The sequence below is a fragment of the Nitrospira sp. Vd2 genome (assembly GCF_979581665.1).
On sequence record NZ_CEFZSK010000008.1, the window covers coordinates 1 to 57,671 of the forward strand.

At 60.9% G+C, this 57,671-nt stretch carries 54 protein-coding genes (1 of these 54 running past the window's edge); 16 read left to right on the top strand and 38 right to left on the bottom strand.

The features are described 5' to 3' along the window. The first annotated feature begins 149 nt into the window (after positions 1–149). From AC1U7K_RS03955 to AC1U7K_RS03990, 8 genes are all read left to right on the top strand, one after another. Positions 150–2,915 carry a valine--tRNA ligase gene (locus AC1U7K_RS03955; RefSeq protein ID WP_480249494.1) on the top strand — a complete coding sequence of 922 codons (2,766 nt, stop codon included), beginning with the start codon at positions 150–152 and terminating at the stop codon, positions 2,913–2,915. Between the two features lie 8 nt (positions 2,916–2,923). Beyond that, positions 2,924–3,799, top strand: a complete 876-nt coding sequence (gene nadC / locus AC1U7K_RS03960; RefSeq protein ID WP_480249495.1) for a carboxylating nicotinate-nucleotide diphosphorylase — start codon at positions 2,924–2,926, stop codon at positions 3,797–3,799. Then, on the top strand, positions 3,796–4,653 hold the full coding sequence (locus AC1U7K_RS03965) for a biotin--[acetyl-CoA-carboxylase] ligase (protein WP_480249496.1): 858 nt from the start codon (positions 3,796–3,798) through the stop codon (positions 4,651–4,653). The genes nadC and AC1U7K_RS03965 overlap by 4 nt, the downstream gene beginning before the upstream one ends. Positions 4,654–4,662: 9 nt before the next feature. Next, entirely contained in the window at positions 4,663–5,436 is a 774-nt protein-coding gene (locus AC1U7K_RS03970; protein WP_480249497.1) for a type III pantothenate kinase, read from the top strand. Positions 5,437–5,535: 99 nt separating this feature from the next. Beyond that, positions 5,536–6,135 carry a nucleotide exchange factor GrpE gene (gene grpE / locus AC1U7K_RS03975; RefSeq protein ID WP_480249498.1) on the top strand — a complete coding sequence of 200 codons (600 nt, stop codon included), beginning with the start codon at positions 5,536–5,538 and terminating at the stop codon, positions 6,133–6,135. Continuing rightward, complete coding sequence (gene dnaK, locus AC1U7K_RS03980) at positions 6,128–8,053, top strand: molecular chaperone DnaK (RefSeq protein WP_480249499.1); 1,926 nt, start codon at positions 6,128–6,130, stop codon at positions 8,051–8,053. Before grpE ends, dnaK begins: the two co-directional genes overlap by 8 nt. Before the next feature lie 159 nt (positions 8,054–8,212). Then, positions 8,213–9,340 carry a molecular chaperone DnaJ gene (dnaJ, locus tag AC1U7K_RS03985; RefSeq protein ID WP_480249500.1) on the top strand — a complete coding sequence of 376 codons (1,128 nt, stop codon included), beginning with the start codon at positions 8,213–8,215 and terminating at the stop codon, positions 9,338–9,340. A gap of 14 nt (positions 9,341–9,354) precedes the next feature. After that, positions 9,355–10,095: a 16S rRNA (uracil(1498)-N(3))-methyltransferase gene (locus AC1U7K_RS03990; protein WP_480249501.1), complete on the top strand. Its 741-nt coding sequence runs from the start codon at positions 9,355–9,357 to the stop codon at positions 10,093–10,095. A gap of 37 nt (positions 10,096–10,132) precedes the next feature. Here AC1U7K_RS03990 and AC1U7K_RS03995 read toward each other — a convergent pair whose 3' ends face one another. The 14 genes from AC1U7K_RS03995 to AC1U7K_RS04060 all read right to left on the bottom strand — a co-directional run bounded on the left by AC1U7K_RS03995 (position 10,133) and on the right by AC1U7K_RS04060 (position 24,564). Next, the gene (locus AC1U7K_RS03995; protein WP_480249502.1) at positions 10,133–10,672 is read right to left on the bottom strand and encodes a DUF3015 domain-containing protein; all 540 of its coding nucleotides are present in this window, start codon (positions 10,670–10,672) and stop codon (positions 10,133–10,135) included. Positions 10,673–10,758: 86 nt separating this feature from the next. Continuing rightward, positions 10,759–11,712 (bottom strand): WD40/YVTN/BNR-like repeat-containing protein, encoded by a 954-nt coding sequence (locus AC1U7K_RS04000; RefSeq protein ID WP_480249503.1) that lies wholly within the window; start codon positions 11,710–11,712, stop codon positions 10,759–10,761. Between the two features lie 3 nt (positions 11,713–11,715). Then, positions 11,716–13,380, bottom strand: coding sequence for an IPT/TIG domain-containing protein (locus tag AC1U7K_RS04005; protein WP_480249504.1), 1,665 nt, complete (start codon positions 13,378–13,380; stop codon positions 11,716–11,718). A 207-nt stretch (positions 13,381–13,587) separates the two neighbouring features. After that, on the bottom strand, positions 13,588–14,055 hold the full coding sequence (locus AC1U7K_RS04010) for a RidA family protein (protein ID WP_480249505.1): 468 nt from the start codon (positions 14,053–14,055) through the stop codon (positions 13,588–13,590). Positions 14,056–14,059: 4 nt separating this feature from the next. Continuing rightward, complete coding sequence (locus tag AC1U7K_RS04015) at positions 14,060–15,232, bottom strand: phosphopentomutase (protein ID WP_480249506.1); 1,173 nt, start codon at positions 15,230–15,232, stop codon at positions 14,060–14,062. An 84-nt stretch (positions 15,233–15,316) separates the two neighbouring features. Continuing rightward, a complete protein-coding gene (deoC, locus tag AC1U7K_RS04020) occupies positions 15,317–16,006 on the bottom strand; it encodes a deoxyribose-phosphate aldolase (RefSeq protein WP_480249507.1) in 690 nt (229 codons plus the stop codon). Positions 16,007–16,012: 6 nt separating this feature from the next. Continuing rightward, positions 16,013–17,041 (bottom strand): endolytic transglycosylase MltG, encoded by a 1,029-nt coding sequence (gene mltG / locus AC1U7K_RS04025; protein WP_480249508.1) that lies wholly within the window; start codon positions 17,039–17,041, stop codon positions 16,013–16,015. Further along, the gene (gene ruvX / locus AC1U7K_RS04030; RefSeq protein WP_480249509.1) at positions 17,038–17,520 is read right to left on the bottom strand and encodes a Holliday junction resolvase RuvX; all 483 of its coding nucleotides are present in this window, start codon (positions 17,518–17,520) and stop codon (positions 17,038–17,040) included. Before ruvX ends, mltG begins: the two co-directional genes overlap by 4 nt. A gap of 122 nt (positions 17,521–17,642) precedes the next feature. After that, on the bottom strand, positions 17,643–20,276 hold the full coding sequence (gene alaS, locus AC1U7K_RS04035; protein ID WP_480249510.1) for an alanine--tRNA ligase: 2,634 nt from the start codon (positions 20,274–20,276) through the stop codon (positions 17,643–17,645). A 63-nt stretch (positions 20,277–20,339) separates the two neighbouring features. Then, positions 20,340–20,768: a regulatory protein RecX gene (locus AC1U7K_RS04040; protein WP_480249511.1), complete on the bottom strand. Its 429-nt coding sequence runs from the start codon at positions 20,766–20,768 to the stop codon at positions 20,340–20,342. A 63-nt stretch (positions 20,769–20,831) separates the two neighbouring features. Further along, complete coding sequence (recA, locus tag AC1U7K_RS04045) at positions 20,832–21,956, bottom strand: recombinase RecA (protein WP_480249512.1); 1,125 nt, start codon at positions 21,954–21,956, stop codon at positions 20,832–20,834. 94 nt (positions 21,957–22,050) lie between these two features. Then, on the bottom strand, positions 22,051–22,647 hold the full coding sequence (gene thpR, locus AC1U7K_RS04050; RefSeq protein WP_480249513.1) for an RNA 2',3'-cyclic phosphodiesterase: 597 nt from the start codon (positions 22,645–22,647) through the stop codon (positions 22,051–22,053). Beyond that, a complete protein-coding gene (locus tag AC1U7K_RS04055) occupies positions 22,644–23,900 on the bottom strand; it encodes a competence/damage-inducible protein A (RefSeq protein ID WP_480249514.1) in 1,257 nt (418 codons plus the stop codon). Before AC1U7K_RS04055 ends, thpR begins: the two co-directional genes overlap by 4 nt. Before the next feature lie 61 nt (positions 23,901–23,961). After that, positions 23,962–24,564, bottom strand: a complete 603-nt coding sequence (locus AC1U7K_RS04060; RefSeq protein ID WP_480249515.1) for a hypothetical protein — start codon at positions 24,562–24,564, stop codon at positions 23,962–23,964. Positions 24,565–24,710: 146 nt separating this feature from the next. On the opposite strand from AC1U7K_RS04060, the gene AC1U7K_RS04065 reads away from it, so the two are divergent. The 5 genes from AC1U7K_RS04065 to AC1U7K_RS04085 all read left to right on the top strand — a co-directional run bounded on the left by AC1U7K_RS04065 (position 24,711) and on the right by AC1U7K_RS04085 (position 27,968). After that, a complete protein-coding gene (locus tag AC1U7K_RS04065) occupies positions 24,711–25,421 on the top strand; it encodes a chlorite dismutase family protein (protein WP_480249516.1) in 711 nt (236 codons plus the stop codon). A gap of 174 nt (positions 25,422–25,595) precedes the next feature. After that, positions 25,596–26,165, top strand: coding sequence for a hypothetical protein (locus AC1U7K_RS04070; RefSeq protein WP_480249517.1), 570 nt, complete (start codon positions 25,596–25,598; stop codon positions 26,163–26,165). A gap of 59 nt (positions 26,166–26,224) precedes the next feature. Next, positions 26,225–26,437 (top strand): hypothetical protein, encoded by a 213-nt coding sequence (locus AC1U7K_RS04075; RefSeq protein ID WP_480249518.1) that lies wholly within the window; start codon positions 26,225–26,227, stop codon positions 26,435–26,437. Positions 26,438–26,439: 2 nt separating this feature from the next. Then, positions 26,440–27,534, top strand: coding sequence for a hypothetical protein (locus AC1U7K_RS04080; RefSeq protein WP_480249519.1), 1,095 nt, complete (start codon positions 26,440–26,442; stop codon positions 27,532–27,534). A 20-nt stretch (positions 27,535–27,554) separates the two neighbouring features. Continuing rightward, complete coding sequence (locus AC1U7K_RS04085) at positions 27,555–27,968, top strand: hypothetical protein (RefSeq protein ID WP_480249520.1); 414 nt, start codon at positions 27,555–27,557, stop codon at positions 27,966–27,968. Positions 27,969–27,976: 8 nt separating this feature from the next. Here the strand turns inward: AC1U7K_RS04085 and AC1U7K_RS04090 are convergent, their stop codons facing one another. Further along, on the bottom strand, positions 27,977–28,711 hold the full coding sequence (locus AC1U7K_RS04090) for a flagellar motor protein MotB (RefSeq protein ID WP_480249521.1): 735 nt from the start codon (positions 28,709–28,711) through the stop codon (positions 27,977–27,979). 7 nt (positions 28,712–28,718) lie between these two features. Beyond that, a complete protein-coding gene (locus AC1U7K_RS04095) occupies positions 28,719–29,492 on the bottom strand; it encodes a flagellar motor protein (RefSeq protein WP_480249522.1) in 774 nt (257 codons plus the stop codon). Between the two features lie 125 nt (positions 29,493–29,617). Between AC1U7K_RS04095 and AC1U7K_RS04100 the strand changes: the two genes are divergently transcribed. Continuing rightward, on the top strand, positions 29,618–29,863 hold the full coding sequence (locus AC1U7K_RS04100) for a hypothetical protein (protein ID WP_480249523.1): 246 nt from the start codon (positions 29,618–29,620) through the stop codon (positions 29,861–29,863). Here AC1U7K_RS04100 and AC1U7K_RS04105 read toward each other — a convergent pair. The 9 genes from AC1U7K_RS04105 to AC1U7K_RS04145 form a co-directional block, all read right to left on the bottom strand. Further along, entirely contained in the window at positions 29,853–30,374 is a 522-nt protein-coding gene (locus tag AC1U7K_RS04105) for a chemotaxis protein CheW (RefSeq protein WP_480249524.1), read from the bottom strand. The two genes, AC1U7K_RS04100 and AC1U7K_RS04105, sit on opposite strands and share 11 nt — an antisense overlap. Positions 30,375–30,385: 11 nt before the next feature. Further along, positions 30,386–32,092, bottom strand: coding sequence for a methyl-accepting chemotaxis protein (locus tag AC1U7K_RS04110; protein WP_480249525.1), 1,707 nt, complete (start codon positions 32,090–32,092; stop codon positions 30,386–30,388). Positions 32,093–32,168: 76 nt separating this feature from the next. Next, a complete protein-coding gene (locus tag AC1U7K_RS04115) occupies positions 32,169–33,236 on the bottom strand; it encodes a protein-glutamate methylesterase/protein-glutamine glutaminase (protein WP_480249526.1) in 1,068 nt (355 codons plus the stop codon). A 15-nt stretch (positions 33,237–33,251) separates the two neighbouring features. Then, complete coding sequence (locus AC1U7K_RS04120) at positions 33,252–34,193, bottom strand: chemotaxis protein (protein WP_480249527.1); 942 nt, start codon at positions 34,191–34,193, stop codon at positions 33,252–33,254. A 34-nt stretch (positions 34,194–34,227) separates the two neighbouring features. Then, positions 34,228–36,084, bottom strand: coding sequence for a chemotaxis protein CheA (locus tag AC1U7K_RS04125; protein WP_480249528.1), 1,857 nt, complete (start codon positions 36,082–36,084; stop codon positions 34,228–34,230). A gap of 59 nt (positions 36,085–36,143) precedes the next feature. Beyond that, entirely contained in the window at positions 36,144–36,746 is a 603-nt protein-coding gene (locus AC1U7K_RS04130; RefSeq protein ID WP_480249529.1) for a protein phosphatase CheZ, read from the bottom strand. 40 nt (positions 36,747–36,786) lie between these two features. After that, positions 36,787–37,167, bottom strand: a complete 381-nt coding sequence (gene cheY, locus AC1U7K_RS04135) for a chemotaxis response regulator CheY (RefSeq protein ID WP_480249530.1) — start codon at positions 37,165–37,167, stop codon at positions 36,787–36,789. 39 nt (positions 37,168–37,206) lie between these two features. Continuing rightward, positions 37,207–38,040 carry a CheR family methyltransferase gene (locus AC1U7K_RS04140; protein WP_480249531.1) on the bottom strand — a complete coding sequence of 278 codons (834 nt, stop codon included), beginning with the start codon at positions 38,038–38,040 and terminating at the stop codon, positions 37,207–37,209. A 41-nt stretch (positions 38,041–38,081) separates the two neighbouring features. Further along, positions 38,082–38,405, bottom strand: a complete 324-nt coding sequence (locus AC1U7K_RS04145; protein ID WP_480249532.1) for a helix-turn-helix domain-containing protein — start codon at positions 38,403–38,405, stop codon at positions 38,082–38,084. Between the two features lie 92 nt (positions 38,406–38,497). Here AC1U7K_RS04145 and AC1U7K_RS04150 point away from each other — a divergent pair, with 92 nt between their 5' ends. Then, the gene (locus AC1U7K_RS04150; RefSeq protein ID WP_480249533.1) at positions 38,498–39,403 is read left to right on the top strand and encodes a P-loop NTPase; all 906 of its coding nucleotides are present in this window, start codon (positions 38,498–38,500) and stop codon (positions 39,401–39,403) included. Here the strand turns inward: AC1U7K_RS04150 and AC1U7K_RS04155 are convergent. From AC1U7K_RS04155 to AC1U7K_RS04215, 13 genes are all read right to left on the bottom strand, one after another. Beyond that, positions 39,400–39,999, bottom strand: a complete 600-nt coding sequence (locus AC1U7K_RS04155) for a PilZ domain-containing protein (RefSeq protein ID WP_480249534.1) — start codon at positions 39,997–39,999, stop codon at positions 39,400–39,402. The two genes, AC1U7K_RS04150 and AC1U7K_RS04155, sit on opposite strands and share 4 nt — an antisense overlap. Then, positions 39,996–41,429, bottom strand: coding sequence for a GGDEF domain-containing protein (locus AC1U7K_RS04160; RefSeq protein ID WP_480249535.1), 1,434 nt, complete (start codon positions 41,427–41,429; stop codon positions 39,996–39,998). Before AC1U7K_RS04160 ends, AC1U7K_RS04155 begins: the two co-directional genes overlap by 4 nt. 366 nt (positions 41,430–41,795) lie before the next feature. Continuing rightward, complete coding sequence (locus AC1U7K_RS04165) at positions 41,796–42,107, bottom strand: hypothetical protein (RefSeq protein ID WP_480249536.1); 312 nt, start codon at positions 42,105–42,107, stop codon at positions 41,796–41,798. Between the two features lie 4 nt (positions 42,108–42,111). After that, entirely contained in the window at positions 42,112–42,504 is a 393-nt protein-coding gene (fliS, locus tag AC1U7K_RS04170; RefSeq protein WP_480249537.1) for a flagellar export chaperone FliS, read from the bottom strand. 10 nt (positions 42,505–42,514) lie between these two features. Continuing rightward, positions 42,515–43,900, bottom strand: coding sequence for a flagellar filament capping protein FliD (gene fliD / locus AC1U7K_RS04175; protein ID WP_480249538.1), 1,386 nt, complete (start codon positions 43,898–43,900; stop codon positions 42,515–42,517). A gap of 2 nt (positions 43,901–43,902) precedes the next feature. Further along, the gene (locus AC1U7K_RS04180) at positions 43,903–44,268 is read right to left on the bottom strand and encodes a flagellar protein FlaG (protein ID WP_480249539.1); all 366 of its coding nucleotides are present in this window, start codon (positions 44,266–44,268) and stop codon (positions 43,903–43,905) included. A 68-nt stretch (positions 44,269–44,336) separates the two neighbouring features. Continuing rightward, entirely contained in the window at positions 44,337–45,161 is an 825-nt protein-coding gene (locus AC1U7K_RS04185) for a flagellin N-terminal helical domain-containing protein (protein ID WP_480249540.1), read from the bottom strand. Positions 45,162–45,378: 217 nt separating this feature from the next. Further along, on the bottom strand, positions 45,379–45,900 hold the full coding sequence (locus AC1U7K_RS04190) for a hypothetical protein (protein WP_480249541.1): 522 nt from the start codon (positions 45,898–45,900) through the stop codon (positions 45,379–45,381). 33 nt (positions 45,901–45,933) lie between these two features. Then, positions 45,934–47,562: a glycosyltransferase family 9 protein gene (locus AC1U7K_RS04195; protein ID WP_480249542.1), complete on the bottom strand. Its 1,629-nt coding sequence runs from the start codon at positions 47,560–47,562 to the stop codon at positions 45,934–45,936. Further along, a complete protein-coding gene (locus AC1U7K_RS04200; RefSeq protein WP_480249543.1) occupies positions 47,559–49,379 on the bottom strand; it encodes a CgeB family protein in 1,821 nt (606 codons plus the stop codon). Before AC1U7K_RS04200 ends, AC1U7K_RS04195 begins: the two co-directional genes overlap by 4 nt. Beyond that, entirely contained in the window at positions 49,366–50,547 is a 1,182-nt protein-coding gene (locus tag AC1U7K_RS04205) for a glycosyltransferase family 9 protein (protein WP_480249544.1), read from the bottom strand. The genes AC1U7K_RS04200 and AC1U7K_RS04205 overlap by 14 nt, the downstream gene beginning before the upstream one ends. Next, the gene (locus tag AC1U7K_RS04210) at positions 50,544–54,854 is read right to left on the bottom strand and encodes a glycosyltransferase (RefSeq protein WP_480249545.1); all 4,311 of its coding nucleotides are present in this window, start codon (positions 54,852–54,854) and stop codon (positions 50,544–50,546) included. Before AC1U7K_RS04210 ends, AC1U7K_RS04205 begins: the two co-directional genes overlap by 4 nt. 205 nt (positions 54,855–55,059) lie before the next feature. Continuing rightward, on the bottom strand, positions 55,060–56,265 hold the full coding sequence (locus tag AC1U7K_RS04215; RefSeq protein ID WP_480249546.1) for an HD-GYP domain-containing protein: 1,206 nt from the start codon (positions 56,263–56,265) through the stop codon (positions 55,060–55,062). 515 nt (positions 56,266–56,780) lie between these two features. Between AC1U7K_RS04215 and AC1U7K_RS04220 the strand changes: the two genes are divergently transcribed. Further along, positions 56,781–57,671 carry the 5' portion of an HD-GYP domain-containing protein gene (locus AC1U7K_RS04220; protein WP_480249547.1) on the top strand. Its footprint extends 381 nt past the window's final position, so the window shows 891 of its 1,272 coding nt (coding positions 1–891); the start codon lies at positions 56,781–56,783; its stop codon lies beyond the right edge, outside the window.

Genomic DNA, 57,671 nt, shown 5'->3' on the forward strand with positions numbered 1-57,671 from the left:
TCCTGGCCAGCGTGGCTCGATTTTGTCAGCGCACTTCAGAGACAGGACACTAGATCCGAAACCGCGCCTGTATAGCACAACGGGGCCAACCGCACAAGCGCAGCATTGCGACCCCTCCGACCGCATGCTACGATACGACCTCTTTACCCATGGCGTTCCCTCAACTCGACAAGGTTTACGACCCGAAGCAGGCTGAAGCACGGTGGTACCGGTTCTGGATGGAGCACCAGTATTTCCACGCGCGACTCGATCATCCCGGTCAACCCTATTGCATCGTCATCCCGCCGCCCAATGTGACCGGCTCCTTGCACATCGGCCACGCGCTCAACAACACCTTGCAAGACATCCTCATTCGCTGGCGCCGGATGCAGGGCCGAAATGCCCTCTGGGTGCCTGGCACCGACCACGCCGGCATCGCCACGCAAAACGTGGTCGAACGCCAAGTGATGGCGGAAGGGTCGTCTCGGGAAGCATTGGGCCGCGATCGATTCATGGCCCGGGTATGGCAATGGAAAGCGCAATCGGGCGAGACGATCCTCCAACAGCTGAAACGATTGGGAGCCTCGTGCGACTGGGATCGGCTGCGCTTCACGATGGACGAAGGCCTCTCCAAAGCGGTGCGCGAGGTGTTCGTTCGGCTCTATGAAGAAGGACTGCTCTACCGAGGCGAGCGGCTGATCAATTGGTGCCCGCGATGCTTGACGGCTCTCTCCGATATTGAAGTCGAGCACGAGGAGACCAAAGGCAAGCTCTACCATATTCGCTATCCGCTCGCCGAGGCCCCTGCCACGGTTCTCGTCGTGGCGACGACCCGGCCGGAAACCATGTTGGGTGACACCGCCGTCGCCGTGCATCCGAACGATTCACGCTACCGGCATCTGATCGGGAAGCGCGTCCGCCTTCCCTTGACCCGTCGTGACATTCCGATCGTCGCCGATGGCATCCTCGTCGATCCCGAGTTCGGCAGCGGCGTCGTGAAAATCACGCCGGCCCACGACTTCAACGACTTTCAGGCCGGAGAGCGCCATGGTCTGCCGAGGTTCGCCATTTTCGACGCGCACGCCCGGCTCGATCCAGTGGGATTGGAGAAGGCCGCGGTGGACCCGACGATCATCGAGGTCATTCAAGGTCTCCCCGTCGCCAAAGCCCGCACAAAGATCGAGGACCTGCTGAAGGAACGGGGCGCCCTCGCCAAGGTGGACGACCACAAGATGGCGCTCGGCAAGTGCTACCGCTGTAAGACGGTGGTCGAGCCCTACCTCTCGCCGCAATGGTTCGTGAAGATTCAGCCGCTGGCCGACCCGGCGATCAAGGCGGTCGAGGAGGGCCGGGTCCGCATCATCCCGGAAGGGTGGGTCAACAACTATTTGGGCTGGATGCGGGACATCAAGGATTGGTGTGTGTCCCGACAGATCTGGTGGGGACACCGCATTCCCGCCTGGTACTGTCGCGCTTGCAACGCCGGCGCCATCATTGAATCGAACGGGGCGGGCGGGGAAAAGTCCTACACGCTCCTTGCCCAGGCAAAACCGATCGTGGCCCGTGACGCACCGACGACGTGTCCAACCTGCGGCGGTGGCGACCTCATTCAGGATTCAGATGTGCTCGACACCTGGTTCTCGTCGGCCCTCTGGCCGTTCTCGACGCTCGGCTGGCCCGATCAGACGCCGGACCTCGAGAAGTTTTACCCGACCTCTACGCTCGTCACCGGGCTGGATATTCTGTTCTTCTGGGTCGCCCGGATGATCATGATGGGACTCAAGTTCATGGGCGACGTGCCGTTTCGAGACGTCTACATCCATGCGCTCGTCCGGGACGCCGAGGGCCAGAAGATGAGCAAGTCGAAAGGCAATGTCATCGATCCCTTGAGCGTGATGACGACGTACGGGACCGACGCGCTGCGCTTCACGCTCGCGTCGATGGCGTCGCCCGGCCGCGACATCAAGCTCGCTGAAGAACGGATCGAGGGCTACCGCAATTTCGCGAACAAGATCTGGAACGCCGCGCGCTTCATCTTGATGCACGCCGAGGGGACACGGGACGCCAGCCCGGCGCCCAACCGGTCCTTTGCCGATCGCTGGATCCTCGCTCGTCTCAACCACACCATTCGCACGGTCACGTCGTCACTGGAACACTACCGGTTCGACCAGGCGGCCGGACACCTCTACCGATTCATCTGGCACGAGTACTGCGACTGGTATCTCGAATTGATCAAGCCGGCCCTTCAGGACAAGGAGTCGGTCGACGCGGCGCGCACGCGGCACACGCTGCTCGAATCGTTCGAGCTGACGCTGCGCCTCCTTCATCCGTTCATGCCCTTTGTCACCGAAGAAATCTGGCAGGCGTTGCCGCACAACGGGACGCAGACGGCCAGCATCATGGTGCGCACGTATCCCACCCCGGCGGCAGCATGGGATTCGGACGATGTGGAACGACAATTTGGCACGCTGGAGCGCCTCGTGACGTTGGCACGCCATGGACGGGCACTGCTCGCCTACCCGCCTGGCACATCGCTCCGTTTCTTCGGTGCCGCGAAAGATCGAGATGAGCAGGCGACATTGGTCGCGCTGAAACCACACATCGAGCTATTGGCCCGCGGCACGTTGACGCTCTCCCCGAGCGACGCCTGGCCCTCGCGGGTGCTGCGGCTCGTGTCGGAAGCCGTGACGGTCGGCATTGCGGTCGAAGGCGAGGTCGACGTGCGCAAAGTGCTCGACCGCATCGCGAAGCAACGCGACGAGGCCGCAAAAGAACTGAAGCGGTTGGAGGGCAAGCTCGGCAATGCCGAGTTCGTGGCCAAAGCGCCGCCGGAGGTCGTGGCCGATCACCGCGAGCGGATCAGCCTTCTCATCCACGACCAGCGCCTCCTCACGAGTAGCGAAGAGCAGCTGGTCGCCATGCTGAGCGGAGCCTAGCAGCACGGATGCCGGGACCGCCGCAGTATCAAATCGAACAGGTTGTTCGTCGCGCCTTGGCTGAGGACCTCGCGTCGGGCGATGTCACGACGCGCGCGCTCTTCCCCGATGCCGTGCCGGCTCGAGCGACCATCGTCGCGCACCAGTCACTCATCGTCGCGGGGATCGTCGTCGTCCGGGAGGCCTTCGCGCAGGTCGATCCGACGATGTCGATCACTCGCGCCGTGCTGGACGGCAGTGTTGCCAAAGATGGCCAAGTCATGTTGACTGCCGAAGGGGATGGCCGTTCCCTGCTCATGGCCGAACGCGTGGCGCTCAATTTTCTGCAACGACTCTCCGGCATTGCGACGCTCACCCGTGCGTTCTGCCAGGCCGTACAGGGCCATCGAACACGCATCACCGACACACGCAAAACCACGCCCGGGCTGCGCGCGTTGGAAAAGTGGGCGGTGCGGCTCGGCGGCGGCCGCAACCATCGGTCGTCGCTCTCCGACGGGGTCCTGATCAAGGACAACCATCTCGCACTGTTGAAGGCCCGAGCGCGATCAACAGACGAAGCCATCCGGTCGGCACGAGAACGGGCGCCGCACGGCTTGCGGTTCATCATCGAGGCCGCATCACTGAAAGACGTCGAGATGGCGCTCGGAGCCGGTGCCGAGGTGATTCTGCTCGACAACATGACGCCGACTCAGGTCCGAGAAGCTGTGGCACTGATCAAAGGCCGTGCTGTCGTGGAAGTGTCGGGCGGCATCACGCTCGCGACCGCACGTGACATGGCGGCGGCCGGGGCCGACTATCTCTCGATCGGTGCCTTGACCCATTCGGCGCCGGCCGCCAACATCAGTATGGATCTCACTCCCCTTCCTGCGCGACGCCGCCGATGAACGTCCTGTCCGCTTTTCAACCGCTGACCACCGAGCGGATCCGTCGCACACTCTGCACGAGGCAATGCGGCCGTCACCTTCATCTCGTCGAGCAAACCGAATCGACCAACACGCTTGCCTTTACGCTGGCACAAGCCGGTGCCGTCGACGGCACGGCGGTGATCGCCGAAGCGCAAACGGCCGGACGCGGCCGCCTCGGTCGGCTGTGGCATTCCCCGGCTGGGCAGAACTTGTATTGCTCCGTTGTACTTCGCGGCACACCACCGGCTGAATGCATGGCGCGATGGTTGTCGTGGATTCCGTTGTTGTCTGCGCTTGCCGTGGCCCGCGCAATCCATGCCATCACCGGCCTGTCCGCCGTCGTGAAATGGCCGAACGATGTCCTCCTCAACGGCCGCAAGGTTGCCGGCATTCTCTGTGAAAGCACCGGACGAGAGGACAGCTTCGTGATTGTCGGCGTCGGCGTCAACGTCAATGCGCGGCAGGATAGCTTTCCGCTCGAGCTGCGAGACACCGCGACCTCCCTCGCAATCGAAGCCGGACGGCCATTCGACCGCGCCGCGCTCGCCGCCACACTGTTTGCCGAGCTTGAAATCCGACGCGACACCCTTCTTCGCGGCGAGATCGACGATATCCGGCGAGAATATGATGTCCGCTGTGCCACCCTTGGGCAACACGTGCGGGTTGAACGTCCGGATCGCGACACGATAGAAGGAATTGCGGAGGCGATTACGGCGGACGGCGCCTTGCACGTGCGCCTGGACGGAGCCCAACCCGGTTCACCGGCGTCGGAAATCATTCGCGCCGGCGACGTCTTCCATCTGCGGCCGATCCGGGCATCAAGCGAATCTTAGAATAGCAATATGCTGCTTGCCGTCGACATCGGCAATTCGAACATCGTCTGGGGCGTCTTCGATCAACGGACGCTCAAAGGCCACTGGCGGATCGCCACGAAAGCGGCGCAGACGGCTGATGAATATGGCCTGCTCTTTCTGGGCTTGTTGCACACGTCCCATCTCGCTCCCGGGGACATCACCGGAGCGATCATCTCCAGCGTCGTGCCTTCGTTGACCAACACGTTCGAAGAGATGATCGACACCTATTTTCATCAGTTGCCGCTGATCGTCTCGCCCGATCTTGATCTCGGCGTGCAGGTCGCCTATCCCAATCCACGCGAAATCGGAAGCGACCGTCTCGTGAACGCGGCGGCTGCCTACGATCACTATCGGACGACCCTGATCATCATCGACTTCGGCACGGCAACGACCTTTTGTGCCGTCACCGGGGACGGACGGTACTTGGGGGGGGCAATTGCCCCCGGACTCGGTATTGCGGCCGAGGCGCTGTTCTCTCGAACGGCAAAGCTTCCAAAGATCGATCTCGTGCGGCCGAAGACGGTTATCGGAAAGGATACTGCGAGCAGCATGCAGTCCGGGCTCATCTTCGGCTATGCTGGGCTCGTCGATGAAGTCGTGCAGCGCATGCAGACGGAGTTGGGACAGCGCGCGACGGTGATCGCAACCGGAGGTCTCGCCACGCTGATCGCACCGGAATCGAAGACCATTCAAGAAGTGCGCCCGTATCTGACGCTTGAAGGACTTGAACTACTCTACCGCCGCACCCGAGGCGAGGAGTAATCTGCTGCCATCCATCCCGCCTGTTCGTTCAAACAAAAAAACTTGCCCTGGTTGACTTTACACCCCAGGTGGCTATCTCGACGCAAGCAGGGAGTTACCGTGACCACAGAGAACAAAAACAGTCAAACAGTCAGCAACTTAGACGAAAGCGAGCAAACCCAGACCGGACAGCAGGACGTAACCGCAGACGGCCGCGAGGTCCTTCAAGCCAAGGACGAGGAACTGAAAGCGTTGAACGACAAGTATCTGCGGTTGGCCGCGGAATTTGAAAACTACAAGCGGCTGACACAACGCGACCAGCGGGAGCAGACGAAGTTCGCCAATGAAACACTGTTGAAGGAACTCCTGCCCGTCGTCGACAACCTGCAGCGGGCCCTGCAATTCGCGCAGGGCGAGACGAACACCACGAACGGTCTGGCGCAAGGAGTGGAACTGACGTTGAAACAATTTCTGGAAACACTCAGCCGGTTCGGCGTGAAGCCTGTCAAGAGCATGGGTGAGACATTTGATCCGTCAAAGCATCAAGCGGTGGCGAGCGTGGAGTCGGCCGACTCCCCTCCGCACACCGTGGTTCAGGAGCATCAACCCGGTTACCTTCTGCACGATCGGATCCTGCGACCAGCGATGGTAACTGTTGCAGCCCCAACGGGGGCGTCACAGCCGAGCCCCGATACACAGGAAGGAGAGCATCATGGGTAAAGTGATCGGCATCGATCTGGGGACCACCAATTCCTGCGTCGCGATTATGAGCGGTGGAGACCCGGTTGTTATTGCCAATGCAGAAGGCAGTCGGACGACGCCGTCGGTCGTGGCGATTACCGACAAGGGGGAGCGCCTCGTCGGGCAAATCGCCAAGCGACAGGCGATCACGAATCCGGAGAATACGATTTTTTCCGTCAAGCGACTGATGGGCCGCAAGTTTCAGAGCCGCCAGGTCCAGGAAGCGATCAAGCGCCTGCCCTACAAGGTGGTCGAAGCGAGCAATGGCGACGCGCACGTGGAAATCCGCGGCAAGCGCTACAGCCCGCCGGAAGTGTCGGCCATGATTCTTCAGAAGATGCGGCAGACGGCGGAAGACTATCTCGGCGAGAAGGTCACCGAGGCGGTCATCACCGTGCCGGCCTACTTCGATGACAGCCAGCGGCAAGCGACCAAGGACGCCGGCCAGATCGCGGGATTGAACGTACTGCGCATCATCAACGAGCCGACCGCCGCGTCGCTTGCCTACGGTCTCGACAAGAAGAAGGATGAGCGCATCGCCGTCTATGACCTGGGCGGCGGCACGTTCGATATCTCCATTTTGGAGATCGGCGAAGGCGTCTTCGAGGTGAAGTCGACGAACGGCGATACGTACCTCGGCGGCGATGACTTCGACCTCCGGATCATGGATTGGCTCGTAGATGAGTTCAAGAAGGATCAGGGCATCGATCTGCGCAAGGACCGCATGGCCCTGCAGCGGCTGAAGGAAGCGGCCGAACGCGCGAAGATCGAGTTGTCGTCGTCCCAGGAAAGCGAAATCAACCTGCCGTTCATCACGGCGGACGCGAGCGGACCGAAGCACCTCGTCATGAAGCTGACTCGCGCGAAGCTCGAGCAACTGGTGGATGACCTCATCCAGCGAACGATCGAGCCGTGCAAGAAGGCGCTGGCCGATGCCGGCGTGACGCCACGGGACATCAACGAGGTCGTGCTCGTCGGCGGCATGACGCGCATGCCGAAGGTGATTCAGGTGGTGCGTGAGTTCTTCGGCAAAGAGCCGCACAAGGGCGTAAATCCCGATGAAGTCGTCGCGATCGGTGCGGCGATCCAAGGCGGCGTGCTGAAGGGCGAGGTCAAGGACGTGCTCTTGCTCGACGTGACGCCGCTGACCCTTGGGATCGAAACGCTGGGCGGGATCTTCACGCACCTGATCGAGCGGAACACGACGATCCCGACGAAAAAGAGCCAGGTCTTCTCGACCGCGGCGGACAACCAAACGGCGGTGACGATCCGCGTCTTCCAGGGCGAGCGCGAGATGGCAAACGACAACAAGCTGCTCGGCCAGTTCGACCTGGTCGGCATTCCGCCGGCTCCGCGCGGCATGCCGCAGATCGAGGTCACGTTCGACATCGATGCCAACGGCATCGTGCACGTCTCGGCGAAAGACCTCGGGACGCAGAAGGAGCAGTCGATCCGGATCACCGCATCCAGCGGTCTCTCGAAAGACGAGATCGACAAGATGGTGAAGGAAGCGCAGTCGCACACCGAGGAAGACAAGAAGCGCCGTCGGTTGGCGGAAGCGCGGAACCAAGCGGACAATCTGATCTACACGACCGAGAAGAATCTCTCCGAGCACGGCGACAAGATCGGTGAGGAAGAGAAGACCCGCATCAAGGACGCGATCGGGTCTGTCCGGAAGGCCATGGAAGGTGACGATCCTAGCGCGATCGAGTCGGCCGTGCAGGCGCTCACCACGGCGTCGCACAAGCTCGCTGAAGAGATGTACAAGAAGGCCTCCGCCGGGGCCGGTGGTGCCGGACCGACGGGTGGGACGGAGCAGGCCAACGGCGGTGCGGGAAAGACCGATGAAAAGGTCGTCGACGCGGAATTTGAAGAGGTAGACAAAGACAAAAAGTAATGTAGAATAGCGACCGACAACGCCGGGTTATGCCTCGCATGATCCGGCGTTTGCTTCACCAGCCTGGAGCTGCGTTGGCGGTCTCCATCACACGAGGCGGAAGGCCGATGCATGGCGGCTCGTGTCAGCCGGCGCGAACGATACCAGGCGTAACCCCGTATGGAACACGTGGCCAAACGCGATTACTACGAAACCCTCGGTGTTGACCGCAACGCCTCCGACGAGGAGATCAAGAAAGCTTTTCGCAAGCTCGCCCGTCAGTATCATCCGGACCTCCACAACGGCGACCATCAGAAGAAGGTCGCCGGGGAAAAGTTCAAAGAGATCAACGAGGCCTATGAGGTCCTGAGCGATCAGGAGAAGCGGCGTCGCTATGACGCATTCGGTCATGCCGGCGGACCGCAGGGGTTCGGGGCCGAAGGCTTTGACTTCGGGCGCGGCGGCTTCAACGACATTTTCAACGATATCTTCGAGGATTTCTTCGGCGGCGGCACACGCGGTGGTCAGCGCGCCGAGCGTGGCTCTGATCTTCAATACAATCTCGAGCTGTCGTTCGAAGAAGCGGTCTACGGCAAAGAAGCCAAGCTCAAGATTCCGCGCTGGGAGATGTGCCAGGAGTGCAAAGGGTCGGGCGCACGTTCAGCCGCCTCACTGAAGGTGTGCCCGACGTGCAAGGGTGCCGGGCAGCTTCGCTTCCAGCAAGGCTTTTTCAGCATCAGCCGGCCCTGCAATCAATGCGAAGGCGCCGGGCAGATCATTTCCGATCCGTGTCCGACGTGCCGCGGGCGAAAGCGGGTCCATCGCGAGCGAACCTTGTCCGTGAACATTCCGGCCGGGATTGAGTCCGGTATGCGGTTGCGGTTGGCGAACGAAGGAGAACATGGCGTGAACGGCGGCCCACCCGGCGATCTGTACGTCGCCGTCACGGTGAAGCCGCACCCGGTCTTTACGCGCAAGGGCAACGATCTGCTGTGCGAAGTCCACGTGCCGTTCGTCACGGCGGCGCTCGGCGGAAAGATCGAAGTCCCGACGTTGAGCGGCAATACGATCGTGAAAATTCCTGCAGGCACGCAGCCGGACAAGACCTTGCGGCTGAAAGGATTGGGGGTCCCGAGCCTCAAGGGTCAACACACCGGCGATGAGATCATTCGGGTGAAGATCCAAATCCCGACCAAATTGAGCGTGCGCCAAAAGGAGTTGCTGACCGAGTTCGCCAAGGAAAGCGGCGTGTCCCTCGATACGGAAGGCGACGGTTTCTTCGACAAGATGAAGACCTTCTTCGAATAGCGTCACCCAGACGCATGCCCGTCTTCTTCATTCCCTCCCCTGACATCAACGGCGACACGCTCACGCTCACCGGCCCGCTACTCGATCATCTTCGAAAGAGCCTGCGCACGAAGATCGGCGAGACGTTGACGATCGGCGATGCGCAGCGGACCCGCTATCGCATTCGCGTCACCTCGATCACCTCCAAAGCGCTGCATGGCGAGATTCTCGATCGGTCTTCCGATCCCCGGCCGCGATACCCGTCCCTCATCCTCGCGCAGGCGCTCCTCAAAGGGGACCGGATGGATTGGGTGATTCAGAAGGCGACGGAGCTGGGCGTGATGGGCATCGTCCCGGTGATCACCGAACGCGTCATCGTTCGGCCCCGTGATGAGCGGGTGGAATCCCAACTCGACCGGTGGCAACGGATCGCACTCGAAGCCGCGCAACAGTCCGAGCGCTGGGACATCCCGACCATTCAACGCCCGGTGAAGATGCAGCAGTGGGTGCAGGAGACGCAGGTCTCGTGCAAGCTCTTTCTGGCCGAACGATCGCACGGGGTGACGCTCGGGAAGGTCGATTTGCCTGAGGGCGATACGTCGATTGTCTGCGCGATCGGGCCGGAGGGCGGCTGGACCCGCGACGAACAGGCGCTCTTGCTCGGTGCCGGCTTCATTCCTGTCGGGCTGGGATCTCGGATCCTGCGGGCGGAAACGGCGGCTCTGGCGGCTCTGGCAATTCTTCAGAGCCGCGTCGGAGCCTTTGAGCAAGGGTAAAATACCGCGGAGGGTGGCGGAACGTTCTCGCCTTGATCTACCTGAGGTCCTGCAACGAAGCTTCGCGCACGAATGCAGCCTTTGCAAGGATTGGATGTTCGGCCATTGCGGCTTTCAGCGCATCGAGCATTGTCAGCGGCGTCGTCTCCCCTGACTGAAGGAGCATCCCGAACTTCTCCTGCACCAACGCGAAGAACGTCTCATGGTGCTCTTCAGGGACACCCAGCAACACAGCCAGAGACGTCAAGTGCTCGCCGCCGCCCTGCGCCATCTCTTGGGCAAGGGCCTCGAAGGCGCCGTCCGCCATATTGATGTGCTTGTTCTTCATGACCACGCCGTCGTTCGTACAGCCCGACGTGCCCGACGAAATCCCGAACGTCTGACTGCCGAATGTCCCGTTGGTCGTCGCCATCATCACCTGCGGCGCAATCTGCTTTTGTCCGCCGTAATCGCTCCATGCCAATTTGCCGAGGCCACAGCCCGGACCATTGTCGGGATTGGCACCCGCGTGCACCGAGACGGCAAACAATGTCACAACCGCGGCGATCACTGCGGCCGAGAGCCTGACTCGCATCATATGTCCTCCTTCAGGGTAATTAGGTACCGTTAAGCCTAGCGCAGGCGGCCGGTGTGTCAAGCATGGAGAGGACGTGACGAAGGACGCTAGGGCGCGGTTGCGATGGAGAGGATCGTCCCGCGCTCGCCACTCGCCCAGCCGTGGTCACGGTCGGGAAACGAGAGGCCGTAGAGGGAGTTCCTGTTGTGGTTGGTCTGTGGTAGCCAGGAAAATCCGGCATCGGTCGTCCGGTAGATGGCTCCGTGTTCGCCGACGACCCATCCGGATTTCGGGTCGGTGAACCGCACGCGCAGCAGGTCTGTGAGTCGGGAGCAGCCTTGTCCGCACGGCAGCGTTCGGTCGATCCACCGTGCCCCGCCGTCGGTCGTCTGGAACATCGCGCCGGCATTACCCACCGCCCATGCCTCCGTCGGGCTGCTGAACACGATATCGAAGAACGTTGCCGAGGACTTCAGTTCCTGGCCGGTCCACGTCTTGCCACCATCGGCCGTCAGCACGATCGTACCTAACGCGCCGGCGGCTCCCCCGCGCTCGGAATCGGCAAAGTGCACGGCGTACAAGATCGCGTTGGTCCCACTCGGCTGATCGTCCCATGTCTGGCCGGCGTCTTCGGTGTGTAAGATCGTCCCGCCGCCGCCCACGATCCAGCCGACCGTCGGATTGAGAAAATAGACGCCGTAGAGCGGCACTTGCGTTCCGCTGACCTGCGGCGTCCACTTCTCGCCGCCGTCGCGGGTCGCGAGAATGGTGCCGTTGGCGCCGATCGCCCACCCATGCTTCGCGTCGGCGAAGAACACGTTCGTCATGAGGGCCTGGGTCCCACTGGGAACCCGGCGCCATCGTTTGCCGCCGTCCGTCGTCTTGACGATCGCGCCGCCTGATCCGACTGCCCATCCCAGTCGCACGTCATGAAAATAGATTCCCATGAGCGTGACCTCGGTGCCGCTCTTCTGCGCGGTGGAGAAGATCCGCGTGTCACCAGCCGCGAGGCTGGGCGAAAGCGAGAGCAGCAAGCCAACGAGGAGCAGGCGGGCAACCATGGCTTACTGGCTGGAACTGGCTTCTTGCCGGGTGTCTTCGAAGAACCGCTGGTCGGGCACGCCTTTGACTTGAATCGTGAACGGTCCCGCCTCGGCCGTCACCCACCGCTTGGGCGTACAGCAGCTCCCGTCGGGCAACAGATCCCACGACCCTCGACGAACTACCAACGGGCCGGTTGCCGCATCCGCCGTGAACTCGCCTGCCCGTCCGATCCCGAAAAGGTGGCGATGCGGGACTTGCACTTTGATTTCCGTATCGGTCCACGAGACGACCAACGCCGCCACGTTGTTGAACAGCACCTCGCTCCGCGAAATGTTCTCGCCGAGCTCATATTGGTTGAAGTCATGCCCCTTTTCGTTCAATCCGGGCTGGGTCGGCTCGGTGGTCTTCAGGAAATTGCCAAAGCCGCTGCCTTTGATCGTCACGATCTCATCGAGCCCGGCGGTGGTCGGCGTGTAGGATTCGACTTTGGGTGTCACGACCTCGAACTCTCCGGCTTCCGCCACGACGATGCCCCGATCCGCGCAGCACGTCCCATCCGGGTTCGGCTTCGTGCCGCCTCGCTTGACGACCACGGGACCGCTCTTCGCGCTGTACGGCACCCAGACGTCGATCTTGTTGTCGTGCCAGCGGTAGACGATGCCCGGCACACCGCCGAACTCGACCGCGTTCTCGCCCTTATTGAAGTCCATGAACGCAAACGGCGTCGCGCCGCTTTCCGAATAAAGTCCAAAATGCTCGCCGCTGATCCGCACGAGGCTGCCGATCGGCGCCTTGGTCGGGGTCAATCCCGTCGCCTGCGGCACCTGAACCGCGAACTGCCCGAGGGTCCGCTCGCGGTCCTTCAGCTTGAGCGTGAGCGGGCCGCTGGTCGCATCGAGCGGGACGTGCGTGACGATCATCTGATCGGACCATTGGGCGATCGTCCCCGGATGGCCGTTGAAGAGGACGCCCTCCTCGGGCCCCTTCGTGGCACCGAATCCCTTTCCGAAAAAGACCACTTTCGTCCCTACCGGCCCGTTCACGGGATCCACGCGAATGGACGGGATCACCGTCAGCGGAACGCCATTGCTGATGCTGTACTGAACCGGCGCGCAGCAGGACCCGTCCGGCAGCGGATCGGACGAGGCGAGACGGACGATGACATCGCCGGAGGAGGCATTCGCGGGCACCTCCACTTCGATTTTCTCGTTCCGCCATTTACGGACCTTCGCCGGCACCCCGCCGATCAAGACGTCGTTCACGCCGAACATGGTATTGGGATCTTTCGACCCGGCGGTATTCGTGAACGCCCGACCGGCTATTTGAATGACGGTGCCCGGCTCCGCTTCATGCGGCATGACGGCCTCGATGGTCGGCTGCTGCACCGAGAACGTGCCCACCTTTGTCTTCTTCTTTCCCTTGACGACCTCGACCGGGCCGTCCGTCGCCCGCAACGGGACTTTCACGACGATCACGTCGGGGTCCCACCGTTGAACCAGTGCCGGCGTGCCATGAAACAAGACGCGATTCTCACGCGCCGAGCGAAACTGCCCAAACCCCTTCCCGGTGATCGTGACGATGGAGCCGATGGGACCTGACTCAGGAGTGATGCTCGTCGCGGCAGACGCCGACGCCTCCACACCGAGCAACGACAGAATCGAGAGAACGAGTGCGATGAACCACATACCTGAACTCCTGTCATGCAGCATTTGAACTACCGGCGTGACGACCGCGCTCGGGGGATACCATGCGAGAAATCACGGACGCGAAGGGCGTGCTGCACTATAACAACCGCATTTTTTGGCTGTCAAGGCGAGGCGACGTTGGCAAGGTTGAGGCAACCGGACGCAAGGGAGTTCAGGGATACGACGAAAAGAGCCGCGGGGACGGCCTTAACGTTTTTCGGTCACCTGAAGGATCAATTCGATTTCGACCGGGGCGTTGAGAGGCAATTCGGCACAACCGACCGCGCTTCGGGCGTGGCGGCCGACGTCTCCGAAAATCTTCACGAGGAAATCGGACGCCCCGTTGACCACGGCCGGCTGCTGAGTGAACCCGTCCGCCGCGGCCACATACCCCACCAGTCGCACGATTCGCATGACACGATCGAGAGTGCCCAGATAATGTCGCGCAACCGCCAGGGCATTGAAGAGGGCGAGGGTTGCGGCCGCATACCCCTGCTCCACCGTTACGTCCTTGCCGAGTTTGCCTTCGATCGACAGCTTCCCGTCGCGGAACGGCAACATGCCGCTCAGAAACAGCAGGTCGCCGGCCTGCACAGCCGGCACGTACGTGGCCACGGGCGCCGGCGGCGGCGGCAGTACGATGCCCAGCGTCTTCAACTGATCCTCGATCGGCATCTTTCTACCTCGTCGTGATCGCCGGCAAGAAACTCTCGCCTGCCGTCAGCATCGGCACCTGCATGGCATCCGCGATCGTCTGTCCGAGATCAGCGGCCGTCGATCGAGTCCCGACGTTGATGCCGCGGGCCAGGCGCGAGCTATAAATCAGCAAGGGCACGTATTCGCGAGTGTGGTCGGTGCCGGCCGTGGTGGGATCGTTTCCATGATCTCCGGTGACACATACCGCATCGTCCGGCCTGAGCAGGTCCAGCAACGAGGCCAAGCGGCGGTCGAAGTCCTCCAGCGCGCGCCCCCAGCCGATGGCATCCTTGCGGTGCGCGTATTTGGTGTCGAAGTCGCCCAAGTTCACGATGATCACTCCCCGCGGCACGGTTTTCAAGAGCTTGCCGAGTTCGTCCAAGTTGTCGGCGTCGGAGGCGCCGTGTATGGCCCGCGTGAGTCCGCGCCCGCCAAAGAGGTCCTCCACCTTCCCGACGCCGATCACCGGATGACCGCTCGCCTTTAACCGATCGAGGAGCGTCTGATCGGGCGGCGTGACCGAGAAATCACGGCGCCGCGACGTCCTGACAAAGCTCTCCGGCTCACCGAGAAAGGGTCGCGCAATCACGCGGCCCACGAGATGAGGCGGCTTGAGGAGCTTCCGCGCGATCCGACACATCTCATACAGGTCCTCCACGTGGATCACGTGCTCGTGCGCGGCGATCTGAAAGACACTGTCGGCGCTCGTGTAGACGATCGGGGCGCCGGTCTGAAGATGTTCGGCTCCGAGCTCGCGAATGATCTCCGTGCCGGAGGCGGCTCGATTCCCCAGAATGCGCCGGCCGATCGCGCGCTCGAAGGCCTGAATGATCTCTGGAGGAAAGCCGTTGGGATACGTCGGGAAGGCCTCGTCGACCACCACGCCGCACAGCTCCCAATGGCCGGTAATCGAATCCTTCCCCTTCGACTGAAAGGCCAACTTCCCGAAACAGCCGTCCGGGTCGGCGGATCGTCGAATGCCAGGAAAGTCCCCTAGACATCCCAAGCCCAGTCGCTCCATCATCGGGAGCGCCAAGGGCCGTTGCGCCGCCACGTGGCCCAGTGTATTTGCGCCCGCATCTCCGTATGCCGCCGCATCGGGTAAGGCGCCCACGCCGAAGCCGTCTACGACGATGAGAATCCACCGACGGATCACGCGCCGATGATAGCAGAAGGCAGGGAGGTCAGCCAGGCGAACGTTGAGGGGCGAGGATCACGGTATGTTGCGATGGCGAGGTGATCAGTGCGGCACACCGCGCGCGGCCAACCATTCGTCCATGATCGGGACGCTGGCGCTCGTCCCGATTCGATCGGCACCTGCTTTCAACATGGCACGGACGGTGTTGAGATCCCGGATGCCGCCCGATGCTTTGACCTTCGCCCGCCCGGCCACCGCTTCCTTCATGAGGGCGACATCGCGGACGTTCGCACCGGCCGCGCCGAACCCCGTCGAGGTCTTCACATAATCCATCCCGGCTTCGATCGCGAGCCGACAGGCCACGCGCTTTTCCTCGTCGGTGAGATAACAGGTTTCGAGGATGACCTTGTGCTCGGCGGTGGGAGTGGCCTCGACGACCGCGGCCATCTCATCCCGGACGGCGGCATACTCACCCGATTTCAATCGGCTGACGTTGATCACCATATCAAGAATCGTCGCGCCGCCTTCTACGCCTTCAACGGCTTCCGCCACCTTCATGCGCGTCGTATGACCGCCGAGGGGGAAGCCGATTGGGATGCCGATGCGAATCCCACTGCCCGCGAGCCTTTCAGCCACTTCAGGGAGGTAACAGGGCGGCACGAACACGACCGTGAAGCCGTAGCGCCGGGCCTCCTCGCACAGCCGCACGACGTCCGCACGCGTCGCTTCGGCGCGGAGCACCGTGTGATCGATCAAGGCCGCTAATTCTTGGACCGAGTCGTTGGGCTGCATTTGTGATTATGATGACGTCCGCTTGCGTGGCCGTCGCTGATACTTGTCCACCGCTTGGTTGTGCTCGGTCAAGGTTGAGGAGAATTGATGCGTGCCGTTGTTTTTCGCGACGAAATACAAATAGGTGGTCGAGGCCGGATAGAGCGCCGCACGAATCGCTTGGGCCCCGGGATTCGCGATCGGCCCCGGCGGCAGACCGGCCACCCGATAGGTGTTGTACGGGGTCGTCTTCTCCAGATCCCGTCTGCGTAAATTCCCGTCGAAATCCGTGAGGCCGTAGATCACCGTCGGGTCGCTCTGCAGCGGAATCCGCCGGCGCAATCGGTTGTGAAAGACGGAGGAGATCAATTCCCGCTCACCATCCGATCCGGTCTCCTTCTCGATCACCGACGCGAGCGTCAGCACTTGGTGCACCGTCATGTGAATGTCCTGAGCGCGCGCGCGCCACTCCGGGGTGAACACACGCCACAGCCCTTCCACCATCGCCGTCAAGATATCCTTTGCCTTGGTGCCGCGGGCAAAATGATAGGTCTCCGGAAACAAGTAACCTTCAAGGCTCGGCACATCGAGATGAAATGTGGTCAGGATGAAATCCTGATTTTGGGCCAAGCTGAGGATCTCGGCGGCTTTTGCCAATCCCTTTTCCTCGAGCAGTGCGGCGATCTGCAGGAGCGTGTAGCCTTCCGGAATCGTGACCGGGTGAAGGACGACTTGGCCGCTCAAGAGCTTGGCCAAGACCTCGCGGGGCGTCATCCCATCGTTGAGCTCGTATTCCCCTGGAATGATCCGGCGATCGGAAGACGTCAATCGCCCGAGCAACATGAAGCCCCAGCGGCTTCGGATCACGTGCTCTTTCTCGAGGAGCGCCGAAATCTGACGGAACGCCATGCCTTCCGGTATGGTGATCACCCGTATGGTGGGAGTCGAACCGGCGGGAACGGCAGGGGCCGTGGTCCACGTCACGAGGAGGTACGCAGAGAGTCCGCCCATGACCAGAAGAAGCACACCCAGCCACGGAAGGACGCGTCGTCTCACCGATCGTCCCACCTGCCTTGTGGGTCCTCGTCCCCGGGAGACGAAAGCGGAGCTGCGGACAGCGAGGCAAGGTAGCTCTGCAGCAGGATGGCGGCGGCCACGCGATCGATCGCGCCTTTCCGCTTTCGGCGGCTGACATTGGCATCGATGAGGATGGATTCGGCCGACTTGGACGTCAACCGTTCATCCCAGGCAATGACAGGAATTTTGAGCGCCTCGGCAAGTTGCTGCTGGAACACCTGCACGCGTTCGGCCTCAGGTCCAATCCGCCCATCCATTCGAATCGGCATCCCCATCACGACCCGATCGACGTCGTGGTCGCGGACGAGCGCGCGAATGTGCTCGACATCCTTCTCAAGCGAGTGCCGCTCGAACGTCTCCAGCGGCTGCGCCGTCCACCCGAGTTCATCACTGACCGCCACGCCGATGCGCTTGGAGCCGGGATCGAGCGCGAGGATTCTCGTCTTACCCACTTCCATCCCCATCGTCGAGAAGACTGTCGGGGGATGGATGGGTGGACCTCCACTGCGCGCATCGAACGAGCACATTCCGATCGTGCGCGTTCTGCGAGCACAGAGGTCCGCCCATCCGTCCCCCCTCCTTACTTCCCCACCGCCTGCTCGACCAACCCAAACACCTTCTCCAACGCCGCATCCAATCGCTCGGGATTTTTTCCACCGGCCTGCGCCATTTCCGGGCGCCCGCCACCGGTCCCCCCGACTTCCGTCGCCATCTCCTTGATCAAATCCCCCGCGCGCAGCCTCCCCGTCAAATCCTTCGTGACGACGACGAGCAACGAAACTTTTCCATCCTGCGCGGCACCCAGGGCGATCACGCCCGTTTTCAATTTATCACGGAGCTGATCCGCCAACGCCCGCAATTCCCCGACCGCCAGGCCGTCCGCCCGCTGCGCATGGACTGTAATACCCTGCACCGTGCGGACCTGCGCTTCCTCCTTGGCCCCGCTCGCCAGCTTCAACTTGACCTGCTCCAGCTCCCGCTCCTTGTCCTTCAATTGCGCGAGCAGCTTGCGCGTCTTCGCGATCAACTCTCCACGGCCCACCTTGAGCAAGTCGGACAGCTCTCGAATCTCGTGCTCGAGCTGTTTGACATACGCCATCGCGCCGCTACCGGTCAGCGCCTCGATCCGTCGCACGCCCGCCGCGACGCCGGTTTCAGAGACGATGCGAAACGTTCCGATCTCCCCCGTCTGCCGGCAATGCGTGCCACCGCAGAGTTCTTTGCTGAACGTGTTGATGCTGACCACCCGGACGCGATCGCCGTACTTGTCGCCGAAAAACGCAAGCGCGCCTTCCGCCACCGCTTCTTGCATCGGCAGGACATTCGTCTGCACGGCGGCGTTCCGCCGAACCTGCTCGTTCACCAGCGCTTCCGCTTCGTCGATGTCACGGGACGACAGGGGCCGGAAGTGCGCAAAGTCGAATCGCAACCGGTTCGGCGCCACGAGCGAGCCATACTGCTTGACGTGCGGCCCGAGAATTTCACGCAGTGCGGCATGGACCAGATGGGTGGCCGTGTGGTTGCGCGCGGCATCGAGTCGCATCGATCTGTTCACGGTCGCCTGCACGCGATCGCCGACGCGAATCCGCCCTGACCGCACGACCCCGCGATGGAGGACGAGATCCGGCGCCGGCCGAGTGGTATCGCGAATCTCGATTCGCCCGTCGGCGCCCGTCAGGAGCCCCTGGTCACCGACCTGACCGCCGCCTTCCGGGTAGAACGGCGTGACGTCGAGGACGACCTCAACCTCGTCACCTTCCACGGCTTCGGTCACGAGTCGCTCGTTCTGCAGCATTGCCTGCACAAGCCCGTCGGCTTGCAGTTCGTCGTATCCGACGAATTGCGTCGGCTTTACGCGACCGGTCAGCTCCGCGATGGCGGGCTTTGTCGTCGCGACTTCGAACCCTGCCGACTTGCGGGCCCGCTCGCGCTGCTCCTCCAATGCCCGTTGGAAGCCGGCCTCATCCAGCGTCATCTGCTGCTCCCGCGCCGCTTCCATGATCAAATCAAGCGGAAAGCCATACGTGTCGTACAACTTGAACACGTCTTCGCCGACCAGCCGATCCCGCTTTGCCGCCTTCGCTTGCCGGACAAGATCGTTCAAGATCGGCAGTCCTTGATCGAGCGTCGCGATGAAGCGCTCTTCCTCGCCCTCGATGACCTCGGCGATTGTGCCTTGCGCCGTCCGCAGTTCCGGATAGGCCGCACCCATTTCGTGGACGACCGTGCCGGTCAACTCCGCCATGAACGGCTCGTTCACTCCAAGTAGCCGTCCGTGTCGCGCAGCACGCCGCAAAATCCGCCGCAAGACATAGCCACGACCTTCATTCGACGGCAGGACTCCATCGGCGATCAGGAACGCGATCGCCCGTAAATGGTCGGCGATCACGCGCATGGAACGATCGGCCTGTGCCTCCGCGCCGTAGCGGTGCCCCGTCCGCTGCCCGATCGCCGCGAGAATCGGCTGAAACAGGTCCGTATCGTAATTGCTCGTGACACCTTGGACGACGGCGGCCAGGCGCTCCAAGCCCATGCCGGTATCGATACTCGGTTTTGGGAGCGGGGTCAGCGTCCCCTTCGCGTCTCGGTTGTATTGCATGAAGACGAGGTTCCAGATTTCCATCACGCGGTCACCGGCCCCGTTCGGCACCGCGTCCCCCGGCACACCGGGGCCCTGATCGAAATGAATCTCGGAGCACGGACCGCAGGGCCCCGTCTCCCCCATCTGCCAGAAGTTGTCCTTCTCGTCGCACCGCATGATGCGCGAGGCCGGCATGCCGATCTCGTGCTCCCAAATCCGGGCCGCGTCATCGTCTTCACGAAAGACGGTGACCCACAACTTGTCCTTGGGCAGGCCCACTACCGACGTGAGGAATTCCCAGCCGAAGCGGATCGCGTCCTGTTTAAAGTAGTCGCCGAACGAAAAATTGCCGAGCATCTCGAAAAAGGTGTGATGCCGTCCCGTATAGCCGACGTTTTCGAGATCGTTGTGCTTGCCGCCGGCGCGCATGCACTTCTGTACCGTCACGGCCCGCCGATACGGCCGCGTCTCTTCGCCGAGAAAGACCCCTTTGAACTGGTTCATCCCGGCGTTCGTGAATAGCAGGGTCGGATCAGCCTGAGGAATGAGTGAGGAACTGGCCACCGGCTGATGTCCGTGTCTCGCAAAATAGTCAATGAATCCCTGCCGCAATTGTTGCGCGGTCTGTTTCATGCTGCTCCCGTTCACAACATCACTCCATCTGTTCGCCGGCCTCGTCACCGACCCATGCGGCACTCAGTCCTGATCGAACTCGCGCTTCAGCACGGCACGGATCGTCTCGTCGCTAAAGCCGCGCCGCTTCAATTGACCGGGCGTCAACGGCTTCTTCTTGAGCAGTCGCTCGGCCAAGTCCCGTTCCGTCACCTCATCATAGAGGTCTCGAACGACATCGGCAATGGTCCTTTCGCCCACGCCTTGCGCCGCCAACTCGCCTTCCAGACGCTCACGTCCAATCGGGTAGCGGGCGAGACGGTTGCGCGCCCACCGACGAGCATACTCGGAATCGTTCACATACCCCAAGTCGCGGCACCGACGAAGGACACGGCGGACCTGTGCCGACGAGGCGCCAGCGCGCTCAAGATAGGTGCGCAGTTGAGCTTCGGTCCTGGTGCGGCGAGCGAGATACCGGAGGGCGGCTTCCTCGATAGGATCAATACCCGGCACGGACAACTCGAACTGAAGGAGCCGCCTCCGTCCTCGGTACTGCGAGTGACGGAACTGGACAAGCTACTTCCCGGCGCGGGCCATCTCGCGACGTGGGGGTTCGGTGACGTGCCGCTTCCCGTCGGTCGGCTTCTCCTCAGGACGCACGTCTTTCCCGTCGGGTCGCTTGTCTTGTCGGCCGGGCACGCCGGAGGCTTCGCGGATGCGCTGCTCGATCTCCTTCGCGAGCGGGCCGTTCATCTTCAGAAAATCGCGCGCGGCTTCCCGTCCTTGCCCGATGCGTTCGCCGTTGTAGGAGTACCACGATCCGGATTTTTCGATCACGCGCTTATCCACCCCCAGATCGATCAGTTCTCCGGCCTTGGAGATGCCCTCGGCGAACATGATATCGAACTCGGCCTGCTTGAACGGGGGGGCCATCTTGTTCTTGACGACCTTGACGCGGACGCGGCTGCCGGTCACGTCCTGGCCTTCCTTGATCGACTCGGTCCGTCGAATGTCGAGCCGGACGGATGAGTAGAACTTCAACGCGTTGCCGCCGGTCGTCGTCTCCGGATTGCCGAACATCACCCCGAGCTTCATTCGAATTTGATTGATGAAGATCACGGTCGTCTGGCTCTTGGAGATCGCGGCCGTCAGCTTGCGAAGCGCCTGCGACATGAGCCGCGCCTGCAAACCCATGTGCGCGTCGCCCATCTCGCCCTCGATCTCGGCGCGTGGCACGAGCGCGGCCACCGAATCGACGACGATCAGATCGATCGCGCCGCTCCGCACGAGCGTCTCGGCGATCTCGAGCGCTTGCTCGCCGGTGTCCGGCTGGGACACGAGCAGATCGTCGGTCTGCACGCCGAGCTTTCGGGCATACCCGAGATCGAGCGCGTGTTCGGCGTCGATGAACGCGGTGATCCCGCCCATCTTCTGCGCCTCGGCGATCGCATGAAGCGTGAGCGTCGTTTTGCCGGAGGCTTCCGGCCCGAAAATCTCGATGACGCGGCCGCGAGGCAGACCGCCCACGCCGAGGGCGATGTCGAGCCCGAGCGATCCGGTGGGGATCGCCGGGATATCAACAGGGGCTTCCGCGGTCCCGAGCTTCATGATGGCCCCTTTCCCATATTGCTTTTCGATCTGGGACAGGGCCAGATCCAGTGCTCGCTTCTTCTCCGTTGTCTCGGTCGTGCGCTCCGCCATCGCCCCCTCCTTTAGAAATAGCTCGGATTCCAGACCACTGGATCTCGCCTTCAGTCGCCGAGCCGCCAATTATACTCAAACGGCTTGGATAAACCTAGGGAGACTTAGGGCCTACCTGAGAGCCGCCCAGTCGGGTGTACACGGAACCTGCAGGGCCGAGCTGACTCTTCATCAGCGAGACGGCGCCCACATCGACGATGCCCACTCGAGCCGACTGCCGAAGGATGCCGGTCTCGACCAACGCCTTGCCGACCTCGCGTGCGCCGTCTTTGACGCGGGCCAGCGTCAGGTGCGGTGTAAACGGACGAGCTTCACGAGCAAACCCGAGCGGCTCCAGGGCCACGTCGACCCGGCCCGCCAAGGAAACCAGTCGATCAGTTGCGCCCGACATGCCGAGCCAGAGCACGCGCGGCGCGCGTGCGTCGGGAAAGACACCGACGCCCTGCACCTCGACCGAAAACGCCGTCTGATCGGACACGGCCGTGGCAAGAGCATCGAGAATGGAAGGAACGGTTTCTTCATTCACGTCGCCGAGAAACTTCAAGGTGAGGTGTACCGATTCCGGCTTGACCCATTGAAGCCTTGGGACTCTACTGACTCGCTGCAACTCATTCCTCAAGGAAGTTTGGAGGGACGCGATCGCCTGTCGGGTCATGTCATCCAGCTCGATGGCGACAAACGTCCGGATCATCGAGTCCCCGGTCGATGGAGCCACTGCCGCAGGATATTCAATGCCGCCTGGGATGCCCGTATCTTGATGGTCTGTCGATCGCCGTGAAATCGGAATTCATGAGTGAGGGTCTGCTGAGATCGCCCCAGTCGACCGCTGAGGCCGACGTAGACCAGTCCGACCGGCTTCCGCTCGCTGCCACCACCGGGGCCCGCGATCCCGGTGACGCTGACGGCGACATCGGCACGACTCCTCGTCCGTGCGCCCCGGGCCATCGCCGCCGCGACCTCCGCGCTGACCGCGCCATATTCCCGTAAGAGGCGGTGGGAGACGCCGAGCAGTTCATGTTTCGCCTCGTTGCTATAGCAGATGACGCCGCGATCCAGGTACGCCGAACTCCCCGGGACCTGGGTGAGCCGATGCCCGATCAAGCCGCCGGTACACGACTCCGCGAGAGCCAACATCATTCCCCTCGCATGGAGCCGTCGCCCGACGACCTCTTCCATCGTCTCGTCGCCCTCGGCATAGACATAGCCGGCCAACCTGCGTTTCACTTCGGCGACCATTCGAGTGAGCAGCGGATCCGTCAGCGGTGGCGGTCCCTTGGCCGTCAACGACACAAGGACGCCCATCGGCGAGGCCAAGAGACCGAGTTCGGCACGCTTCGCCCCGCGTTCGAGCCCCCGCAGCCGTTCATCGACTTCCGATTCGATCAAGCCGAAAGTATGGAGAACGCGTCGGACGATCCGCGGCCCGTCCTTGTCCGCAATCAGCGGAGAAACCGCCTGCTCGAACATCGCCTCCGCTTCATTCGGAACACCGGGCAAGGCGACGATCAAACAGCCTTCGCCCCGTACGGCAAACCCTGGCGCGGTCCCCACGGGATTGAAGAGCACCGTCGCCCCGGATGGGATCAAAGCCTGTCGGAGCTGTCCCTCGCTCGGCGTGCGCCCGCGCCGGGCCAACTGGGTCACGATTGCATCGGCGGCCTCCCGTCGCGTGCGAAGTGGACGTCCCGTCACCTGAGCGACGGCAGTACGGGTAAGGTCGTCAACGGTCGGCCCCAGTCCGCCGGTCATCACGATCACCCGCGCGCGTCGAACGGCGGTCCGCAGGACAAGTACGATGTCCTCTTTTCGATCCCCGACCACGGACTTGAAGCGCACTTCCACACCAAGCGCGCCGAGCTTCGAGGCCAGAAAGATAGAGTTCGTATCGAGGCGTCCGCCGTGCAGCATTTCAGACCCGATGGCAATGATCTCACCCGGTGTCATCGCGCCGGGATGCTAGCAGGGGGGTGGAAGGAGGGTCAAATCAATGTATCGGCAAGATCGATTAATCAATATTGGAAAAATCCAGGTCGAACGAAATTTCGCCGCCGGCCGATGGAAAGACGGAGAGACGTGTCGAGGCTTTCGGATCAAGGTCCGCATAGGGAAATGACGCCACGATTTTGCCCTGGAACGCCGGAGACCGAGGCCATGCGGAGGAGCGCTGCGCTCGGCCGTCGAAGCGGACTTTGACGGGCTTGACCGTCCGGTCACCCTGCGTGAGCAACATGTAACTGTCCGCGGCGAAATTAGGGCGATCGCCGAAGAACGTCACGCTGATGAGCAGTGACGGCTCATCGAGGATTTTCTGAATATCCTCGCCCGTCGGGTGTTCACCGCGAAGCGCAAAGTGGGTGGCCATCACGCGAAGGCCCGCGATCTTGGTCATCAGGAAGCCGCGTGGCTCCAGGTCCTCCTTGGAACCGAACCAGGCATACAACCGGTCGGGAGGCACGCGGGCCTGTGCGGCGGCTTTTCCCTCCTCGAGCGCGCCTGCGATTTGCTCCGGGTTCGGGTTGATTTCCACCGCGCTCCCCGGACCGTGGGCGGTCGAAAGGACGACCGTGATAGAGGACGTGACGACGATCCTGTAGGTCGCGCCAAGCATGTTCCTATGACGCGTAACACAGCACGTGTGGGCGATCAATCGTCCTTGGGCGATCGAGATTCATCGGCCCCCGATCAATTGACAAATACGAGGACGGAGTGCTAAGAAGCCAACATTTTTCCGTCTTGTCTAGGTAAGGAGGCAGCATGGCCAGCGGCGAGCAACAACCCGGAAAGCGGCAGTACGTCAACTTTGCGTTCTACAAGGTTGATCCGGCGTGGCGCCGCTTGCCGGAAGATGAACGTACCCGGGGGAAACAAGAGTTTGTGCGTGTGATCGAGGAGTACGCGCCCCGCGTGATGGTCATTCCCTATACCATGGTCGGGATTCGCGGCGATGCCGATATCATGCTCTGGCGCATCAGCTACGAACTCGAACTGTTCCAGGAAATGACCAGTAAGTTACTCTCCACGAGTCTCGGGAAGTATCTGACCACGCCCTATTCCTATCTCTCGATGACCAAGCGCTCCATTTATGTCGATCATCACGTGCACGAGGGTCAGGAGAGCAAACGGCTGACGATCGTGCCCGGCAAGAGCAAGTACATCTTCGTCTATCCATTCGTGAAGACCCGGGAGTGGTTCCTGCTGACCAAAGCCGCGCGGCAGGGCATGATGGACGAGCACATCGAGGTGGGGCACCGCTTTCCGTCCGTCAAGCTCAATACCACCTATTCCTTTGGTCTGGACGACCAGGAATGGGTCGTCGCGTTCGAGACCGACAAGCCTGAGGACTTTCTGGATCTCGTGATGGCGCTGCGCGAAACGGAGGGCAGCCGGTATACGCTGCGCGACACGCCGATTTTCACGTGTATCCATAAGAGCCTCAAGGAAGTGCTCGACACGCTCGGCGGTTAGGCTGCTCGGCGCGGCTTCGGCGCCGATGAGCCGCGCCTCCCCATCCTCTCCTTCTCCGACTCAATGAGCGGTTCCGCGTCGGCATCGTCTTCTCGCTCCGCAGCGCTGCTCTCCGCCGTCCTTCCCGGTCTCGGCCAGATCCGCAAACAGCAGACACAGTATGGAGCAACCATCATGGCCACAACTGCGCTCCTGCTGCTCGCCTCGTGGGGGGCCGGGAAAATTGGCGGACGGGGCGCCGATGTCTTCGTGCTGATGCTCATCGTGCTGCCCTGGTGGGTTATTCAGAGCTATGACGCATTCCTGCCGACCCCGCCTGGTGGGCCGTCCTTACGCGTGACGCTTCGCACCATCTGGGCGCAGGCCCATGACATCCGGTTTTTGGGCGCCTTGTTCCTGTTGACCGCGCTCACCGATTTCTACATCATCGTCGTCAACCCCGCCTATGCGTTGACGGTCTTTTGCGCGAAACCGGCGGGGCTGTTGGGCGTCCTCGCCAAGGCGCAATCGCCGACCCTCCACTTGATCATCGGCTATGGGTTTCTGAGACTGCGCCGGTGGTCGCTGCTCGTCTATCTCGCCTATGCCGCCTTCGGGCTCCTCAACGCCACCGCCAACTTCGCCTGTTACGGCTATGGGCGGGTCCGGCTGGTCTTTCTGCTCACCCTGATCGCCTTTACCGTCTATGTCGTCTGGCGACGTGATCGTTTTCGCCAGCACGAGGGACACCGGCCGATACTTTGACACCGTGCGCCGCCCTGTGTTATCTGAAATGGCAGGAATCGCCCAGGTCATACTGTTCCATGGACGACAGCCACGCGCTCTACGCCGTTCGCTACGCCGACGGCTCGGTCAGTCTGTACGTGGATGAAGCCTACGCCCTCGATCGTGGCATTGATCCGGCCAAGCTCCACCGCGTCGAAGTTCCCCGTGAACTCTATCTCACCGGCAGCGTGCAGCAGATTCGAGAATACGTCGCGACCTACCTTGAAGCTCAGGCGACAGGATCGTCATAGCGATGTCCGCTGAATTGACCGCCGAACACATCGAAGCTGTGTTAGCGAGCCTGCCCATCCAAGGCCGCATCATGATTCATCTCTTGATGCTCCAATACCTGGATGTGCCGCAGGAGGAGATCGAATACATCGCCGCCGACCGCCCCGATCCGCGTCTGCAAGCCGGCGCCAAACCGCTCGTGCAGGTGGTCTCCCGCGAAGCGGTCGAAAGCATCGCCGCCCGAATTACGCAGTATCGCACCATCGTTCGGCAGCGCCGCGAACGGCTATGGCTGCAAGGCGAGTGCTTGCGTCGTCAGATGGCCCGGACGGAGGCGCTGTGCAAGCTTGCGGAAGACCTGCTGACTCGACGCTTCGGACTCACACAGGACGCCGTTCGAGATCTCAAGGCCGGGGCGCGGGCGGCGATTGCAAAGCCGATGATCCGTCAATTGGAGACGCGGTGGGAGCAACACGAGATCGATGAGGAGGAGTACCGGCGCCGGCGCTTGTCGATCGAGTACCAAACGCTGCTGCGGCGCCTGGACCGCGAACGCAAGCGGCTTGAGGTGTCGGTTCGTGAACTGGAAACGGCGAGCCTGATGCCGCTCCAGGATCATGAAATTGCCACGGTGTGGGGCATCCCAAACAGTACGCTCGCCGCCCGGAAGGTGAAATACCTCCAGCAGTACCTCGAAGGGCTTCAAGCAAAGGTCCACGCCGAGCCTCAACGGAATTTGTGGCGCGAAACGTTTCTCGCTCTGTCCCGCCGGCCGGTGGAGCGATCGGTGGCGGCCTATGACGGTCTCGAATTCACGGAAGAGGCGCTGATTGAGAAATTGAGAGTCTTTGCGAGCGGAGGCATGACGGAAGAACTGGAAAGCAAATCGTGGCCCATCGTCGCTCGGTCCTTGTTCGCGCTGCAACGGCTTGCAGCCATTCAGAACGAGATGGACCTCTCGCTCGATGTACTCGAGCAGGAACTCCTCCAGCGCATCGCCCCGGCCCCGAAGGACCTCCCGGCGATCGAGGAGCCGAAGCCGGCGGGCGAACTGGAACTCGATGCGATGGGCGAGCATGTCTTGCGCAGTATGCTCGGCGAAGATCGGCGGATGTAATCTCTAACAAGGAGTTGTGTATGCGAGTGGGCGCTCCCACGTTGCTTCCGACCCTGACCCTCGCCGGTACTCTTTTCGTTCTCGTCATCACGTCGCCGATTCTCGCTGCAGCGGGTATGCTCGAGGTCGCCGACCTCGTCTCCCATCCGGATCAATACGACAAGCAAATGGTCGTGGTCGTCGGCCGGGTCACCAGCATTCAGACGGCCGAGAACAGGCAAGGGCAGACCGCGTACGGCTTTCTTCTGAAGGACAGCAACGCCACGGTGAAAGTTATCGGCTTGGGGAAAACCGACGTCCGGGAAGGCGAGCAGGTGATCGTGGAAGGGATCTTCAGCCGGCTGCGGCAGGCCGGTCGCACCGTGGTCTACAACGAAATCAAAGCGAACGTCATTCGGCCCATCGACCGTCTCAGCCCCGATTTCGTGGGCTAGCCCCTACTCTACAGTCGCGGCTCCGGATCGTTGATGATCACCAGGAGCTCGACGCGCCTATTTTTCGTCCGGTTCTCCGGTGTCAAATTGTCCGCGACGGGTCGGGTATCGGCGAACCCCGTCGCCGATAACCGATCGCTCGGCACATGGTACAGCTCAGAGAGCACGCGCGTGACGATGACAGCGCGCCCCGCGGACAGTTCCCAGTTTGAGGGAAACACCGCGGACCGAATCGGCACATTGTCCGTGTGGCCCTGCACCCGAACTTCCTTCACGCGGTACGTCGGGTCCAACAGGACTTCCGCCAAGCTTTCCAACACGGGCAGGACTTCCTGTCGGACATCGGCCCGTCCGCTCTCAAACGCGAGGCTATCGGCGATCGTGATGACGACGCCTTGATCCGTCGGCATGACGGTGAGCTTGTCCTTGAAGGCGATCTCCTTGTTGAACTTGTTGAGCACCTCCTGAATCTGCCTGACGAACTGCACCTTCCGACCCAAGGTTGGCACCAACGAGGACTTGTAGTCGCCGAGGTCGAAGTGAACGGGGGACACCGGTTGGCTCACCATGGGACGAAGCGCCGCCTGGATGCTCTCGCTGACGATGCGGAACTTCCCCTCGTTGACCGAGGAGATCGAGTACATCACCACGAAGAACGCAAACAGCAGCGTGATGAAGTCGGCATAGGACACGAGCCATCGCTCATGGTTCTCGTGTTCTTCGTGCTTGACTTTTTTCGCCATCTCCCCGTTAGCCCTTCTCTTGTTCCTGAGAGCGTTCGCTCGGCGGCAGATAGCTCTCGAGCTTTTCTTGCAGCATTCGGGGGTTGTCGCCCTGCGCCACGCCGACGAGGCCGGTGATGATCAGTTCCCGCCCGGCCGACTCTTGTTTGATCTTCAGCTTGATCTTGTTGCTCAACGGCAGGAAAAAGAGGTTCGCCGAGCCGACGCCATAGACCGTCGCGACGAACGCCACCGCAATCCCGCTCCCCAGCTTGGACGGGTCGGCGAGGTTTTCCATCACGTGGATCAAGCCGAGTACGGCGCCGAGGATCCCGATCGTCGGCGCATAGCCGCCGGCCGCTTCCCAGACCTTCGCGGCGGTCAGGCCTTCTTCTTCGTGATGTGCCACTTCGACTTCCAGGATCTCCTGGATCACCTTGGGCTCCGTGCCATCAATGATGAACTGCACGCCCTTTCGAAAAAACGGATCGACGATCTCTTTCATTTTCCCTTCCAAAGCCAGGAGCCCCTGTTTCCGGGACAGATTCGCCAACTCAATAATACGCGCGATGTCGTCCTTCGGGTCGACCTTGGGATTGAAGAACGCCAGCGACAGCAGCTTGACGCCCTTCAGCATGACCGGCAACGGATGCTGCACGAAAATCGCGCCAACGGTCCCGCCGATCACGATGATGAACGCCGTCAGCTGCAAAATGGAGCCGACATGCCCGCCTTCCAGGATCTGCCCGCCAACGATCGCGCCAAAGGCGACGACGACGCCGATGACCGTCAGCAGGTCCATGGCAGTCCCTCAATTCTCACGATTGGCAAAGAACCGGACGCAAGGAAATGCAATGAATCGATCATCGTTATGCCGCTTGCACTCCGAGTAGAGCGTCTGGTAGCGTGGGCGAAAGAGGAAGAACCATGTCGCCCGCTGAGAGTCTGATCCTGGATGCGAAAAAAGCCATCCTGGAAGAGCAACATCGGCGATTCGAGGCACTTCGCCGCGATGGACGTTGGGAGGACGCGCTTCGGCAACTCCAGGTCACGCTGCATTGCGCCGCCGATCTCCTGACGCATTCGGCAGAAGTGCTGCACAACATGCAGCCCGACCGGCACGCCGTGTCCGACCGACGCGATCCCCCTTCCGAGCCGTCCGTCAGTTCTTGATCCCGTCCACGACACCGTCTTCCCCCGGCGTCAACAAACGGGTCAATTCGATCACGATCAACAGTCGATCCTTGATGCGCCCCACGCCTTGAATGAATTCGGCGCCGATCGCCGTTTCCAGGTTCGGCGGCGGTTCGATCGTCGATTTCGGGACGCGGAGCACTTCCGACACCGAATCGACGATGAGACCCACCGTCCGGCCCTTGACGTTCACGACGACGATCCGAGACTTCGACGTTCGCTCGACTTCCTCCATCCCAAATCGCCGCCGCAAGTTCAGGACCGGGATGATCCGACCGCGCAGGTTGATGACGCCCTCGACGAACGAGGGCGCCTTCGGGACCCGCGTAATTTCGACCATGCGGTTGATCTCCTGCACGCTGAGGATGTCGACCGCGAATTCTTCCTCGCCCAGGCAGCAGGTGACCAACTGGCGATATTCGGTCTCGCTGCGCTCGGTCTCCTCGTCGCGCGCCGTGCCGACGGCGCGCGTGTCAGCCTCCTGAATCATGCCGACCCTCCTCAGCGCCGCTTCTCGCCCGACGCGATTTTGAAGCTGCCGACGATCGACTGTAGCTCGCTGGCCAACAAGCTCAAGTCATGACTGGCCTTCGCCGACTCGGTCGCGCCTCCGGCCGATTCCTTGCTCACCTTGGCCACGTTTTCGAGATCCGACGCGATGTGCTGTGTCGCGACGGACTGCTCTTCAGCCGCAACCGCAATCTGCCGGATCATGTCCGAAGTCTGCGTGACCATCTCGGCGATCTTCGCCAGCGCTTCTCCGGTCTTGTTGACGAGATTCACGCCGCTCGCCACCTTCTGCGTCCCGTCCTCCATCGACGCGACCGCGCCTTTCGTGTCGTGCTGAATCTGGCGGATCATGTCGCCGATTTCTTTCGTCGCCTTCGTCGTGCGCTCAGCAAGTTTGCGCACCTCGTCGGCGACGACCGCAAAGCCTCGCCCCTGCTCACCGGCGCGGGCCGCTTCGATCGCCGCGTTCAGCGCGAGGAGATTGGTCTGATCGGCAATGTCTTCGATCACCCGGACGATCTCGCCGATCTGATCCGAGGACTTGCCCAAGGCGGCGATGATCGACGCCGACTGCGTCACGGCATCGGAGATGTGCTGCATGCCGGTGATCGTTTCCGTCACGACGTCGCGGCCGCTCTTGGCGGTTTGTGCCGTCTCCTGCGCCATGCCCGCCGCTTTGCCGGAGTTTTGCGCCACCTCGGCGACGGTCGCGTTCATTTCCTCAACCGCCGTGGCGGTCTGCGCCGTACGGGTGGTGAGCCCTTCGGCGCCCTTCGACATTTGCTCGGCCGTCGCGGAGAGTTCGACCGACGCCGACGCGACCTTGTCCGTCACATGCGCCACCTTGGCGATCATCCCTTGTAGTTTTTCAATGAAGACGTTGAACCACTTGCCCAACTCGGCGATCTCATCCTTGCCGTTGGTCGGCACGCGCTTCGTCAAGTCACCTTCCCCCTCAGCGATATCACGGGAGATGTTCGTCATCGCGGTCAACGGCTTCACGACGACCCATCGCAGCATCAAATACATCGTCAGCACGGTCGCAAAGACCACCGCAACCAACGTCAACCCCGCGCGCTGCATCGATTCATTGGATGCCGCCTTGATCTGCTCCATCGGCACAGACACCGAAAGGACGCCCAGCACATCGCCGACCTGCTTGCCCGTATGACAGCCGATGCAGGCCTGGGTGGTCGCCTTGTCGGCACTCGCCCGCCGGAACGTCGTCGTGCCGTTTGATTCTTCGACTCGGGAATACGACTCGGCGCCGCTCTGGATGGCCTTGATCGCCTCTTCCTCGAAACGATCCTTCGCGGCATTGCTCGGATTCAATGGCTGGGCACTGATCAATCGCGCATTGAAGAGTCCAGTCTTGGACAATTCCTCGCTGATTTCCCGCGTCGCGGTGGCCGGAAGCGGGATCGCCTGCGGATTCTCCAAGTGGTTTTGCGAGATCAAGATCTCCTCGTTCTTCTTCATATTCTTGATCTTCTGGACGTAATTCTTGGCGATGTACCCGCGCGTCACCTGGGTTTGCGCCTCGATGATTTTTCCGCGCCCCTCGAGCATCCAGAGCATCTTGCTCTGCTCCTGCTGATAGACGAAATACAGACCGACTGCCGTGACCACCGTCGCGATCACGCCGATCAGCACAATGAACTTCTGCGCTATTTTCATCTGACTCAACCGATCCATCATACTCGCCTCCCTCCTGTCGCCCGTCTCACGGGTCTCCGTTTGTCTGTGCCCTGTGCCCGACGCCCCTTGTTTCGGCTCAGATCATGTTCATGATTTCTCCCGCGATCTGCGACAGGGGCACCACCTTTTCCGCGCAGCCGTTCTCCACGACCGCGCGCGGCATGCCGTACACGGTACACGTCGCCTCGTTCTGCGCGATGGTCCGGCCCTTCGCACCTTTGATCGCCCGCATCCCTTCCAAGCCGTCCTGTCCCATGCCGGTCAGAATCACGCCCACGGCCCGTTCGCCGTAGAGCGACGCAACCGACTGCATCATCACATCGACGGACGGCGCGTGCAGCAGCCCCTCGCCGTCCTTGCTGAGCGCGACCTGCACCTTGGTGGCCTGCCGCCTCGCCAGTCGCAACTGCACGCCTCCCGGCGCCAGGAGGGCCACGCCGGGAGTGACTTCGTCATTCTCGGCGGCCTCACGGATCTCGATCGAGCACATGGTGTTCATCCGGTCCGCGAACGGCTTGGTAAAACACTTGGGCATGTGTTGCACGATGACGATGCCCGCCGGGATGTCGGACGGGAACATCGGCAGCAGCTCGGACAAGGCCTGCGGACCGCCTGTCGAGCAGCCGATCGCGACGATCTTGCTCCCACGGGTTGCGCTGGTGGAACGTGACGTCAACGTCAGCGTGGGCTTGGGGAGCGGGCCCATGGGCCGGCGTGCCGAGAACGACTTGACCCGTCCCTTCGCACCGGCCGCGGCGATGACTTTCGCGACGAGATCATGATGAATGGCGCTGATGTTCGTGGCGACCCCGTCGAGTTGCTTCGGCACGAAATCGACGGCACCGAGGTCCAGGGCTTGCAGCGTTTCCTCCGCCCCTTGCGTCGTCAAGGAACTGACCATCAGGACCGGCACGGGGTGCGTCTGCATGATCTGCCGCAACGCTTCGAGCCCGTTCATCACGGGCATTTCCACATCGAGCGTCACCACGTCCGGTCCCCACTCGGCGATCTTTTGGAGCGCCTCTTCGCCGTTCCTTGCCGTTTCCACGTGGCCGATGCGTGTATCGCCCGACAGCATGCCGCACAGGGCCTTGCGCATAAACGCCGAATCATCGACGACGAGAACTCGAATGCCTGTGCCCATCACGTCCCTTTCCGGCTAGGAGCAGTAACGAATGATCGTCTGGGTCAATTCCTTTGGATCAAATTTGGTCAGATAATCGCTCGCCCCAACGGCTTTGCCCTTATCGGCGTTGCAACTGCCGGTGAGCGAGGAGTGCAGCACGATCGCGATGTCGTTGAACCGGGGATCGCTTCGAATGTGACGGGTCAACGTGAACCCGTCCATGTCCGGCATCTCGATGTCGCTCAACACAAGCTGCACCTCATCCTTCACCTGCCTGCCCGCTTCAGCGGCTTTCTGCGCCAACGCGAGGAGCTGCTCCCACGCGTCTTGTCCGGTCACGGCCTGCAGGTACGAGATCCCCAGTTTGTCGAGCGCCTTGCGAATTTGCATCCGGGCGACCGAGGAATCATCGGCAAACAGGACGCGCTTGTGCTTTATTTCCGGCTTCATCTCCACGCCGGCATAGACTTCCTCATCCGGTTTGGGCGACATCTCCGCCAGAATCTTCTCGACGTCGAGGATCAGCACCATCTGTCCGTCATCCAGCATCGCGACGGCGGTCACGGCACCTTTCGTATTATTCCTGACGAGCGGAGGCGGCGATTTGATCTGCGTCCACGAGAGCCGCAGGATGCGATCGACGCCGGCCACATGAAAGGCTTGCAGGCTCATGTTGTATTCGGTGACGATGAGCTTCCCCTCTTGCCCGCCGGTGACCTCCGTTCCCTCGCCGAGCCCCAACGTTTTTTTCAGACCGATCACCGGCACCGTGGTTCCACGGATATTCGCCATACCCTCGACCCGCGGATCGGCTTCCGGCAGCCGCGTCAGAGTGGGAAATTTCATCACCTCTCGGACCTTGAACACGTTGATCCCGAACACTTCCCCAGTGCCGATGTGGAACAGCAGCAGCTCCATCCGGTTGGTGCCGGCCAGCCCTGTCCGGGCATCCACTTCCTTCATGAAGGTTGACATGGCATCTCCTCGTCAGCTCGCGGGCGAAGGACCATTACACGCCGGCGGCGGCCGTCTTGCCGCTTCGGATGCTTTGCACCAATTCCGGTATATCGAGAATCAAGACGACCTTCCCTTCGCCGGTAATCGTGGCTCCGGCGATGCCTTTGATCTCCGCGAGGTAATCGCCCATCGACTTGATGACGACCTCTTCCTGCGATCGCAGTCGATCCACGATCACCCCGACTTGTCGCTCCCCGATCCCCACGACCACCACGTAGAACTTGTCACGTTGCGCGTCGGAAGGGATCCCGAACTCATCGGAGAGCCTCAGCAAGGGCAGGACCCGTTCCCGCAGCGTCAATACTTCGCGCCCGTTGATCGTTTTGATGTCGCCCTTCGTGATCTTGACCGCTTCGACGACCGAGCCAAGCGGGATGGCAAACGTCGCCATCTCCACCTCGACGAGCAGGGCCTGGATGATCGCGATCGTGAGCGGAAGCTTGATCGTGATGATGCTGCCCTTGCCCAGACGAGAGTCGATCTCCACGCTGCCGTTGATCCGTCGGATGTTGGTGCGGACGACGTCCATGCCCACCCCGCGCCCCGACACATCGGTGACCTGCTCGGCCGTGCTGAAGCCCGGCAAGAAGACGAGGTTTAGGACATCGCGGGGATCCATCCCGGCGAGCTCGGTTTCGCTGACGATGCCACGCGCGAGCGCTTTGGCTTTGATCTTCTCGACCTGCAATCCTTTGCCGTCATCTTCGATGCGAATGACGATGCTGTTGCCTTCCTGGCTGGCCGCGATCCGCACTAAGCCCTCCGGTGATTTCCCGGCCGCTTGTCGTTCGGTCGGCAGCTCGATACCGTGGTCGACTGCATTCCGGACGATGTGGATCAGCGGATCGCCGACTTCGTCCGCCACCGATTTGTCGAGTTCGGTATCTTCGCCGTGCAGCTCGAGTCTCACCTGCTTGTGCAGCTTTTGTGAGAGATCGCGCACCATGCGGGGGAATTTCGCCAACACCTTCCGGATCGGCAGCATCCGGGTTTTCATCACGGCGAGCTGCAGGTCCGTCGTCACGAGATTGAGCTGCGCGAGCGTCTCACCGAGCTCCCGGACCAGCGGTTCGTTTTCGTACGACTGCTCCAAGCCGCCGCCGAGCTTCATGAGCCGATTGCGTCCAAGGACCAATTCACCGACCAGATTCATGACGGTATCGAGGCGACTGGTTTCAACACGGATGGTCTGGTCGTCCTCACCGCGGCCTTGTTTCACTTGCTTCTGCAGCGCCGCTTCCAACGTGCGCTCACTGATCGCACCGGACTGGACGAGGATTTCGCCGAGCGGCAATTTCTTCTCTTGCTGCTCGAGGGCCTCCATGACCTGCTCTTTCGACACCGCGCCTTCCTGAATCAGAATTTCTCCCAGCTTGGGCGGCGCGGGCGCCTCGATGGCCGGCGCGACCTCCGCCGGCGGCGGTTCGAGGTTCACCTGGCTCTCGACGGGCGCCGGCGCCCCACCGGCAAGGATGGCGTCCAGCTTCTGGGACATGGCGTCCGTTTCGACTTGCGTATCGATGCCCGATTCGCGGATATGACTCATCAGCTCCTTCACCACATCGATTGCCTCGAGGATGACCGTAATGATCGCCGGGGTGACGGCCATCTCGCCTTGCCGCAACTTGTTCAAAATGTTCTCGGACCGATGCGTCACGTCGACGAGACGGTTGAAGCCCAGAAAGGCCGCCGACCCTTTCATGCTGTGCATGGCACGAAAGATCTCGTCGAGGAGTTCCCGATTGTTAGGGTCCGACTCCAGCGTGATGAACCGCTGATCCAGCAGTTCGATCATTTCTTGCGACTCCGCCAGAAACTCGTTCAGGATTTCTTTGAGCTCGTCGTCCATGCACCGCCTCCGCTCATCTTGAGCTGCCTGCGCTCACCCCACCGGCACTCTTCTCTGCATCAGTTGAATCCGAACTGTCCCAAAATGTCGTCCACCAGGTCCTGCTTGAGCGCCGTCGATTTCGAGGCCTCCAGTTCTTTCAACATCTGATCCGCCTTGCCGTTGATCTTCTTTCCGCCGCCCTCTTGGCTCAGCCCGAATACCACCACCATCTCCAAGAGCTTGTGTTCAACGTCATCCAGGATCGTCATGATCTTCTTGATCCGCTGGGCGACGAGGTCCTGGAACGACAAGGCCGTCATGATTTCGACCAGCCGACGCTCGTCGTCCGCGACCCGGCGCTCGAGTGTCTTCAACTGGTGCAGGGCATCAGCGATCGAGCCTCCGTTCGCCAAGAAGCTCGTGAGCTGGGATAGCCCGCGGCTCAGCGCGAGCCGGTTGTCTTGGATCGTTTCCGTCAGCTCCATGACGCGATGCGTGCCTTCCTCGGTCAGCTTCGACAGATCGCTCAGATGTTCACTGGCCTGCGGCAATTGTGCTGTCGTGTCGTGAATCGGGGCTTCCACCTGGCGGAGCTGCCGCATCGTCGTTTCAATGTAGCGGGTCAATTCGCCCAACTCGGCGTACAACTTGCGCTGACCGTCATTCACAGGAGCCTCCATTCGGTCTCCGCACCCCAACCCGTCGGTGATCGTCGGCTTGCTACTTGAAGATCTTGCTCATCTTCTCTTGCAGAATTTCCGCCGTGAACGGCTTGACGACATAATTGCTGACGCCCGCCTGCACGGCCTCGATGATGTTCTCCTTTTGCGCTTCCGCCGTGACCATCAAGACCGGAATTGATTTCAAGGTTTCGTCCCCGCGGATGGCGCGCAACAACTCGATACCGCTCATGACCGGCATGTTCCAGTCCGACACCACGAAGCCGTACTTGTCGGCCCGAAGCTTGTTCAGTGCCTCCTGCCCGTTCTCGGCTTCTTCGACGTTACCGAATCCCAATTGCTTCAGGAGATTCTTGACGATTCTCCGCATCGTGCTCATGTCGTCGACGACCATGATCTTCATGTTGGGATCTGCCGGCATACCGCGCTCCTCCTTGTTCGCCCGCGTCGCGTGCCGCGACTACATTTTTTGATAGACAACGGACCGGTTCGCATGGACGGCGGTAAACGACGTGGACACGCCGTGCAGCGATTCGGAAAACCCAATCACCAAGTAGCCTTGAGGCCGCAGCGCCTGACCGAGGTTGGCGACAATCCGTTGCTTGGCCTTATCGTCAAAGTAGATCAGGCAATTGCGGCAGAAAATGACATCGAAGCCGCGCATGAGTTTCATCCGCACACTGTCGTACAAATTCATCTGGCTGAACTTCACGAGCTGTTTCACCCTGTCGCTCACGGCGTACTGCCCGCCCTGGCAATGAAAATATTTTTTCAGCAACGCGGGCGGCACATTGCGGACCGCGTACGCGCCGTAGACCGCCGTTTGCGCCGCACTCAATGCCGACTCACTGATGTCGCTGGCCACGATCTCGAGCGTCCAATTCATCAACGCGGGGTGCTCCAGCATCAAGATAGCGAGCGTGTACGCCTCATCGCCCGTCGAGCAGGCCGCGCTCCACAGCCGCAATTTGCCCGCCGCCGCATTGGCCCGTGCAATCGCCGGAACGATCACGTCTGAGAACGCCTGAAGCTGGGCCAGGTCCCGATAGAAAAACGTCTCGTTTGTCGTGACGAGATCGAAGACGTGATTGAGCTCGTGGTCCCGCCATGCGTCATACTTCAGCAGCCGGAGATAGTCCTCATAGGAGCCGCACTTGCGTTCTTTCAGCCGCGGCTGCAATCGGCTTTCGAGAACATATTTTTTATTATCGGGAAAGAACAGGCCCGTCAGTTCGTAGATCAGATCACGAAGATCGCGAAACGTTGACTGAGTGAGCTCGGTCGTGGCCTTCACGCTGCGTCCACACGTCTGATCAACATCATCATTGCCGACCGTCACGCCTGCGCAGACCGCCGCTGCATCCATTGTTGAATATCGTGACGGAGAAAGCGCCAATGCTTGCCGATTTTGGACGCCGGGATCTCCCCGATGCGCGCAAGCTTGTAAACAGTGGATTTCGGAACGCGCAGAAAGTGTGCGACTTCTCCGACTGTGAGAATTTCTCCTTCCAATGTCGCCTTCCCCCTCTGTTGTGTGTCGATTCCTGTTAAGACCGTCTCGTTCATGTCGAATGCCATATCGGATTGCCGGATGGAAAACTTAAGGAGCGCCCTTTGGCCATTGATCGCCGGCGGTAACGGCAACCGTCTTGCAACCATCGGGAGGCCAGACCGGCCGACGGGTAGACCGTAGACGCGCGGCTAGATAGAACTGGCCGGATTCTCGTCAGAGATTTGAATTCAGGAGAGTCGTGAGCACGATCGTCTCGATTGCGTCAGGCAAGGGAGGAGTGGGCAAAAGCGTCGTAGCGGGCAATCTCGGCCTAGCGCTTGCCAAACAAGGCCGGCGAGTGATTCTCGTCGACCTGGACGTCGGCGGCTGCGACCTGCACGTTCTGTTCGGCCTCCTCTCTCCGCCCGTCACGCTGACCGATTTCCTGGCTCGTCGTGTTGACTCGCTTGATGCGCTTGTGCTTCCGATTCCCGGACAGGCGGGCCTTAGCCTGATCCCGGGCACGGGAGACACGCTGGCGACGGCGAACATGCCCTATGCCAAGAAGAAACGTTTGCTGAGGCATCTCAGGAATTTGGAGGCCGATGTGCTGATCATCGACATCGGCGCCGGCACGAATTACCACGCCCTGGATTTCTTTCTGATGGCCGATTATCCCATCGCCGTCGCCACCCCTGATCCGACGTCCGTCCTCGATCTTTATCGATTCATCAAGCTCGCGGCGATTCGACGGGTGCTGTCGCGCGTCCTCGTGAACGATCCCTTGACCGAGGCCCTGTCGGACCGGGACTTCGACAGCGTCGACGAGGTGCTGGCCGCGGCCGGGACAACCGGAGAGACGGGCCGTCTTCTCGTCGAGGACGCTCTCAGGGCGTTTCGTCCCTCGCTTCTACTCAATCGCACGACGCCACGATCGAAAGTCAATACGTTGCAGTTACAGAAGCTGCTGCGGCACTACGTGGGCGGAGAACTGACGCTATTGGGCGAGATCCCAGACGATCCCGCCGTGCAACAGTCGGTCCGAAGCTATTTGCCGGTCGTGGAGTCCTCGCCGAAATCCCCCGCCGCTCAGGCGTTCACCTGCGCGAGCTCACGGTTGCTCGCTGCAATCGGTCACCAGGAACCCGTCGCTACGAACGGCTAGTCTCGAATTACCGGGCCACTCAGATGCCGAGCGCGCAGACGTTCGGCTTGAACCTGGAAGATATGCCGGATCACCCGTTCGTGGTCGTCTTGCTCCATCGCAACAAAACGGGTGGCAACGCTGTAGAGCCGATCGGCCGCCTGTACAGCTTCCACCCGCGTCACGACGGCTCGCGCAGTGATGGGCACAAAGGGCGGAAGGATGAGGCGGAGGTCCAGTTCATCACCTTCGTTCAACGGGCGGGAAACGTGAAAGCTGATCCCGCCGCCGCTGATATTGACGCATGTCAACCGGGGAAGCGGCATCTCGGGTTTCCCATCCCTAGCAAGCTGCTGGAGGATCACTTCGAGAACCCAATCGATTTTCTTGAGCCATGGAATGAGCAACGGATCACCTTCCGGGGCGTGACGCTCGAGAAGATCAGCCGTGGGCTTTGTGATAAAGGTCGTAATCGCGTCGGCCAACGGTTGGTCGGCGTCCGGAGGCCCGAACGCGGCTTCACGTGCCACGACGCGATAATCGAGCAAGAGCGTGTCATCGACGCGAAGCCACTCGCGCCGCTCGTCCAAGTATTGCGGCACCCTCGACTGGCTCATAGCCGGTTGGTAGACGCGCGCCGGTGAGGAGCCCCCCGCCCAGCCGGCCTGCAAAGCGTTTGCTCGTCACCCGCCGGATCCACAACCACCAAGTTGCGCCCGGATGACTTCGCCTTGTACAGCGCGTGATCGGCAGCCGCAACGAGCTGCTCGGGTGTCAGCGAAGCGGCCTGCCGGTAGCTCGCCACGCCGAAGCTCATGGTGAGCCGTACGGTGGAACCACCGACGACGAAGACGTGTCGTGCGATCCGATTCCTGATGCGATCGGCCAACGTTACGGCCGCATGCGCGCTGGTTCTCGGCAGAATCAACGCAAACTCCTCACCGCCATACCGAGTCACGATATCGGATCCCCGGATCGAAGTCGCGAGTAGACCCGCCACTTCCCTGAGCAGCGCATCGCCGGACGGATGGCCGAATCGATCGTTCACAGTCTTGAAATGGTCGATGTCGGTCAAGACGAGACACATCGGCGACTGGTAGCGCTGCGCGGTATGGAGTTCCCGACGCAGAATGGCGTCGAAGGCGCGGCGATTGAGCAGATTGGTCAAGCTATCGCGAATGGCCAGCTGTTCAAGCTCTTGGAGCAGCGTTAAATGGCTCATCGCCAATGCGAGCGACGTCGCGGCGATGCCAAGCCACTTCGTTTCCGCCTGCTCGAACCCATTCACGCTCATGCGCTCGATACGAAGCGAGCCGTGGCAGACGGTGCCGGAGAGCAGCGGCAGTTCCAAGATTGACGCTCGGGATCGCTCCGGATTGTCGCGGTGTGCCGGCAACAGCCTTCTGACCGCATGGTCACGCTCACCTCCAGCGAATGCGGTACGAAGCCAGATGCCTTCCGGCCGATGCCACCGGACAGTGAGGCCGTCGAATGGGACGATCTGCGTCAGGCGGTCAGCGAAGACCTCGATCATTTCATCTACGGTTCGTGTCGCCGATACCGACTGGCCGAGTTCGTTCAAGCGAATCAAGTGGTCGTTCCAGCGTTGTAGCGCATCTCGTTCCTGCGCTAACTCCAGGTTGGCCTTCTTGAGACGTGCCGACAACCCGTGGACCTCGAGAAACGCCGCTCGCGTGCGTAGCCCCTCTCGTAACGCTTCTTCAATCCGCCCGGCCTTGACCGGAGCAACGAGATAGTCATAGACGCCGTCCCGGAGTAAGGCTGCAACGGTCTCGGCGCCGGCTTCAGGGCCGACGAGGATGAGGCAACTGTCGCTTTCCCGTTCGCGAAGGCGTTCGAGGACCGGTCGTACCTCGTCCGGCGATGAGCGGACGGTGTAGATCACTGCGCCACGATCTCCGCCGGTCGCTCGCTCAACAAGCTCGCGGTCCGTCTCAACCCAGACGTGGGTATACTGGGCCGCGGCCAGCCGGCTGAGCAGTGTCTCCGCGCTCCATTCAGCCGTATGTCGAATAAGGATTCGCATCAATGGCGGTGATCCGATGCATTGCTTCAAACTGCGCACTACACGCCAAGCAAGCATCCTGCCAGCGTGCCGGCCTTTAACACCGCTGTTTCTTTGGAGGCGAGATTACACGACAAGCGTCGCAGGCAGATTTTGCCGGGCGAGATGATGCCGGTTACTTCGGATCGGAGAATTGAGGGGTTGCTTCCTCAGCTTCGCCCACCGACTGAAGTGCCTCGTCGGAAATCGTGACGCGATCCAGCCTTGATTCCGGCGCCTGAGGCGACTCCGCCTTGGTATCTTCTACGCGCAAGCTTCGATGGTAAGTGCGCACGAGATTGTGGAGATGCGAGAACTCTATCGCCATGGCGGGTGTCGTGTTCAGACTCAGATGTGCCCGTCGACGTATCGAGCCCGGCCTTGTGCTGAGGGGTGAGCGAGACGGTGAAACGTTCGCCGCATGGCGGCCGCATCATCGAGAAGGACTACAACGGCCGAGCGGGCCGTGTATGCCTTTAGATAGATCGTTTCATCGAGTTCGGACAAGCGCTGCGCGGTCTGGGCGGAGAAGGAATGCTGCTCCAACAGGTCTTGCCGACCTGCGTAGCAATGTTGGACGATCGTCCAATCCCCTCGCTCCGCGGCGCGTAAGGCCTCCTCGGTGAGCGCTACAGCGCTCCGTTCCCAGTCGCTCGCCATGGGATCATGCCCCTACGACGGCCGCCATCGCTCCTTGTTGAGCCAGCGTCTGCCAGGCATCACGTAAGGTGGTGAGGCAACGAATGGGTCCGTCGAGATGCTTCACATCATGGCGCAGATTCGCTTGGGTAAACTCCTCCAGCATGTAGTCATAGAGTCGTCGCAGCGAGGCAGCGATCTCCTTGCCGCGCTCCATGTCCAGGACATTGGAAAGCTCACTCACGATTGCGATCGCACGCCCCAAGAAGCGTGCCTTGTCCCGATAGTCGTTGCGAAGAATGCCTTCTCGTGCCAACTCGAGTGATTGCAGCACGCCGTCATACAGCAACACGATCAATTGCACTTCGGATGCCGTGAGCACTTGGGTGCGTTGGTACTGCTTGATCGCCTCGTTCATATGCCTTCCTTTATAGCTGTTTCAGGTAGTCCATCTGGCCTTGCATCTGGCGCAACAAGGCATCCAACTGGGCATACTGCAATTGCAGACGCTCTTGGTACGCGCTGAGCGCGTCCTGCTTCTGGCGAATTTGGTCTCCCATGTCGCTGATCTGTTGGCTGAGACTGGCCTTCCGCAAGGTCAGTGCGCCAGAGCTCACGTCATCAAGCGCATCGATGGCATCGGAGATCCGCTGTGCCACGCCAGTCGAACTCGGCTGTCCGGCAAAGAGGTTCTGCACGTCGGTATAGTTTGTGCTGAGCGCACCTTGCAGTTTTGTGTCATCGATCGTGATGGTCCCGTCTCGTTGCGTCTGAAAGCCCAACAGGCCCACGGATGTCAGATTGCTCAATCCGCTCACTTCATCCGACATCGCCTGTCGCAATCGGCTCAACACGGTCTGTGGTGTCCCTTCGGCAAAAAACACACCACCCTGCTTGGTATCCGTGTCGTAGGTGTCTCGGGAGCCGATAAACTTCACCACGTCGTTATATGCGGACACGAGCGCTTTGATATCAGTTGTGATCGACGCGAGATCCCGCCCGACGGCAACATTCACCGTCTTCCCCGCTGCGGTGGTCGATTTCAGTGATAATGTCACGCCCGCGATCGCATCAGTGATGGTATTGCTGCTGCGCTGGATGGTGACCGTCGTCCCGGTGGGATCGCCCAAGACGACAGTTGCATCCTGCGCCGCCTGTAACGTGTCCGTCCCGCCGGTGCCGGTGGAATTGAGAAAATCCAAGTCCGTCGAGTCGGCTGTCACGCTAATGGCCGACGCCGCACCCGTGTCGGTGCTGGTCAACAGCAATCGATACGCGGGGGACGTGCTCGTGCCGGTATTCAACACGGACGCGCTGACGCCGGCGCCCAGATCGTTGATCGCGGTCTTCAGATCATCTAACGTCGCGCCGTTACTCAATGTCACCGTCTGCGTCGTACCGCCGCCGACCTGAAAGCTGAAAGTCGCCGAGCTGCCCGAGACGATGCTGCTCGTCGTGCTGCTGACGGTTTTTGAGACTTTCGAAGCGATCTGGTGTGCGGTCGCCAATTGCGTAATCTGAAGCGTGTAATTCCCCGGCGTGGCGTCACTGCTTGCTGTCGCGCTGAGAAGCGTATCGTCACCGACCGACACCGAAAATCGGTCGAATCCGGACGCCCGTTGGAGGCTCGACGCCGCTGACTGCAACTTGAGGAGATCAGAATCCAACGTTCCATAATCGGTCAGCCGCGTCTGAAGCGTCTTCTGATCCTGGGAGAGCTGGTCGATCGGGACCTGCTCGACCGCAACGAGTTGGGAGACGACCTGTTGAAAGTCGATGCCATTTCCAAGCCCGCCAAAACTGATCCCAGCCATCGTTATGTCCGTTTCGTCAGGAGTAGTCCTTGTGCCACGTCCAGCCGCTTGGCAATCTCGAGCATCTCCTGTGCCGGTACTTGCCGGATCAACTCCCCTGATTGCTGATCGATGATCTTCACGACCACGCGATGCAGATCGGGGTCGATCTCGATCTTCAGCCGGGAGTCCATATGATCGAAGGCTTCTCGCACCTTCTGCACTGCGTGCTCCAAGGTGCTCCGATCCGCGGCAACGCCTCCGGCCGATTCGGGATGATTCGATCCAAGCCGGGCCCCGGGGACTTTTGTCGACCCTCCATCGGCGCCCTTCGGTACAGGATCAAGGGTCACGGGAAGGGCGTCCCGCCCCGTCACCTCATGAATCATGGCCGCCTCCGTTCAATAATCCTTCGCGCGTCCTTTCGAGAAGAAAGGACGCGCGAAAGTCGTTGGGCTTACCGCAACAAGGTCAATGCCTGCTGCGGCAGCGCGTTCGCTTGGGCCAGAATGGCGATGCCTGATTGCACGAGGATCTGGTTCTTGGTGAACACCGAGGTTTCGTATGCCACGTCCGCATCACGGATGCGGGACTCCGCGGCCGAGAAGTTCTGGCTCGTTACCTGAAGGCTGGAGATCGTCGCCTCCAAGCGGTTCTGATACGACCCGTAATCGGCTCGCGCCGTCGCTACCGCGCTGATCGCGCTGTCGATGTTTGACAAGGCGCTCTGCGCGTTCGCCGCCGTCGACACGTTGACCGTGTTGAGCCCAATCGAGCTGACGTCCAGATCCCGAAGGCTGAGGGTCAAGCTGTCATTCGCACCGCTCTTGAAGCCGACTTGAATCGTAAATTGATTCGCAGAGCCGCTGAGCAGTGCGGTGCCGTTAAACTCGGTCACGGCCGCGATACGGTCGATCTCGGACCGTAACTGCACAAATTCTTGATCCAGGTACGAGCGCTCGGTCGTGCCCACGGTCCCGTTCGCCGACTCTGACGCCAATTCCCGCATGCGGGACAGCAGATTACCGATCGTCTGTGCGGCGCCGTCCGCGATCTGCGTCAAGCTGATGCCGTCGTTCGAATTGCGGACGGCCTGATTGATGCTGCGGATATGGGCACGCAACGTTTCCGACACGCCGAGGCCGGCGGCATCGTCAGCGGCGCGAGTGATGCGAAGACCGGACGACAATCTCTCGACGGAACGCTCCAACTGATCAGTGCTGGCCGTCAAGTTATTCTGCGCCGCCAGCGAGGCGATGTTCGTGTTAACGACAAGTGCCATGACGTTCCTCCTTGAATGGGTTAAGTGTCGGTCTGTCTTCGGCATCCTTGCCGGGACAGCGGCGAGTTGCGGTCATGACACCGCCACCCCCTCTCCGACCGCCGTACTCGCTGTTGGCTCTGTATCGGCACCGGCTGAAGCGAACTTGAGAGGAACACCTGGCCATCCCAAGCTTCATGAAATGGAACGTAACGATCGACAATGGAGACCACGAAACCTATGGTAAAAGTCGTGGCAGTATTTCGTATTCCAGAAGATCGGCCACCATGATGGAGTCGCCTGACGTTCGTGCATGGACCAGTTTGTGCGCCCACGAATACAATCCTCCCTCCTGGCCTGTGCTCCCCGGCATTGCCTTGTCGGCATATTCCAGGTAGTCGGCAAGCCGACCTAGCCAGCTATCAACGGAAGAGACGGAAGCAGTATGGGTCCGCAGTCCCGAGACCAATGACTCCCCGTCTGCTCGCAAGAGAGAGACATATTGATGCACCGTTGCTTCCGCGCGCCGGGTGATGTCCTCAAGTGACTGCGTCTGCGCATGTATGGGACCTATCTCTCCCACACGGCGTTCCAACAGGGGCGGAATGAGATCGCGATCACTGATCGATCGTCCCGCGATCGAGAGCCTCGTGACGAGCCGTCCTTTAGCGTGAGCTCTGTCGCTAATTGCAGCAACGGTCTCGGCCACGCGGGCGTTATCATCAACACTCCACCGCTCTTCATCCATCGAGATTTGCATGGCATCCTCTTTCACGATGAGCCCATAGCTGCATCATCTGTAATTTAACCGGCCTCCTTGACATGCCCGTAGTCGGTCCATGACTGCCATCAGACGCCGATACCACGTTCGATACGCGTCTACCTGCTGCCTGGCCATCGCACCGATTTCCATATCCTCACTGGAATGCAGATGACGGACGAACGCCACAGTAATGGGTTCGAATGCCGGCGACCCCATTGCTTCAGCAATGGCGCGGTGCCGGCGTTCGGTGAGTTCGCTCTGCAGCGATTGAAGGGTTTTCACGAGAAGAGGCTGTTGACGCACCACGTTTGCGACCGCTTCAGCGCGTGTCACCAAGTCTGCCGCCGAGGTGAGGAGACGACGACATCGAGTTTCCTCAACATCGAGATCCGGCGGCGGCCCCACCTGCCCCTGATTGCTAGAAAGACCGGTGAAGGACTCGTACCAGAACCGCCGCCAAAAACGTGCATACCACTCTGTGCTTTCATCTTCGTGACCAGCCCTCAGGTCATAGTGAACAAGACCGTCGCCGTCCATCGACGACTGATAGAGGCGGACACCACTGATTCGAGTTGGCAGGGGGCCATGGCCAAGAAGATGGACGCAGAGTTGCGCAACCTCATCCGGCACGATGCGATCTTTGCAAGCATGATGCGCACAAACCTGATCGAATCCACACGGAGCACAGCCGAGTTCAGGCTGAATCACCCAATGCCCATTCCCGTAAGGCCCGGTCTCATGAAAATCGACGTGACCAACGGAGAGATCGATGACCGGTGTCCCCACGCCGACCGCCAGGTGCATCGGCCCGGTGTCGTTCGTGATCATCAATCGGCACTGCTGCAAGAGCGCGACGAGTTGGGGGAGAGTCGTCTGCCCAATGGCATCGATCACGGCGCCCCTCCCGCCTGACGCTCTGTACGCCGCGAGGGCCTGCGCGGCGGCAGTCCCTTCGCTGTTCGTCCCGATCAGGACGAACGTCGCATCGACGCGTCGCGCCAAGGCGGCCATCGCCCGGCCGAAATACTCCGGCCGCCACGCCTTGATCGCTTCACTCGCGCCGACCTGTACGGCAACCAAATGGCCGGCCGCCTTCCCTTTCACGAACCGAACAGCCCATTCGACGGCATCCCGATCGACCGCGAGTGTCAATGGCGCAGCCGGCCCCGCCCCGCTTCCGCCCAACGCGTAGAGATCGACCAAGTTGAATCGATTGAAGCGGCGATAGCGGTGGAGGTCGGCAAAATACGCCATCCAAGGGTTGTTGACGATCGTCACGCCGTCGGCCGTCGCCGTCACCCCTCTTGTGTCCGGTACGCGGAGGTAGGCCGCGAGCAAGCCGCTGCGGCGATTGAATGTGAGATTGACGACGCGGTCATATCCCACTTCAGCTAACCGTCCAAGCCACCCCGTCACCTCGCGATGCAGCGACACTATATCTTTCGTCATCGCACGCGTGTCGTCGGTCAGCGCTTGAAAATCCTGAGCATGGATGTGGCGAAGACCGGGCAACAGGGCTGCCACACTGGCAAACGACCGATCGACCAGAAGATCGACCGCGACGCCGGGACACTCATGATGCAGCCGCGTGATGAGCGGTACGGTTTGCACGAGATCGCCCATCCTGGTCACATTGATGATCAACACCTGCTGCGTCATACGAGGTCCCGCGTCTCTTGCCGATATTCGTCGAGCATGAGGATGATCAACTCATCACGGCTCAACACGGCCGTCGGCCCTTTGCGACGGATCTCTGCTGCCAACTGTTTCAACTCTACCCGTTCGTTCCCGGCATGACGGCCGAGCGCTTCTCGAAGCTCCGGCGGCACGCTATTCTGTTGCGCCAAGGCTGCCGCCTGCCGCTCCCCGCGCAGCACGCCGCCGATTCGATCGGGATGGCGGAGCCCGAGATGGCTCAACAGCGCGGTCATGCGATGCACGTACGTGTGGCGTTGGAGGACCTGTTCTCGCGCACGGGCCGCTGCGGCGGCACGAGCGTCCGGCTCATCGAGCCAGCGGCGTATCGCGGGTACGCACTCTTCAGGTCGTTCCATGATCGCCACATCGCCGGCCTCGAACAGTTCCGCCAACAACGTCCGCCGATCGACGAGCTGAAACGCACCGCACGCCGCCAACTCGAACGTGCGAGGATTGACGAAATCTCCCTCCGGATCGAAGCCGCTCCCCGTCCAACTGTGCAGGTTGAGGTTGACCTTGGTGGCGCTGAACACTTTGATGCACGTGTCCGTGTCGATCCGTGCTCCATTGCGTTGCAGCACGTGATCGAGCCCCGTCGCGTCGTCCCATTCGTTGCCCCAAACCTTGAACGTCCACTCCTGTCGAGCGAGTTCAGGAAGAAGCTGACGCCGGTTCGCATAGCCGGCGCCGACGAAGGACACATCGGCGCCAAATTCTCGCCGCTCTTCGTCGGACAGCATCACGGGACGATGAACAGCGGGGTCGGCCGCCATCGGCAAGTACGTCACATCCTTCGCGCCAGCTTGACGCAACGCCTCTTCACATGCCCCACGCTGGATCACGAACCAGTGATCGTAGGCGCCGGCCACTTGTTGCCAATACGTGAGATGCCGGTAGTTCTCAACGAACCACATGGCGGTCAGAAAACGCTTGCGACGGAGCAGATCGAGTAGAGGAACACTGAGCGGGGCCTGCGCCAGCGCGAGCGTGATGTCGGGCGGGTCTTCCGCCAGCCTAGCCAGGGTCAGTTGCCCGAGCACGTCGCCGAAGCGCGTTTGCAAGGTGAGTTGATGCCGCCGATCGCTGAGCCGTCCGAACGCCTCGTAGCTGGCATGATGGACACTGTGATCGATCCATGTCACACGGTGGCCGAGCGTGTCCAGTGCCGAGACCACGTATCGAGCAATGGGCAACGAGCCGCCGTAGATCGGCCCGACGACGGCGACGTGCACCTGCCCCCCCGATCGTGCTGCCATCTGTTCGCGCAACCGCCGTTCCAGCTCAGCATGGATACCACTATTATGAATGCGGGCTGCCGGCGCATACGAGACGATGCGGACCGGCTGTGGGAACTCGTTGATGGCGGCCGCCATGCTGCTCGTGTCTCCCCAGACCCAGACGACCTGGCCGGCCCAGTCATCAATCGCCCTCGCCGCACACGCATCGTGTAGCTCGTCGAGATTGGGCACGGCCACCGCCACAATTTGCTCGCGAGGAAGCAGCGACTTCAATGCTTCAACGTGATACAGAAGTCCAACACCAAGGACGACAATTGTCTCCTTTTCAGAGCAACGTGATGCTTGTGCATCTGCCCACGCTTGCGCCTCACGCTGCGGGTCATACGCACTGTGGATAGCCTTGTTCGATTCCGATGCCGTCGGCAAGCCGGAACGGGACTGGCTCATGGTGAGCAGTCCCCCCTTGGCGTCCCGAACGGCCGCTGCTAGTTTCGTGTCACGCTGCCGGATCGCAGCAAGGTTCGTCTCAAACCAGCTCATGATTCTCTACTCGTGATCGTGCGGCCGTCGTCAATCGCTGCCAGATTTCCTCGCGCGTCCGCTCCGGCCTCTCGTCGTCAGGTTCCGTGTAATAGGCACCCCATCGATCCACTCGGCTCTGCCAACACTGCCAGCCGTCGACACGACCCGATTCCGACGTTCCGTGTTGCAGCAGCGCGACACTTTCTCTGATCGGCCACCTCTGCGGCACTTCGCAGTCCGACTGCCACACCCAATGTCCTCTACCGTAGGGACCGGTCTCATGGATTCGCGCCTTCGCAAAATAGAAGCCCATTACTCGTGTACCAAGCGCCGCGGCGAGATGGAGGGGTCCCGTATCACTGCCCACGACCGCTTCGCAACGACCGAGCACCGTCATGAGTTGCGTAAGATCAATCCGCCCGGTCGCATTCCAGACACGGCCGAGCAGCAGCGGCGGTAACGTTTCCTCCATGACTCGTGCGGCCTCCTGTTCGCGTTGACTGCCGAGGAGCACCACGCATGTCTCTGGATCAGCACGCAGGTATGTCATAATCCACTCAGACCAGACGGACGGCGGGATCCAACGCTCCCGCGCTCCGGCCCCGACGATCACGCCAATCCATCGGCTTGATTGTTCTCCCATCGCTGACAGGAAAGGTGGCAACGGCGCAGATTGCGGAGAGAGTCGCGGTGGCTCGCCAGTCGGTCGAACCCCGCACAGCCCACAGAAGGCATCCGCCAGGTGGACACGATTTGGTCCTCGTTCTCTGGCAACCGCCCGCAAATACTCAGCCCACGGGGACAGCGCAGTGGTCAGTGGACCGGCCTCGCCCGGCCCCCGCACGTCGGAAGCGAAGAGGTGCGCGGCCAGGATCGCGCGATCGTGTTGATTCAAATTATACGCGCGGACATAGCGCCGGCCGGCAGTCACATCGAGATATCGGACGATCTCCGCGCAATTGCCCGGGCTCGCCACATCGCGCCGCGCCCACTCTCGCCATCGCTCGCCATCCCAAGGAATGACGGCATCGACCATCGCGCACGCCTGCATGACGGGAACGAGCGGCGCCGCGCATAGGACGTCGAGATAACGTTCGCCTCGCTGTTTCCGGATGGCTGCAACCGCAGGAAGCGACTGAACGAGGTCACCCAACCTTGCGAGTTGAACGACAAGAGCGCGGGTCATGATGCGGAGGTAGTCGTGAGCGCGCCTCCGTTCAGCGCGGTCGCTAATTCATTCAAGCCATCGTAGCCGGGATTCAGAAGATGAATGGCGTGGTATTCGCTGCGCGCCACATCGTGGCGGCCCAGGCGCACGGCAACGCCGGCCAAGGCAAATCGCGCTGCGAGATCCGCCGAGTTTCGAGCCGTGAATCGGCGCAGGTGGGCGAAGAGGTCGGCCCAACGCTCGAGCGCCGTGCCGCTTCGCAAGAGCCAGTGGAGCGCATCCTGATCGTCAGGGGCAACGCGGAGCGCTTCTGAAAAATGCGGCCATGCACGGCCCGGGTCCCCCGCGCCCATCGCCGCCATCCCGATCCCCATGTGCGCTTTTCTAACATCGCCTCCATACTGTAGCGCCCGGCCAAATGCGGCCTCCGCGTCGGCATACGAGTGTCGCTGCATCGCGAGCACGCCGCGGAGCAGCCATCCCTCCCCATGATCGGGCGAGCGGCTCAGCAGTGTTGTAAGATGCTCCTCCGCTTCCTCCACGCGGCCGGCCTCGAGCGCATATTTCGCCAGTGCAACCCGCGCATCCGCGGCTTCTTCGATGGAAAGGAGACGTTGCCAAAATGCAGGCGCATGGGCTTCGAGCTTCGCCCATCGGCAAAGGCCAGCCGCCCACCGCAAAACCCCCTTGTCTTCAGGCCACCCTTCTTCTGCCAACAGTGACGCCAGAGCCGTGAAATCCCTCCGGTGTGCTGCTCGTTGCGCGGCTGCCACCCGTTCCCATTGGTCGCGCGTCTGGGGCGGCAACACCGCCAAACGATCCTTCAGCAGGTGATCCTCCGTCCAAGTCGTATAGAAGTAGCCGTCGCTGACATAGACGGAATCTTCGTCCGGCAACCACCAATGGTGTCCCCATCGCTGAATGAGCCGGCGTACATTGTGATCTTCATATGTCTTGCGTCCCGGCGTCTGGCTTTCGAGATGATAGAGAACGCTCCTCGGCTGATAGATCACGCGGCCGCCCCGCTCCCGAATCTTCAAACACAGATCGACATCCTCGAAGCCATTCACATATTCCTCGTCGAACCCGCCAACGGCGTCAAATGCCTCCCGGCGCACCAGCATGCATGCCCCTGTCACAACCTGAAATTCCCGGCGAGAATTGACGGCAGGCGCGGCGGCCGGGAACCCTCTATACACGTGATAGGGCAGAAAGAAGTCACGTGAAAAGACCACGCCCGCGTGTTGAATGGAGCCATCCGGATACAACAGCTTACTGCCGACGACCGCGACGTCAGGATACGATTCGATTTCGTCCACGAGCGCCTTCAACCAGCCAGGCAAGGGAATGGTATCGTTATTGAGAAAGACGAGATAACGACCGCTCGCCGCCCTCGCGCCTTGATTACACGCTTTTGCAAAGCCGCGATTGTCGGTGTTCCGAATGATTCGGACATCACCGCCGAGTCGGGCGAGTAACTCGCCGGTCGTATCCGTAGAGCCGTTATCGACAATCACGACTTCGTAGTTGACATCCTGAGTCGTACGGCTCAGCGCTCTCAGACATTGTTCGGTTAGCTCTCGGCGATTCCAGACCGGCACAATGATCGAACAATCCACGGACTGACGTCGCAGCTCCTTCGCCCGAACTGCGAGCTGCTCTTGCTGAGCTTGAAGTACCCCCGGGAGGCGCTCGGCATAGGGACGATATTTTCGATAAATAATCTCGGTCGTCCGAAAATAAGTGTCCCGGTCCCCGCTTGTCATCGAGGAGCCATCGGTCCGCCACGTAAATTCTGCTGTTTTCAACGGGACGTGCAGGAAGGCCGTTCTCGTGGCGATTCGGATCCAGAGATCCCAATCCTCGTGTGCAAAGAGCGATTCGTCAAACCCGCCGACCTCGTCGATCAGCGCGCGCTCGTGCATCACGCACAGAACGGGAAAGTAATTGGAAACAAGAAGCTGTGGAGCGCTAAAGTCATACGAATATGGAGCATCGCGGTTTATCTCGACCCGTTGGCATCCATCCCACCGCTCATGCACTCGCCATGCGTCACTATACGCGGCCCTGAATGTTCCCGCTTCAAGTGCGCGCACCAACATTTCGAGGTGCTCTGGGTAATAGCGATCGTCATCATCGAGATAGGCTACATATTTCCCTTTGGCCAAACGTAGGCCCGTATTCCGAGATGCAGCCAGCCCCCGATTACGGTCGTGCCGCGCATAGATGATGCGGCCGTCGTGATCAAGTGCGTGAATGATGTCTTCCACATCGATGTCTCCATCATTCACGACGATAATTTCGAAGTCTTGCATCGTTTGCCGGAGAATCGTCTCGAGCGCTTCACGCAATTGCGCGGGACGGTTATAGGTCGGCACAATGACCGATACCATCGGAGGCAGGTTGAACGAGGAGATATGGTGAGAGCCATCAGACAGCTGGCACGCCCATACCTGATAAATAGGCAACAATGAGAGTGCCCGCTGGTCCACAGGCGTCGGCGCAGGGATGAAACGTAATGACGGAAGCTCAACGTAGACACGCTCCAGACCAAGGCAGTACAGGCCTGTGCCGCGCAGCAGCGAGCGAAGTTCGGTCTCTGTCAGCCAGTCTTCGATGGGTTGATTCGGCGGTGCGATTCGTTGCCATTGTTCGCGGGCATCCCCGCGAGGGGTGCTGAGGATAAGGTACCCACCTGGTTTGAGGAGAGCCACGAGGGTATGAAGGAAATCGGGTTGATCCGCTTGAGGAACGTGTTCGATGACCTCAGAGCAAATCACGACATCGTACGGGGAGAAGTCAGGCCGGTCGAGAATGGTCTTGGCCGTACCGGCCGTAAACCGTAAGGAGGGGAACAACTCTCTCGCCCGCCCTGCGACTTCCGCAACCGGTTCCACGCCTTCACAGTCCCCGTAACAGGTCGAGAGAAGATTCGTCAGCCAACCTCGGCCACAGCCAACTTCGATCATCCGAAGTGGCCCGCTTCCCGCCGGTCTTCGTCGTGCAATCATCTCCAAGAACGACGCAATTTTGCTCCATCGCGCCGCTTCATCGGGATTGGGATGGGGCGTAGACCAGTATGGCGTATCGATGAAAAGCTTCGTATAGAAGCGATCTGTCGGCGTCGACGTTTGGGTCGGATGGTCCCCTTCACTCCTTTTAGCCGGTAAGATGCCATCGCCGTTTGGCATCCTTCTTTCTCCGCACGCCACTCCCTGCCGGATCCACTCCAGCACTTCGCGAACTCTCATCTCACTGCTGTGCAGTGCCTTCACGTTCTCGTGAGCCGCCGCGGCGATTGCATATCGATATTTAACGTCGTTCAACACTTTGACGAGATGATCGCGGAGAAGGTCCGGTCGCGTCGTATCAAACAGCAAGATTTCTTTTCCATCCCGAAACAGCTTGCGATTCCTCTCGCGGTCAGGAGGGGACCATGAAATCACCGGACGTCCTGCCGCCATCGCCTCTACCACTCGGCCTGGATAGAATTTTGCCAAGCTTGGCAAATTGACGATTGCCGGCCACCGCATTAAGCCCTGCATCCAGACGTCAAAAATGTTCTCTCGGATTGATCGAAGATGATTGACGTATGAGGTCAGGTCTTCAAGATTCGGCCGCCAGCCGGAGCTGAGCCGTTCAATAGTCCCACGATTCAACGCATCGAACGCAGCCGGAAGGGTCGTGGCGTCCTCGGGTGGCTCAGGTTTGGTCAAAAGCCCCTCAAGTTCGTGTCGTTTCAACCAGTGGCCTCGTTCTCCGTACAGATCGCCATAGAAGGCAGCCACGCGTCCGGCCGATGTGGCTGCCGGTGGCACAATACAGCGGCCAGGGACCGTAGAGGGCCACCAGAAGGCGGCGGCCCGGCCATTCGCATTGATCTCTTCGACATCGCGCTCATCGCATGCTACGACGTGGGTCATGTACCGAATTTGTTCATGGACAAGCGACGCACGCGACCGTAGATGCGGCGCAACCCGGTAGTCCTCCTCGTCATACCGCAACGACTCCATGACAAAGCCGACACGCACGGGAGCCACGACGGCCAGCCATTCGAGAAAAGGGCGAGAGTATTCGTTGTGGACAAGCCAGACCCAGGCGAGATCAAACTGTTGCCCGTCGAATAATCGGCGAACATGGGACAGCCATGAAGATGGATCTTGATCGCCGATGGCATGAAACGCGGGCACTGTCAGGCACTCAAACTTGTTCGCCCGCAATCCTTCCTCGAGCCCGAAACTTGCGGCATATGACCACGCTCTGGCACGTGCCCAGGTAGGAAACTCGAGTTGGATCAGCAAGGCGCGCCTGCCTTCAGCTAACATCAACTACCCTTCCTGCCAAGGGATGACCGCACGACGGTCTGCCTAACAGGACGACGACCGCCGATCGGGTGGGGGCACTGCAAACTATCGGCCACAATGAATCTCCTTGGAAGTCCTCCTCCTCTTCCTGCATTTTGTTTGAGAAGGACAAGAAGCGGCCCATAGACGACCGGCAAAGACTGCCTGGGACGGAAAGAAAGTACTGTCAGACTGGAGCAATAGGGCCGAGGTATGGGTCGATTGATACGCCTAGATCTTTCGCATCCAAAACCGCGCTGATCACACGTGAGTCGCCGCGAAGATCGAGGACCACCGGCTGGACGGCACGCATGGCTGCATCTCGTATGATCAACACTGAAGGCGCCACCGGCCGCTCGTGATGCACACGGCTCACGACGGCAATTTCTCCGGTATTGAGCTGCACGCAGGAGCCCACCGGATAGACGCCGACTGATTGGATGAAGCGTTGCACGAGAATCGCATCCAAGTGTCCGGACTGGCCGAGATCGTAGAGACGTTGAAGCGCGCGGTGTGCGGGGATCGCCTGGTGATAACAGCGGTCGCTCGTAATCGCGTCATAAATGTCAACGACGCTGGCAATCATGCCGAACGTCGTCAGCTCCGAGCGGTCACGGCCGAACGGGTAGCCGCTCCCATCGACGCGCTCATGATGCTCCAGTGCCGGCCGGATCACATCGTCCTGAAACTCGCGGACGCTTGACAAAATTTCCACGCCCCGGAGCGCGTGCTGTTTCATGATCTCGAATTCCCACGCCTCATACTTGCCGGGCTTGTTCAGGATCTCGCGCGGAATTCTGGTCTTCCCGATATCGTGAAGCAAGGCGCCGCAACCCAGGCGATGGAGGGACTCCCGATCGAGCCCGACACGCCGGCCCAGGGCTAGGGCCAAGATGGCCGTGTTGACGGAGTGGAAGAACGTGTATTCGTCGAAGCTCTTGAGCCTCGTTAAGCTCACCAACGCATCCTGGTTTTGGAGAATGCTGTCGACCATCCCTGAGACGACGACCGACACGTCTTCGGTCTTGATCGCCTCCCCCGTGCGGGCGTCATGCATCGCCTGCATGACGACCTGCTTGGCGCGTCGATAAACCTGCCGGGCCTCCTCGAGTTCATCGATGTGCGGCGGTGTGGGTGGCTCACGCACCTCCTGTATCGCAGCGGCGATGACGGCGGGGGCAGGAGCCTGCGGAGGTCCGCTGTCGACCGCCACACCTGCCTCTGCTCCTTCAACATCGACGTATCGGACACCCGCTTGCCTCAGTTTGTCGATTTGCTCGCGTCGGGTAATCCGCATCTGATGACGAAGAAATGGGGATTTCAGCCATGGGACATCGAGCCCGACGACCGACATGCCGACCGTCAGCTGATCAAGTGGGATGGTTTTACGCATGATGGACTATCTTGACCGTTGGCTCACCGGAGCGCCGCATCGTGGGAGAGATCTCGACGATGAGAATCGCTTTTGGCGCGAAGCGTCTCGGCGCGCGTCGCCCCGTTTCTCGATGTACCGACTGCGGGCCTCATCGTGCTCTATCGGATACCCGAAGGGTTGTCTTGAGCGGCAGCCGTTACTAAAGAGCGGGATTGGGAGAACCGATACATGAACGATCAGAAACGGCCGGGAGCCGGCGCCTACTCGTTAGGGGGTGTTTGGGCGGCCGCGGATTCCATTAGTCCGATCGTTGTGTCAACAACTCACGTATCACGGTAGTGGGACCACCGCGGAAGCGGTGTACATCTGGACGTAGGTGAAGAGGGATGCACGCAGTCGCTCTCGTCATGCCCACGTTCAGGTTCGCGCGAAGTCGGGAGCGTGGTCGCTGACAACTCACGAGCGTGACGGTAGCGACCGGCGCCTTCATCGGCCCAGCAAGGCGAATCGTACCGAAAGGAAGAGACGTTGATATGTCGGGCCGCTCCGAGACGCACAAAACGATCGACGTCAATGAGCTGAAACCGGGGATGTTCGTCGAGCGCCTCGATCGATCCTGGCTCACGACGCCGTTCGTCCGCCATCGGTTCCTGCTGCGTGACGAGCAGGACATCGCGCTTCTCCGGCATTACGGCATTCGGCGAGTAGTCATCGATACGGCCAAGACCGTCGATCTCTCCGATCAAGGTTCGGCTCATCCGAAGGAGGCCTCGAACAACGGTGAATCGTCCCCGACCGACGCCTCGGCTTCCGATGATTCGCCGAAAACGCCGCCGTCCACTGCGCCACCCAGCCGTGAAGAAGTCAAGATTGCGCGGCTCCTTCATGCGGAGGCGACATCGGCGCTTGAGCGGATGTTCGTCGGAACGACCACTCCCGTCCGGATCGACAACCCGGCGCTGCGTTCCATGGTATCGCACCTCGGGGAACGCATCACGACCCAACGCAATGCGATGCTTGCTGCTGTGCGCCTGCAGCAGCTACAGCGATTCGATCACAATCTGTTCTCGCATGTCGTCGACGTGACTGTCCTGTCCATGGCAGTCGCGATTGAGCAGGGACTGGATTCCCGGGCCTTGGAGGACATGGCTCTCGGGGCTCTCCTGCATGATATCGGGGAGATGCGTCTCCCGCGAAACCTCTTGCGAAAAACCTCACGCTATGCGGACCACGAGCGCGATCTGATGATGCACCATCCGGCGCTTGGCGTCGCCATGCTGAACGACCCCGGATTGCCCGAGATCGTCCGGCGCATCGTCGGCGAACATCACGAACGCGTCGATGGCTCCGGCTATCCCGCGAAACTGCGTGGCGATGCGATCGCAGCCGAAAGCCAGCTCGTCGGACTGATCGACATTTATGAC

Excerpts from the sequence above, each read along its gene's own strand:
- AC1U7K_RS03955 (WP_480249494.1), top strand. The coding sequence starts at position 150 with ATGGCGTTCCCTCAACTCGACAAGGTTTACGACCCGAAGCAGGCTGAA.
- nadC (WP_480249495.1), top strand. The coding sequence starts at position 2,924 with ATGCCGGGACCGCCGCAGTATCAAATCGAACAGGTTGTTCGTCGCGCC.
- AC1U7K_RS03965 (WP_480249496.1), top strand. The coding sequence starts at position 3,796 with ATGAACGTCCTGTCCGCTTTTCAACCGCTGACCACCGAGCGGATCCGT.
- AC1U7K_RS03970 (WP_480249497.1), top strand. The coding sequence starts at position 4,663 with ATGCTGCTTGCCGTCGACATCGGCAATTCGAACATCGTCTGGGGCGTC.
- dnaK (WP_480249499.1), top strand. The coding sequence starts at position 6,128 with ATGGGTAAAGTGATCGGCATCGATCTGGGGACCACCAATTCCTGCGTC.
- dnaJ (WP_480249500.1), top strand. The coding sequence starts at position 8,213 with ATGGAACACGTGGCCAAACGCGATTACTACGAAACCCTCGGTGTTGAC.
- AC1U7K_RS03990 (WP_480249501.1), top strand. The coding sequence starts at position 9,355 with ATGCCCGTCTTCTTCATTCCCTCCCCTGACATCAACGGCGACACGCTC.
- AC1U7K_RS03995 (WP_480249502.1), bottom strand. The coding sequence starts at position 10,672 with ATGATGCGAGTCAGGCTCTCGGCCGCAGTGATCGCCGCGGTTGTGACA.
- AC1U7K_RS04000 (WP_480249503.1), bottom strand. The coding sequence starts at position 11,712 with ATGGTTGCCCGCCTGCTCCTCGTTGGCTTGCTGCTCTCGCTTTCGCCC.
- AC1U7K_RS04005 (WP_480249504.1), bottom strand. The coding sequence starts at position 13,380 with ATGTGGTTCATCGCACTCGTTCTCTCGATTCTGTCGTTGCTCGGTGTG.
- AC1U7K_RS04010 (WP_480249505.1), bottom strand. The coding sequence starts at position 14,055 with ATGCCGATCGAGGATCAGTTGAAGACGCTGGGCATCGTACTGCCGCCG.
- deoC (WP_480249507.1), bottom strand. The coding sequence starts at position 16,006 with ATGCAGCCCAACGACTCGGTCCAAGAATTAGCGGCCTTGATCGATCAC.
- ruvX (WP_480249509.1), bottom strand. The coding sequence starts at position 17,520 with ATGGAAGTGGGTAAGACGAGAATCCTCGCGCTCGATCCCGGCTCCAAG.
- alaS (WP_480249510.1), bottom strand. The coding sequence starts at position 20,276 with ATGAAACAGACCGCGCAACAATTGCGGCAGGGATTCATTGACTATTTT.
- recA (WP_480249512.1), bottom strand. The coding sequence starts at position 21,956 with ATGGCGGAGCGCACGACCGAGACAACGGAGAAGAAGCGAGCACTGGAT.
- thpR (WP_480249513.1), bottom strand. The coding sequence starts at position 22,647 with ATGATCCGGACGTTTGTCGCCATCGAGCTGGATGACATGACCCGACAG.
- AC1U7K_RS04055 (WP_480249514.1), bottom strand. The coding sequence starts at position 23,900 with ATGACACCGGGTGAGATCATTGCCATCGGGTCTGAAATGCTGCACGGC.
- AC1U7K_RS04060 (WP_480249515.1), bottom strand. The coding sequence starts at position 24,564 with ATGCTTGGCGCGACCTACAGGATCGTCGTCACGTCCTCTATCACGGTC.
- AC1U7K_RS04065 (WP_480249516.1), top strand. The coding sequence starts at position 24,711 with ATGGCCAGCGGCGAGCAACAACCCGGAAAGCGGCAGTACGTCAACTTT.
- AC1U7K_RS04070 (WP_480249517.1), top strand. The coding sequence starts at position 25,596 with ATGGCCACAACTGCGCTCCTGCTGCTCGCCTCGTGGGGGGCCGGGAAA.
- AC1U7K_RS04075 (WP_480249518.1), top strand. The coding sequence starts at position 26,225 with ATGGACGACAGCCACGCGCTCTACGCCGTTCGCTACGCCGACGGCTCG.
- AC1U7K_RS04080 (WP_480249519.1), top strand. The coding sequence starts at position 26,440 with ATGTCCGCTGAATTGACCGCCGAACACATCGAAGCTGTGTTAGCGAGC.
- AC1U7K_RS04085 (WP_480249520.1), top strand. The coding sequence starts at position 27,555 with ATGCGAGTGGGCGCTCCCACGTTGCTTCCGACCCTGACCCTCGCCGGT.
- AC1U7K_RS04090 (WP_480249521.1), bottom strand. The coding sequence starts at position 28,711 with ATGGCGAAAAAAGTCAAGCACGAAGAACACGAGAACCATGAGCGATGG.
- AC1U7K_RS04095 (WP_480249522.1), bottom strand. The coding sequence starts at position 29,492 with ATGGACCTGCTGACGGTCATCGGCGTCGTCGTCGCCTTTGGCGCGATC.
- AC1U7K_RS04100 (WP_480249523.1), top strand. The coding sequence starts at position 29,618 with ATGTCGCCCGCTGAGAGTCTGATCCTGGATGCGAAAAAAGCCATCCTG.
- AC1U7K_RS04105 (WP_480249524.1), bottom strand. The coding sequence starts at position 30,374 with ATGATTCAGGAGGCTGACACGCGCGCCGTCGGCACGGCGCGCGACGAG.
- AC1U7K_RS04110 (WP_480249525.1), bottom strand. The coding sequence starts at position 32,092 with ATGATGGATCGGTTGAGTCAGATGAAAATAGCGCAGAAGTTCATTGTG.
- AC1U7K_RS04115 (WP_480249526.1), bottom strand. The coding sequence starts at position 33,236 with ATGGGCACAGGCATTCGAGTTCTCGTCGTCGATGATTCGGCGTTTATG.
- AC1U7K_RS04120 (WP_480249527.1), bottom strand. The coding sequence starts at position 34,193 with ATGTCAACCTTCATGAAGGAAGTGGATGCCCGGACAGGGCTGGCCGGC.
- AC1U7K_RS04125 (WP_480249528.1), bottom strand. The coding sequence starts at position 36,084 with ATGGACGACGAGCTCAAAGAAATCCTGAACGAGTTTCTGGCGGAGTCG.
- AC1U7K_RS04130 (WP_480249529.1), bottom strand. The coding sequence starts at position 36,746 with ATGGAGGCTCCTGTGAATGACGGTCAGCGCAAGTTGTACGCCGAGTTG.
- cheY (WP_480249530.1), bottom strand. The coding sequence starts at position 37,167 with ATGCCGGCAGATCCCAACATGAAGATCATGGTCGTCGACGACATGAGC.
- AC1U7K_RS04145 (WP_480249532.1), bottom strand. The coding sequence starts at position 38,405 with ATGGTTGCAAGACGGTTGCCGTTACCGCCGGCGATCAATGGCCAAAGG.
- AC1U7K_RS04155 (WP_480249534.1), bottom strand. The coding sequence starts at position 39,999 with ATGAGCCAGTCGAGGGTGCCGCAATACTTGGACGAGCGGCGCGAGTGG.
- AC1U7K_RS04160 (WP_480249535.1), bottom strand. The coding sequence starts at position 41,429 with ATGCGAATCCTTATTCGACATACGGCTGAATGGAGCGCGGAGACACTG.
- AC1U7K_RS04165 (WP_480249536.1), bottom strand. The coding sequence starts at position 42,107 with ATGGCGAGCGACTGGGAACGGAGCGCTGTAGCGCTCACCGAGGAGGCC.
- fliS (WP_480249537.1), bottom strand. The coding sequence starts at position 42,504 with ATGAACGAGGCGATCAAGCAGTACCAACGCACCCAAGTGCTCACGGCA.
- fliD (WP_480249538.1), bottom strand. The coding sequence starts at position 43,900 with ATGGCTGGGATCAGTTTTGGCGGGCTTGGAAATGGCATCGACTTTCAA.
- AC1U7K_RS04180 (WP_480249539.1), bottom strand. The coding sequence starts at position 44,268 with ATGATTCATGAGGTGACGGGGCGGGACGCCCTTCCCGTGACCCTTGAT.
- AC1U7K_RS04185 (WP_480249540.1), bottom strand. The coding sequence starts at position 45,161 with ATGGCACTTGTCGTTAACACGAACATCGCCTCGCTGGCGGCGCAGAAT.
- AC1U7K_RS04190 (WP_480249541.1), bottom strand. The coding sequence starts at position 45,900 with ATGCAAATCTCGATGGATGAAGAGCGGTGGAGTGTTGATGATAACGCC.
- AC1U7K_RS04195 (WP_480249542.1), bottom strand. The coding sequence starts at position 47,562 with ATGACGCAGCAGGTGTTGATCATCAATGTGACCAGGATGGGCGATCTC.
- AC1U7K_RS04200 (WP_480249543.1), bottom strand. The coding sequence starts at position 49,379 with ATGAGCTGGTTTGAGACGAACCTTGCTGCGATCCGGCAGCGTGACACG.
- AC1U7K_RS04205 (WP_480249544.1), bottom strand. The coding sequence starts at position 50,547 with ATGACCCGCGCTCTTGTCGTTCAACTCGCAAGGTTGGGTGACCTCGTT.
- AC1U7K_RS04210 (WP_480249545.1), bottom strand. The coding sequence starts at position 54,854 with ATGTTAGCTGAAGGCAGGCGCGCCTTGCTGATCCAACTCGAGTTTCCT.
- AC1U7K_RS04215 (WP_480249546.1), bottom strand. The coding sequence starts at position 56,265 with ATGCGTAAAACCATCCCACTTGATCAGCTGACGGTCGGCATGTCGGTC.